This is a genomic window from Staphylococcus sp. HMSC34C02 (assembly GCF_001838705.1).
GTDB classification, from domain to species: Bacteria; Bacillota; Bacilli; order Staphylococcales; family Staphylococcaceae; genus Staphylococcus; species Staphylococcus borealis.
Genome location: NZ_KV838592.1, coordinates 490686 through 548356, shown reverse-complemented (window position 1 = coordinate 548356; position 57671 = coordinate 490686). Strand labels below are relative to the sequence as shown.

Here is a 57671-nt window from a genome sequence, read left to right as displayed (position 1 = left end):
ATTGCTTTGTTAGGGTCTTTAATTGGATCTTCCCCTAATGCCCCTGTTAAATCAGTACCTGTATAACGTGTACCAGACATATTTGCTTGATCACTTGTAATAGCATTATGCTGAATAACACTTGATCCTAAGTTATTAATTAAAGTAGGTTGTATTTTATTATTTGTATCATGTTCAATTAAAATTCTTAACATATGTGAAATGATTTGAGATTCACTTGTGCCTAAAGATGTAATTCTAACATCGTCATCTGAATTACTATTTTTTAAACCTGGTAAACTACATCCAGACAACACAGTTAGACATAGTACAAAAACTGCAATATATTTTTTATAATGTTTCATAATGTCCTCCTTTATTGTTTATCTGGAAACTTTAAGTCCTTTCGGAACTATCCACTTTTCAATTTTAGCTAAAATTAAATCTACAATTAGTGCAAGTACAGTTACTAAAATAGTACCTACGATAATCATCATTGGCTCATATAAAGCTAAACCATTGAAAATCAAGTCACCTAGTCCTCCAGCACCAACATAACTTGCTAAAGCTGCCCAGCTAATTACATATACTGAAGATAAACGGATACCACTTAAAATCATTGGTAAAGCTAATGGTAATTCGACATCTTTCATCAATTGAAAATTTGTCATACCCATACTACGTCCTGCTTCTTTTACATTGTTATCAATATTTTGGACACCTACAATTGTATTATTTAAAATTGGTAATAATACGTAAATAAATAATGCAATAATTGCTGTTGTTTTACCCACACCAAAAAGTGGAATCATTAAAGCTAAAATTGCTAAAGTTGGAATTGTTTGTAAGATTCCAGCTACAGTTAAAGAAATCTTCGATAACTTTTCTCTTTTTGATAGTAGAATCCCCAAAGGAATAGCAACAATCATAGCAAGTAATAACGCTACTACTGATATATACAGATGCTCAAAAGTTTTATTAACTAATATGCCACCATTGTCTATTAAATAACTCATACTTTATCCGCCCCTATTTCTTTAGGCTCGACAATGCCTTCATCTTCATTTATTGTTTCTTCTTCAATTTCACCCCAAAGTGTATCGTATACGATATCTACTAAGTTAGATCGAGTTACTAATCCGATTAGAGTTTTACCATCTGTATCAACAATAGGTACATTTCTTACATTACGTTTTAAAATTGTACGTACAGTATCTTGTAATTTACTATCAACTTTAACGCGATAAATATCTCGCTGCATTGTATCAATAAGTTCTTTCATTTGACGTAGTCCTTGATTAATATCTTCAATATCTAAATATCCAAGTAAATGATGTTTATTATCAATTACAAAAACTGTGTCTACTCGTCGGTTTCTCATAATATTAACTGCATCATTTAATGACTCATCAATATGTACAGTGACTGGTGTAATCATTGCATCTTTTACTGTTCGTACATTTGGTCTATCTTGAATCAAACGATTCTGACCAATAAAATCTTTAACAAAATCGTTAGCTGGATGACGTAAAATATTATCTGGTGTATCATATTGAATTACTTTACCTTCAGACATAATACAAATTTTATCTGCTAATTTAATTGCTTCATCCATATCATGTGTAACAAAAATGAATGTTTTTCCTAGTTGTTTTTGTAATTTTTTCACTAAATCTTGTAATGTGTCTCTGGTAATTGGATCTAATGCACCAAATGGCTCATCCATTAAAATAATATCTTGTTCAGCTGCCAAGGCACGTACTACACCAATACGTTGTTGTTGTCCACCAGATAATTGTGAAGGATATCTATCTAAATATTCTTCAGGCAAATCTGCAAGTTTAATCAACTCTTTTGCTTTTCTGTCTTTTTTCTCTTGCGACCATTTTAATAGTTTAGGTACAAGTACAATATTTTCTTTAACTGTCATATGAGGCATTAGACCAATTTGTTGAATCACATAACCAATATTTCTTCTTAATTCTACTGCATTGATATCTTTAATATTCTTACCATTAATTGTAATCTCACCATCTGATGATTCGATCATTCTATTAATCATTCTTAATGCGGTTGTTTTACCACTCCCACTTGTTCCTATGAAAGCAACAAAATCTCCTGATTCAATATCAATGTTCATATTATCTACTGCTTTTTTCCCACCTGCATAGACTTTTGATAAGTTTCTAATACTTAACATATATCCAGTCCTCTCTTTTTTTATATTTATTACAAACTGAGGACTTAAAGTGTATGTTATACAAAGTTTACTAAGTAAAAACAAGGCACATTAAGTCCTCCATATTTCAATCATTCAATTATTAACTACTAAATTAGCCTCTATTTTCTTCTATTAATTCCTATTCGATGTCCTAATTGTTTAGGTCTTTCATTAATAGGTGTTGTATTAAAATATAACTCTATAGATTCTAATATTTGTTCAGGAAAAGGTGCTGATCTATTTGTATTTATATCTATTCCCATCAACATAACTTCATATATGGCGCTACATATATCATCCTTATTAAACATCTCCATATAAACGTGTACACGTTTACTATCGTAATCATAAAGATGTACTTTTACCTGAATATTTTCGTCTTCTTTCATTTCTTTTAAAAATGTTATATGATTTTCTAATGTGAAAATTGTATACTGCAATCTTTGAATTGTTTCTTGATTAAGACCAATTAATGCTAACCATGCATCTGTTGCATCACTAAAAACACGGTTGTATTCAGCATCATTCATATGTCCGTTATAATCAACCCATTCTTTTTTTACATTTGTTTGGTAAATATAATGTTCTGACATATTAATTTACCACTTGATGTTTTTTAGATTTTTTCATTGAATCTGTATCTTCTGGCCAATATTCTTCTGCGAGTTGTTTTACTTTAATCAAGAATTCATTACGTTTTTGATCAAGTTCTGACATTGTATATCCTTGTGATGTCGCTTCACTACCGCTCACTACTTTTTCGTAAAGATCCTCCGTCAATTCTGGCGCAATTAACTTAGTCCATGGTTTTTTCAATGCAGGACCAAATTGTTTAAGCATGTGTCTCATACCACCTTCGCCACCTGCAAGATGAAATGTCATGAATGGTCCATATTGTGCATAACGTAAACCAGCTGCATGCGTAAATGCTTTATCTACTTCTTCTGTTGTCGCAATACCATCATTAACAATATGTAGAGATTCTCTCCATAATGCCTCCATTAGACGATCTGCAATATGTCCTTCAATTTCATTTCTTACATGGAGGACATCCATGCCAATATTCTCATAAATTTCCTCAGCTTTAATAATCGTTTCTTCTGAAGTACTTTGACCTGGTACAATCTCAACAAGAGGTAAGATATATACTGGATGGAAAGGATGTGCTACTACTAAACGTTCAGGATATTTTAAATTTTTTTGTAACTCTGTTGGCATAATGCCAGAAGTACTTGAACCAATAATAGCAGACGGTTTCGCATAAAAATCAATTTCTTTTAAAACAGAATCTTTAATAGATTCTACTTCCGGAACATTTTCTTGAATAAGGTCTGCATCTTTAACTGCTGCTTTCAAATCTGTAGTAAAGCTTAAATTATCTAGTGATGCATTCTTAGCTAACCCCATTTTTTTAGCATAAGGCCAGTTTTGTTTAACTTGTGTTAGCATTCTTTCATAGGCACCTTCGCTAGGATCTGTAGCAACGACTTCATGCCCATGAGCGAGTATTCTTGTTATCCAGCCACTACCAATTACGCCTGTTCCAACTACTGCGAACTTCATTATTTACCTCCTTGATTATTTTTAAGATTAAGTTTCTCTCTTGCTTCTGCAGGTGTTAATGGGACTAAATCATATTCTTTCATTATTTTCTTAGCTTCTTCAACTAATGCTTCGTTAGTTGCTTTAACACCTTTTGAAATATACAAATTATCTTCAAGACCAACACGAATATTTCCACCACGTTTAGCAACTTCTCTAACTGTCGGTAATTGCATTCTACCAATACCAAATGCAGACCATTGTGCATCTTCAGGGATTCTTGAAATAAGATAGTCTAACGTTTGAGCATCATTTTCAGCGCCCCAAGGTATACCTAAACAAAATTGGAACATAGGTTGTTCGACTAAGCCTTCTTTAACAAGTTGCTTTGCAAAACTGACATGACCTGTATCAAAACATTCAAGTTCTGGTTGTACACCTGCATCTTTAATCATTTGCGCTTGTTCTCTCAGCCATGAAGCGGGACTAATATATATCGAATCTCCCATATTAACGCTGCCACAATCAAGCGTACACATTTCTGGTAATGTGTCACCTACTGGTCTATGACGCTCTTTAGGCGTTTGAATCCAGGTTCCTTTACCACCTGTTTCTGGGTGTTCTTGACTTGGAATAAAGTCGCCACCGCCACCAGCTGTTACATTAATAATAATATCTTCGTCTGCCTCTCTAATGAGTCTTACAGTTTCACTATACAGTTCTGGATCATGACTCACCCCGCCTGTTTTAGGGTCTCTAACATGAATATGTGCTACTGTTGCTCCAGCTTTTGCACACTTAATTGCTGAATCAGCAAGTTCTTGTGGTGTTACTGGAACATTTTCATTTTTGTCAATTGTATCTCCAGCGCCTGTAATTGCTGCAGTTAATAACACTTTTTTCAAGATAAGCACTCCTTTATATTTTAAATACGTTACAAACTATACCAACTGGTCGGTAAAGTTTCAACCGTAGCATAAAAAATAAGCTGAAAAGTTTCAATCTCACCTAACAGCTTAAAACCTGAAAATTTATTTTTTTTCTTTATTAATACCTACTTCTACGTTTTCTTTTAACCGATTTATTACTCTTTCACGCATTGATTCATCAATTGCACTTATTCCAAAAACTTCTGATAACCATAAACCATCAACAGCTAACCTAATGATTGTTGCATCTATTTCATCTAGACCGTCATTAACAATTTGAGATTGCCAATCTTCATATAAAGATTTTAATGGTAAGAGTAGTGCTTTATTTGAACCTTGTGCAGCAAGCATTGCAGAAGTAATAGGCGCATTTTCAACACGATGCTCTTTCGTTGCTTCAATAAACGCATTTAACCATTGTCCTTGTTTACAATGTGTATTATCAATATGACTATTTACATTTTCTCGATATAATTCATTAGCATAATTGACAAGTTCTTTTATTAGACCTTCTCTATTTTTAACATGATAAAGCAAACCACCCTTGCTTATACTTGCTTCTTTTGCTACTGCATCTAATGTTAAATAGTCAGTACCTTGTCTATTTACTATATTAGCTGCAGATTCTAAAATATACTGTTTCTTAGATTTCCTCGTCATCAATTCACCCTCTTCCAATTAAAATCAATATTGTTTACATAATACTCTTAAATAGATAGAGATTATTATATTATATAAATTATTTTAAAAAAAGTTTTATGTTCTAATCTTTTTAACTATATTAAAAATGATTACACTTAAAAAATGTATAAAGTATGTGAGAATAAGACAAAGAATTCAAAATGCATTCTTCTTCCTATCCCAACTGTGTATGTAACCTAATTTATATTGAATATAAACTTCTTTTACGAAAGTCCTAGCTCTATGACTTAAATCAAATTGAACTTAAATTTTTTAACCTTTTGTATTGATTGTATAAGAGTAGAAGTGAAAAACTTAATATAAGTGTATTTTCTTTCATTTTAATTATTGATTATCTTTGTAAACAATCATTTAAAATGCTTTATGTCAAGTAGATAAGTAAATAATTAAAAGATACTATTAAATTTAACTAATTTCTCATCTTTAAATTTCATTTTCATATTCTTCTCTCAATAAACTATCTGAGAATTCCCCAGGTAATCCTAAAAATTGTCGATTTTGTTTAGTTAAATCGTTAGTCACAATAATTCACTTTCTCCCTTTGCTTATTTGTGATTTCTTTAAAGTTGTTCGTTAGCAAGACGTTCTATAGGAAGACCTTTTTTAAAACGTTCAATATAACGATTAAAGCTTTCTATTTCTTTTTAATTTGGTTCAATTTTGATAGAATCAGTATCTTTAAAAGCAATTTCATTAAGATAACTAGATAAATTTACATAGTTTTCTGCTACAAGATATCTAGCTAAAACAGCAATCCCCCATGCTCCACCCTCACTAGCAGTTTGCATAACACTAACGGGACTTTGCATTGCTGCTACCAAAAATGTTTGAGCAACTTTTTTGGTTTTGAATATACCTCCGTGTCCATATATTGAATTAATTTCAATATCTTCATTCTTTTTTAATAAGTCAATACCAATTTTTAATGTACTAAATGCACTATATATGTGAGTCTTCATTACATTAGCTAAATTGAATGAACTATCTATCGATCGTACTAACATAGGATAACCCTGTTGAACCTCTGTAATAAATTCTCCGGAAATTATCACTTTTAAACTTAAATATTGTAATATTATAATTTATACCCCATAACTGACTCCATCTTTACAATAATTTTTATTGTGTTATCCTACACTTGTAATATTCTTAATCTAACATAAAAATTTTAACCACTTTCAATTTATTCTGGAGCGTAAATTGAAAGTGGTTTTTTTAATTTAATATATATAGTTTTACTAAACAATAAGCTTAAAAATAGAAAGAGATAACTCTATTCTCTATTATATTCGGAATGAATCTATAAGTGGATATCATACGTTTATTGATTACTTAAAAAATTATTATAAAATCATCTTGTAAATAAATTTGAATGTATATTTACAATAGAATTAATCATCATATTCTTCCCGGAGTAAACTATACACATAACTATCTGAAAATTCTCCTTGTAAACGTTCATCACTTCTCAATATACCCTCTTGTGTGAATCCAAGTCTTGTTGGTATAGCTCGGCTTTTCTTATTTTTAGTAGACATTCGTATTTCGATTCGGTTAATATCATATTCTTCATATACATATTGAATAAGTGCTTTAGTGCATTTAGTCATAATACCTTTCTTTTGAAAGTCTTCTGCTAAATAATAACCAATCGAAGTTGTTTTATTAACTAAGTCTAAATAGTGCAATCCTATGACCCCAATCAGTTCTTTATTACTCCATATTCCACAATGAAATCCATTACCATCGATAAATTGTTGCAACGCTGAATGGATAAAGTGTTTACTATCTTCCACCTTCTTTGTATGTTCGACAAAAGGTAGAAATTCTGCTAAGTAGTTACGATTGCTATCTACTAATTTAAATAACTGTTCTGCTTCTCGTTCTTCTAATATCTTTAATTTAATATCTTTATCTACTTGGTAACCAAAAATCATAACTATCCCGCCTATGTATTTAATTATTAATAAATCTCAAAGAAAAACCGCTACTAAAGTGGATATGGAAAGCCGTCACCACGCGTAAATTGTTGTAACGCCGACTGAATAAATGTCTTACTGTGCGCAACTTCAGTTGTATATTCGACAAATGGCAAGAACTCGCCTAAATATTCACGATTGCTATCTACTAATTTGAAAAGTTGATCCGCTTCACGCTCTTCTAATATTTTTAACGTCACATGTTCATTCACTTGATAACCAAACATCATCGATATCGCCTCCAGTTAAAATTGTCAAATTATTCGGTAAATTACATATATAGTAACATAAATATATGTATTTTTATTAAAAGCTTAAATTTCATTCTATTTTGTATTAGCATAAAATGCTTGAAATTAAAAAATGACACATTAGATTCCGCACCGCGACAATAAAAAATTGGAGTCTGAAACATCCATAATATAATAATGCTATTGTGCAAATTCGCAGTAACCGACTGAACTGAGAAGACGCTTAAGTCAAGCTTGTCCCAGTTCTAGTCATCCTTGTGATTGAGGCGCCCAGCAGAGCGCATTTCATTAAGACATTACTCAAGCTAAGCACACTGGAGACAGCGCATTTAAGATAAATTTTGTCCCCCTCCACATCTTATATATATTATTTCATAATCGTTTCAATGACAGTTCTAATATTTTTATCGATATATTTATCAACATGTTTAACTAGATAATAATGACGTTTCACATTAAGTGTTTTTATCACTAAATTTTCATAATCTTCAGGATTAATTGCTGATTTGGAAATAATAGCAAATCCATTTCCAGCCTCTGCCATTTGTTTAATAATACTAATATTATTAATTTCTACTAAATATGGATTTAATTTTAGTTCGGAAAGTCCTGCCTCTTGATAAAATCTCGTTCCTGATCCTTTTTCTCTAACGAAGCAGATATCCATTCTAGGTTTAATTGATTTTTTATAAATATACACCATTTCATCTTCAATTATTGTTTTACATTCTATCGCATTATCTTGAATGTCTTTTTCTACAATACCAATATCTACTCTATTGTGTTTAATATCGTTTATAACTGAATCTGAATTATTAATACGTAAATGAATATGTAACTTCGGATGTTGTTGCATAAGAATGGTAAGTTTTTCTGATAATAAATATTCACCATATGTATAACTACTTCCGACCGTAAGCGTGCCTGCGATGGTTTCGGATTCAGATGCTAAATTTTGCCATAATTCTTGTTCAATACTTTCCCGTTGCAATGCATATTGTAAAAGCTTTTCTCCATCATTCGTTAGTTTTAAATATGGAGACTTAAATTCAAATATATTCACATTATATTTTAATTCTAGACGTTTAATATCTCGACTAACAGACGGTTGTGACGTATATAAATTTTCTGCTGCTCTAGTAAAACTTTCTGTTTTGATTACTTCAATTAATACCTTATACGGATCCATGTATCATTCTCCTTCAAGTCTAATATATCATTTTTGATATAGATACTATACTAATTATTTATTTAACGTTATAACAATAACGTGCTAAGATTTCATATCGAGGTGAGAAATACATATGAAATCATTAACGCAAGCGTCATTTATAAAAGGCATTATGTTTACATTTGTGATTGCAATTACCAGTTATATATTAGCTCAATTTCCTGTTTTACATACAATTGGGGCTTTAGCTATTGCAATCATTTGTGCGATGATATACCGCCAAATCAAAGGTTATCCAGAACATCTTCGTCCTGGCATTACTTTTGCATCGAAGCGTTTATTAAAATTTGCGATTATCTTATATGGATTAAAACTAAATATGGGAGATATTCTAGGTAAAGGCTGGAAATTATTACTAATTGATATATTCGTCATTATCTTCTCAATTAGTTTAACTTTAGTTTTAAATCGTATGCTTAAAGGAAATAAAGATATCTCTATACTACTTGGTATCGGTACAGGTGTATGTGGCGCTGCAGCGATTGCTGCTACAGCACCAATTTTAAAATCTAAAGAGAAAGACACCGCAATCAGTGTAGGTATTATTGCGCTAGTTGGAACTATATTTGCGCTAATGTATACAGCCATCGAGGCTATTTTTAAAATACCTGCGATAACTTATGGCGCTTGGGCAGGTATAAGTTTACATGAAATCGCTCAAGTCGTTTTAGCAGCAGGTATTGGTGGACCAGAGACAATGACGTTTGCTTTACTTGGAAAATTGGGTCGTGTTTTTTTACTTATTCCATTAAGTATTGTCTTAATTCTGTATATGCGTTATCAATCAAATTCAGATCAACAACAACAAAAAGTTCATATTCCTTATTTTCTAATTGGCTTTATTTTAATGGCTTGTATAAATACGTTTATCCCTATACCTTCAATGTTTATGAATATTATTAATGTCATCACAACTTTATGTATGTTAATGGCAATGGTCGCTTTGGGGTTAAATATCGTTTTAAAAGACGTCATCTCAAGCGCACTTAAACCTTCTATCGTTATCTTTATTACTTCAATTTGTCTATCTAGTGTGACACTCCTAATCGCGTATATAATGTTTACATAGATGATGATGTTATACGTTTATATGCCAACAAAACGTGCATTCTAAAATACTGAAATGCACGTTTTCCAATCATTGTACTTCAATACTTGATTAGACTTCTGTTTTGTTCATTATCTCTCTCCAGTTGAAAATGGTGAACTATTATTATTAGATGTGCGTCCCACAGAAGAATATGAAAGTGGCTATTTCCCTGGAGCAATCTCCATACCGATTGAGGAATTAGAAGACAATGTTTTAGATTGGAAATATGAAAAATAAGGGAGTCGGTAATCCGACTCCCTTATTGCTATTGAATTATTAATAACCTGAACCGACTTCTTCCCCGTCTTCATCGTATTCTGTTACATAACCATCATCCGTATCAATGGTATAAGAACCGGCTAAATCTCCATTTTTATCAGTAAATGAGAAGCCCCATTTGCCGTCATCTGTTTTCTCTGGTTCTTTGTATGTGTATGTGTCCGTATCTAACGTATGACCTTCATATGATTCTACTTTATCAATGACATTGTCACGCGTTACTTCTTCTGAACTTGAATCAGAATCATCGCTGTCACTATCTGCATCCATTTTATCATCGATATAGTTATCAATTTCATCATCATCAAACGTTACTGTGACGTCTGTGACATCATCATCGTCGTCTCCAGCACTTGTCACATTCACTGAATCCGATTTAAACGTTTTACCTTCATATGTGCCTTGTGCATATACCGTTACTTCTTCATCAGGATCGTATGGTCCATATGTCTCAGAAGATGTTTCACTTCCAATTTCTTTATCATTCGCATATATTTTTACGTTATTTAACATATAGCCACCATCAACGCTAACGGTGAAACGTTTTTGTTTAAATGATTCATAAGCAATATTACTATCACTCATGTTAATCATTAACGCCCCTTTGAATTTCTTGCCATCAATATCTTTCGTAGCTTTTAAATTATAATCACCGATTGGGAACGTACCAAGCGTTTTTTCTTCATCTTCAGAAACTGTTGTCGTGCATTTTTTACCATTATACTCATAAGTAATATCTCCACTACTACTTGGATAAATGCTTACGGATTTTTGTGGAACATTAAATGTGTAATTATCAAAGAATAAGAATTTCTTGCCATCCTTAGAAATATTTAACACATTGTTCCCATTAGCATCGACAGACAAATTGTTGAAGCGATTATCTTTAATTTCTTTCGCACTTTGTTCTACATTGCTCCCAACATTATTTAAATCATCTTCTGTTTTGATATAGTTTAAATACGCGCGTGCTTCTTCCTGACTTAACTTCTGATCGTTTTGTGTCGTAACTTCTTTGGCTAACGCTTTTTCATCGTCTTTCTTGATTGCTTGTGCAATATTTGATGCTTGCTTTTCCGGAGAAAATTGATTTTTTAATAATGAAAATGCAACGATTAAAGCGATGAGCAATACAGCTATAACAGCAATAATAATCCACGTCTTTTTATTATCGCCTTTACGTGGTTGTTGATCATGTCTAGGGGCATAACCTTGCTGGTTATAACTGTTGTATCCCTGATTTGAATGTTGTTCATGCATATCTTGTCGAGGTTGGTTATGATGATTTTGGTTATGTTCATGTTGTGTATTAGCGCTATTCGACTTAGATTGGTGAACAGGCTTACCACAATTTGTACATACCTTCACACCTTCACGAAGCGGTTGCCCACAATTACTACAATATTTCATTAGTAGATCGAACTCCCATCAAATAGATTATTGAACTCACTGATTAAGTTAGCAAAGATTTGGTTAAATAAAGATTCCCCAAAAATCGTTACAAATAAGAAGAAAACAATAATGTAAATAATCACACCATAAAAACTTGAGAAGCGCGTATGATGATTGGCACTATATTTAGCAATCATGTACACACCTGAAATAACAATTAACAAGATGGATAGCATAAACAAGGCGCCACCAAATCCATATGAATTAGCAAACATTAAAATCAATGCAAGTACTAATACTGCGACTGAAACACTATTAATCAATACAAAATCCGACAATACTTTTCTGAATGGAATTGGCTGTCTCACTACTAAACGTGTGATACCATACGTCACACCTACGATAACCGCTAAGAATAAAATGATGGCTACAATAATCGAAAAGATAATTTGACTCTTAGGTGTCTCAAATAAACCAATTGTTGAAGGTATTGCAATCGCAAGTAACAGTGCGATGACTAATAAACCAATAACGAGTAAAGAAAATAACAATTTAAAACTAAATGCTTGTTGGCTTTTTAGAACTTGGTCAGGTGCTGCGAAAGCACTTCTGAAGAAACCTTTACTTTCTTCTGTCACTTCTTTTGCATGTTCACTAAATTGGCTTGATTGTTGTGGTTGTTGATAGTTTGAATACGGCTCATTGTATTGTTGTTGACTGTGATATGTATGTGATGCGTTGTTGTGAGGTTGTTGATTTGATTGTGGCTGATGCATTTGATGTTGTTGAGTTGTTGAATGATGTTCAGGTACATGCTGGTTATCTATCACTTTGCCTTCGTCATTATTACGTTTATCTTGTGTTGTGTTGTTTGTTCTAGATAATGGTTCATTATGATTTGATGTCGTTACGTGTTCTTCTCCCAATGATGCACTTGTATCGTATCGTCGCCCATTCGCCTCTGCATTTGAGATATCTTTCTCAGCAGAATTAACCGTTTGGGACTGTTTATCTATTTTATGGCCACACTCGCCACAAAATAAATCGTTAGGCTCGATTGCACTTCCGCAATTTGGACATTGCATAGGTGTTCCCTCCAATTTTTAATTTTTTTAATCTTCAAAAAGTATATCATTTATTTTGTATTGTTTTCTACATTATTTTAAACTTTCTATCAAAAAAATTATATATTCTAAAAAGCAATATTTCGACATATGCATTTTATACATTTGCCTAAATATTGCTTCGCTTAATATTAAAATAAAACATACAAAGATATTAGAAAACGGATCCCACTGTTGCCCATAAACTAGCATAATTAGCAATTAATATCGCAAAAATCTATTCACATTCAGATTTTGTTTAATAAGATTTAAATAATCTAATTTCAAATATTTTTTAACTCTATGAAGATAAGTTATTCAAGTGTTAAACCTTCTTCTTTTCTAGTAAAAACTTCACTTATAAATTAGACAATTAAAAGATTCTATAAAATACTTGTCTCATTTAGATAAAGAAATGGTTAATTTAGCGCAAAAATTAAAATGTTGCGAAAATATACAATCAATTCCTGGTATTGGTGAATTTACAGAAGCTATGTTAATCATTAAAATTGCTGTTATTACGCGCTTTAAATCGAACAAACAAGTCCATACTTATGTTGGTATTGATTTCAAACGATATCAATACGGTATCACTCACTTTAGAGGCACAATGAATAAGCGAGGAAATAAAAAATTTATACAATTTTTATTTTGGATAGTGATTAATTTTATTCGGGGCCTGCGTAACTATGATAATCATGTCGTCTATTATTAATAAATTAAGAAAGCAGCCTAATGAGAAAACTCATAAGACTGCCGTCATCGCTTGTATAAATCGATTATAAAATGTCATTACATATTTAAAATTGTCTGATCACTAATCATAGTTAAATCGATATTTATATCATTAGAATTAATCACTTCACTCTTATGCACTACTAATAATTCTTGTACAAAGTTACGAGCCCATCTACCATTTGATTTTTTCTCGTCGTCTAACTCACTATATTTATTTTCAACTACTTCTCTTAATAATTTTTCATCAAAAATCCATTGGTCCTTAGTTAAGGCTAAAATCACAATGTCAGCTACTTCTTTAGGCGCATAATCATCAAAATGAATTTTATAAGGAATTCTAGATTGTAGTCCTTCATTAGATTCTAAAAAACGTTCCATATCATTTTCATAACCTGCAAAAATTGCAATAAATTTCCCACGTTTATTTTCTAATTCTGTAATAAGTGTCTCTATAGCTTGAATACCGAAGTCATTACTTGATTTTTCCTTAGGCATCAATTGGTAAGCTTCATCAATAAATAACACACCACCTAATGATTGTTCTACTATTCTTTTAGTATTTTTTTCAGTATGCCCAATGTAGCTACCAACCATTTCACTGCGTTCAGTTTCGATTAAATGACCTTTAGAAAGTATCCCAAGTTGACCAAATATTTCAGCTAACAATCTCGCCACTGTTGTTTTACCTGTTCCAGGTGATCCTGTAAAAATCATATGGTAATTGCTCGTACTAATTGATTTACCTTGTTTTTCTAGCATTTGATTAAATTTCACTTCATTTACTATAGCATTGACATGTGTTTTAACATTCTGTAAACCTACTAAATTATTTAATTCATTTAATAATGATTGTAAAGTCTCCTTATCTTCATTTGTTTGTCTATTGAAAATTTCAAAATCTTCATTATTGATAGTAATTAGCACTTGATTATCAAGATATTCTCCACTTTCAGAAATACGTTGCATTTGTTGCATTGTTAATTTCTCATTAAAGTTACGAACCCATCTACCATTACTATTATCAAAATTAAATTTATATTCACTATCCATGACTTTCTCATATTTACTAGAGTCAAATTCATATCCTTTATCAATTAAATCCTTACTTCCTATTGCATATAATTCATCGAAGTTATAATCATCGAAATTAAAAGTGTTCGGAATTCTGGATGACAATCCTGGGTTAGAGTTTATAAAATCAACCATTTCATTGGTATATCCTGCAAATATTATCATAATTTCTTCTCTATAATCTTCCATATACTTAAGAATTACATCAATAGCTTCTTGTCCTGTACCTTTATCGCCTTCATTATTTACTAATGTGTAAGCTTCATCGATAAATAACACACCATTTTTAGCTTTTTCCAATATTTCAAAAGTTTGAGTAGCAGTTCTTCCAACGAATTCAGAAACTAAATCTTGTCTTGATACTTCAATAAAGTTATCACTTTCAATTACGCCTTCTTCATACAGAGCTCTTGCAATTAATCTGGCTACTGTCGTTTTACCTGTTCCTGGATTACCAACAAACATAGAATGCATTGATGGTAAACTTTGTTGAAGACCTCTTTCTTTTTTTATTTTATTTATTCTAGCAACATTTATAAACTGTTTGGTAGCTTCTTTTACTTTTTCTAAACCAATAAGTTCATTTAATTTATCTATTGCTTTACTTTCATTTTGATTATTTTTCTCAAAACGATTTGTCTCTTCTTCATTTTCTGCATAGTCCGCTTCTAGGAGATTCTCTGCTTCTTCATATTCTTTTATAGAAAGTTCAGCAACATCTTCATTAAAATCATATTCTAAGTCACTATAACCATGAGTTTGCATTATTTGATTAGTTGTTTCTGCTTCTATCAAATCATTTATTTGCGTTTGCTCATCACGGTTAATTATGTGTAGTTCTTCACCGATTGCGTCAGAAAAATCGTCTATTTCCACGGTAAATCCACCTATACTATTTGTATTAACTTTATTGATTGAAAGATAACTCTCGCTTAATTGCGCGAATGATTTACCTGAAATAATGTTTAAATTTTCTATAGTAAGTTGACCTTTATCTCTAGCACATATATCATATTCAAAATTTTCATTTTCTATATATAAATCATTAGCAAAAACTTGTGCTTCTTTTATAGCTGATATAAATCCAACAATTAGCGTGTTTTTTATTTTAGTACATGAGTAGTCAGACGTTCTCATACCCATTATCAATGAATTCGCAACAAAAGCTTTGGAGTTACCTAGATAAATTCCGCCTTGTTCTTTTTCAATTTTAGTCTCTATCGTTACACTATTTAATGTTATATAATTATTTTCTTTAGCAAAAAACGCTACTTTATTGTCATTTCCTTTTACAATTACATTATTTAACTGTACATTACTATTGTTGATTGATAATGCATTTTTATCTAATTTAGATGCATCGATAGTTAAGTTCTCAAAAATAACATCACTATTTTCAATGTCAAAAGTTGTTTCTAAACTTGTTTCTTCAGGTGAGGACTCTCCTCGAAATTTTATGTTAATATCTTCCAATGAAATTCCATCATGGCAACGATGTACGTCATTTTTAAGGCTATCAAATACTACCACATCGTTATTTCTAGCTAAACCATCTTGAAGCATTTTTTCTAAGCTCACTTTTCTAAAACCTTTACCCACAAGTATTGGTTTCTTCATTATCAATAACTCCTATCCTAATTTTTTTGCTAATACATATAAATAAATAAGCGCAACAATCCCTAAAATAAACGAATAATTCCAAACGAATAGTAAAAAGACATATTTTATCACAATTTTTATAGTTGCAAATATACAACCTATGCGATCTATGTCATCGATATAACTCGATTTATCAATAATTTTTCTGACAAAATGATCAACTACACACATAATGAATGGAAATAAAAGAAAATTTAAAATTAATATTACCCTACTCATTTGTACTTCTAACCAAGCTACATATAAGCAAAAAACTAAGATAGAAATAAAATATCTTCTTACCCATTCCTCCTTATTATCAAGTTTAAAAATATTCATAACTTTATTTTTAAGGTTAGTATTTACTTTGTTTGAACCCGCTCCAAACTGGCTATTATTTCCTTTATTATGTATATCACCAGTATTTACTGCATTGGAAGCTGCTCCAAATTGTACTGTAAACTCTTTTTCATCTTCTTTATTCTCAGTATCTTTATATTGCTGATTTCCTGCTCCAAATTGTTTTCTTAAATCACTAACATCTTTTTCATCATCTTTATTAATACTATCTTCTTTTAGGGTTTTTCCACAATTAGGGCAAAAACTTTGTAATCCATTTACTTTTTCTCCACAATCATTACATTTCAATATTAAATCATCACTTATATTTTAGATACTTTTTAATTTATAACTATATTTATTTATTTGTATATAATTTTAATAAAATAATTAGTTTTTGTCATCAAAGTATTAAAAAGCTCTCTTCAAAGTTATCATTTTTTAAATGGCTACTTTGAAGAGAGCTATATATTAACAATTTCTATTTTTATTTACTCGAATGTACCTGGGTTAAAGCCAGCTTCCCATTTATTAAATGGCCAATATCTTAATACAACTTTACCCACAAGTTGATCTTTATCTACTAAACCAACTTCAGCGAAACGGCTATCTATACTATTTTGTCTGTTATCACCTAAAACTAAATATTTATCTTTAGGGATTTTGTTCTTACCGTCAGCACCATTCACTTGGCTTGTCTTAAATGTACCAGTTAAATACTTACCTTGTTTGTGTTTCTTATTATAATCTAAATACGGCTCTGATACCTTTTTGTCATTCACATACAATTGATCACCTTTGTACTCTACTTTATCACCAGGCGTACCAATCACACGTTTAATAAAATCACGTTGTGCATCTTCATGGAAGACAACAACATCACCATTATCAATGTGATTCAATGTTTTAGAAATTTTACTTACAATCACTTTATTTCTATCTTGAAAAGTTGGATACATCGACGACCCTGATACTGTGTATGATGTGCCGATAAATTTTAATACAATACCTACAATTAAAAGTGCGCCACCAATGGCTACAATCCATTCAATTATCTCTTTTTTCAATTAAACCCCGCCTATCATCTTTTATAAACATAACTTACTTTATCACAAAATCATTGCAAAGTCGTTTCACTCATCTTTAAATCCGATAACGATATTACCCTCAAGTTCTTACTAAAGACACCGCATGCTATCATGAGGTCTTCTCTAACATATTGTTAGCCTCATCGTAACAAACCTCTTAGAACATTACTATTCAAGTTATCACATTTAAGTGTGCCTTCTCACTTTTATTTTCAAAAATAAAGTCAATCTTTCATATTCGTAAGAAATAACAGCGACTTTGTAAGGTTAGATAAAGGCAGTACTGACGCAATCTTCCTACAATTATAAGTGTAATAGAAATAAGGAGTGATGATATTGAAAACCTTAAGAAATACAGTCATTGCAGTCATTACTATTGCAATTGTCTTAATTGGAGGATTATTTGGATTAGATGCCTATTCCAATCAACACCCTAACAATCATGCAGTCAATGATTGGAATAAATTGAACCCCGTAGCACCAACATATAACTATTATGTTAAGACACAAAAACCATCAAACGTAGAAGTCGTTGATAAGGAAAAAGACTTCTATATCTACCATTACAACCAAACAGGTTACACCAAAGACGGTAAAGCTAAAAAGATTGATTATACAGCATCTAAAAAATTAAAAACGAATCATTACCTAGTTGTAAGTGAGAAATCTCACACTATTACATCTTATGAAGAAATCAAACAATCAGAAATTCCAACTCAAGCAAAAGAAAAATTATAAAACGAACAAGGAGTGCGATGGACATGCCAATTTTAAACGTCAATCATTTATCAAAAGTATATGGAAATAAACAAAAATATAAAGCGCTAAACGACATTAACTTTTCAGTGGACAAAGGAGAATTCGTCGCCATAATGGGCCCTTCTGGTTCAGGAAAGACGACGTTACTCAACGTCATTAGTTCGATCGATAGTATTTCTGGAGGAACTGTCGAAGTAAGTGGCAATGAAATTAATAAGCTAAAGGACAAACAATTAGCACAATTTCGCAAAAAAGAACTCGGATTTATCTTCCAAGATTACAGTGTGTTACCGACATTAACCGTAAAAGAAAATATCATGTTGCCGTTATCTGTTCAAAAAGTGAATAAAGATGAAATGGAACACAATTATAAAGAAGTAACGGAAGCCCTCGGTATTTATGATTTAAGTAATAAATATCCAAGTGAAATATCAGGTGGTCAACAACAACGTACAGCAGCAGCACGTGCTTTCGTTCATAAACCATCGATTATCTTTGCGGATGAACCAACTGGCGCACTTGATTCGAAAAGTGCGCAAGACTTACTCAATCGTCTTGAAGAAATGAATGCACAATTCGATAGTACTATTATTATGGTAACCCATGATCCATCCGCTGCAAGCTTTGCACAGCGTGTCATTATGTTGAAAGATGGACATATTCATTCAGAAATCCACCAAGAACATAAGTCAAAACGTGAATTTTATGATGAAATTATCAAATTACAGTCTGCCTTAGGTGGTGTCGCAAATGACATTTAATCAGATTACACTCAAAAATTTAAAAAGTAATTTTAAAAATTATGCACTATATCTCTTTTCATTAATCTTTAGTATTATTTTATACTTTAGCTTTGTCACTTTGCAGTATACGCATAGTATCAATAACGGTGGTTCTCCAAAAGTGATACAAGAGGGTGCTAAAGTAGGCGCAGTGTTCCTATTTATTACAATTATCATTTTCTTAATGTATGCGAACCAATTGTTTATTAAACGTCGAACACGTGAATTTGCATTATTTCAACTCATCGGTTTAACACGACAAAATATTTTACGAATGCTAGCAATTGAACAGCTTACTTTCTTTATTTTCACAGGTATCATAGGTATTTTAGTAGGCATTGTTGGTTCCGAACTTTTACTTAATATTCTAGTGAAAATGATGCACCTGAAAGTAGACGTGTCGATAGGATTTGAATTACCTGCATTAATTCAAACAATAGTAATGCTTGTACTCGCATTTATCTTGATTATGTTTCAGAACTACCTTTTTCTAAAAAGAAGAACGATACTGTCTATGATGAAAGATAGTACAAAATCAGAAGCGACTAAATCAAAAATTACTGTTCCTGAACTTATTGCCGGTATTCTAGGCATTGTCATGATTATCTTAGGCTATTACATCTCCACTGAAATGTTTGGCAAATTCCAAGGATTAACGATGGCCTTAGTAACACCTTTTCTCATTTTATTTCTAACTGTTGTAGGGGCGTATCTATTCTTTAGAAGTTCAGTATCTATCATATTTAAATCTCTGAAAAAATCAAAACATGGTCGTGTTTCAATTACAGATGTTGTATTTACATCATCTATTATGCACCGCATGAAGAAAAATGCGATGTCACTAACAATTATCGCGATTATTTCAGCAATAACGGTAACGATTCTATGTTTTGGTGCAATTAGTAAAGCCAATACGGATTATATGATTCAAACATCATCTCCTCAAGACATTAACTTTACTAAATCGCAATCAGCTCAAAAATATGAGCAATTATTAAAACAACATCATATTCAATATGACACTATAACATTAGAGGGAAGTAATACGAAACTGCTCAAAAATGATGTGTTAAAAAGTAAAACATCTAACGGTATACAAAATGCTGGTGTCATTGTTATGTCAGATGCGCAAATCAAAGGTAACCATGCTACAATTACGAACACACAAGGTCCACTGTCAGGTATGGTAAGTGTTCATACAGATAATGATATGACACTTCAAGGCCAACAGAAAGTGACATTACTTGTAAATCAAAATAATGACAATGAAGTCATCCCATCAAATGTGTCTATAGGTGGTCCCGTATTAAAAGTGAGTCCAGACGTTTACAATAAATTGAAACTGAAAGATCAATTATTACATCATTATGGTTTCGATATTAAACAGCACCAAGACATATCAAAAGCGGAAAAATTAGCTAAAAAAGTGAGTCCAACTGTAGCGCTGAAAAGCGATACAAAACAAATGCTTGATGAAAGTAACGGTATTTTAATGTTTGTGACTTCATTCTTAGGACTAGCATTCCTAATCGCAGCTGGATGCATTATTTATATTAAACAAATGGACGAAACTGAAGATGAAATTAACAATTACCGTATCTTAAGACGTATCGGTTTCACACATACTGATATGACGAAAGGTTTGGCCTTAAAGATATTATTCAACTTTGGTTTACCTTTAATTATTGCGTTACTACACGCCTTATTTGCAGCACTAGTATTTATGAAACTGATGGGAGAATTTTCTCCAACACCAATTATCATTGTGATGATTGTGTATTCACTTGTGTATCTTATCTTTGCTGTGATATCGTTTGTTCACGCAAATCGAATTGTAAAACACGCTATATAATAATTAAGAAGAAAGGATGTTTTTAAATGAATATTAAAGAATTAATTCGTAAATCTTATGAGGATTTATTAAGTTTAAAAGTCAACTGGTTTAATGGCCTAATGTTAGTACTTATCGTCTTTGTCTTGAGTAGTATTGCAACACCATTTATTGGAGTGCCGGTAGGCTTACTTGGTGGCGGTTATCTCTTGAAACGTTATGAAGAAAAACAAGACAACTGATAGTCAATTGCAAAGTAGATTGGAATGGGAGTGGGACATAAATAATATGATGGTGCTATTTTGCAAATTCGCAGTAGCTGACTGAACTGAAAATGCGCTTAAACCGAGCTTTTCTCAGTTCTAGTCATCCTTGCGGGCGGGGCCCCAGCAAAGAGAACTTCATCAAGAAATCTACAAGCAAAGCAAGCTGGGAGTCGGGGCCCCAACACAAAGAAATCACGAAAGTGATTTTACAAGCAAAGCAAGTTGGGGTGACGACGAATTTAAAAAGAATTCTGTCCCACTCCCTACTCCTTTTTGCTATGTATTTTAATAATTATAACCTTTTTGTTTTAATATTGTTTTTTATTTTATATATTTTATAATTAAATTAACAGATATATTTAATTCATCTAAGAAAGGACATCAAGAAATGCAATTTAAAACTAAGTATCGTTTCTCTATTCGAAAGTTTTCAATAGGAACAGGCTCCGTTTTATTAGGTGCCTTTTTATTTGTAGGCTTTCAGGATGTAGCTCATGCGAGTGAATTACATAATAGTACGTTACAAACGGATACGACTTCCAATCCTCAATCTTTTGAAAGCAAAGTCAATCATTCAACAGATGAAGTCGTACGTAATACAGCTTCACCATCTCATTCTGATCCCCTAAACAATACAGAAAAGATAACAAAAACAGAAACTCAGTCTCAAACAACTAGTAAAACGACTAATCCTGATAAAGAAAAAGCAAACGCGCAAGCAATTACCGCTTCACCTCAATTAAAAGAAAAAACTTCACATACTCGTTCACGTCGTTCTGCAACGTCACCAATTGCTTCAGAAGGCGTTTTAGAGGATACAACGACAACTGCAACACCTAATATGGATGATGCTAATGGCGCATCGGTTAAAAGTAGGGATGTTGTCATTCCACAACCTAAAGATTCAAATACAATTCCAACACCAAATGTCGTATTTGAAAAAAATTCTGATCCAAATCAATATACATTTGCGATAACAGACCTTAAAGCTTTTAATGCTGCCTATCATACAAAGTATTATTATCGTTTATCTAAACCTTTCGACGACTCTAATGACGTAACGATTGAGTTAGTTAACGGTGAGACAAATTCTGTAGTAGAAACAAAACAAATTAATTCACCTGGCATTGTATCTATTGGTGAAAATTCTTTAGAAAGAGCAGTAGCTGCTCAAAATCCTCAAAAAGCGAAATATGTTCATATCAATTTCACTTTCTTAAATACATTAGACTCATTCAAAAATACGGTTTCAACAATTAGAGCACGTTTTGAAATAGATGAAAATGGTAGCTTAGAAGATCAACGTAGCGGCATACAAATTTACGATTTATTTAACCGAGCGAACGAAGGAACAACCATTACTGATCCACAATATTATGTGCCTCATATTGTTCCTGAAACGACCTATTATCGTGTTGTTAATAAAAACAACCCTACATATCAAGCAAATAAGACTAATATCAATGCGCAAACATATCAACCAGATTTCACTGAAAAGGAGTTAGCACATTATACAATTAAAGGAATGGATGGACAAATCTATACCGCTTCAAATTCACGTGAATTTGAAGGTTACAAATTATATCAAATTGCTGAGCCTGATCATATGTCTGGCCCAATGGTGCGCCCATATCAAGTTGGGTTAAGATATGTGGATGCTGAAACGAATAATGGCGGCGTCAAACGTATAAAAGAAATTATTGGAGAAGATGGTACTACACGTATCGAAATTTGGACTTTATCAGCCGACCATATGTCTGAATCTGCTAAAAACACAGGTATTGATACGACAAATTATGTCAAAGTGTATGAAGCAACGTTAAGACCTGGCGAAAGAAATAAAAATGATTTAGGTAAACAAATTTTTATACCTGGATATGATATTCCATTCCTTGTACAGCCAGCAAGTGCAGGTGAAGGTGCTGTAGGTAACCTTTTTGCACCTAATCAATCAATAAATGGTGTACAAGTTGGACGCGGCAGTAACTTCCGTTTACAAAACTTATTAGCTAAAGCACATCCAATTATCTATTATTACACAGCAATCGACCCTGTTGAGGTTACATTAAAAGCAAACAAAGTAGTTAAAGGGGAACATACGCTAGCGCAAGGTGAATTCACTTTCAATATTGTAGCTGGTCCTAATTCACCAGCTATTCCAGAGGCTTCGCAATCAAAAACAAATGCAGCAGATGGTTCAGTTACATTTGATAAGATTTCATTTACCAAACCAGGTACTTATACCTATACAATTACAGAAAATAAAACTAATCTCAATCCGAATTTTGATGCTGAACCATTAACGATTACAGCAACTGTTACAGTAACCGAAGAAAATGGTGTCTTAAATGCAAATGTGAGTTATGCATATGAGTCAGACACTGATAATAACCAAGCATTTACTAACTATTATGTAGCACCTAAGCAATTAGACTTTGATGTTCATTTTACAAAATCATTAGTTGGTCGTCCGTTAAATAATGAAGAGTTTCAATTCACTATGAAAAATGCTGACGGCGAAGTTATCGCTACAGGTACAAATAATGCGACAGGTCAAATTAACTTCAACTTTATTGAAGGTAAACGTCCAACTTATACGAATGTCGATGCTGGTAAAACCTTCACATATACTGTTGAAGAAGTTCCTAGTAACTTACCGAATATCAATAGTGATTCTATGAAAGCAATTGTAACTGTAAATGTAACTAAAGATTTACACGTACTTACAGCAACATCACTCGCACCAGCGGATACTGAATTTAACAATACATTTGTTCCACCAACACCACCAACACCTGTATTCCAACCTGAAAAATTTGATTTATCAGTGGAAAAATATGACATTACAGGCAACAAATTATTAGATGATGATAATGAATTAGCGAATAAATATGCAGATACTAATGTGAATCCTTATGCAGATCAAACAACTAATAATGAACCAGAAAACATAAATACTAAAACACTTAATCGTGGGAATAAAATTGTATATCAAGTTTGGTTAGATACAACGCACTTAACACCAGAGAATAAAATTAATAAATTAGGCATTACTGATGACTATGATGAAACAAGCGTAGCTGTTCAAAGTATTAAGGTATATGACGGTATCACTGGACAAGACGTTACAAACTTATTTGACATTACAGATGAGAATGGTGTCATCACAGCCACGTCTAAAGAAAGTTTAGTAAAAGATCATGTCTTAGATAATACACAAATCCCGTTTGGACGTTATTACAAATTAGATATTGTCGGCGTTATTAAAGACAGTGCTAAAGCTAACAAAGACATCACTAACGTAGCGAATCAGTCTGTTCAATTCTTTAACCCAGCCAAAGGTGGTAATGAAGTCCCACCTCCTAAACCATCAGAAAAACGTGTAAACAAGGTAAAACCTGTACCAGTAAACTTTGAATTCAAAGTGACTAAAAAATTGGAAGGTGGTCAACTTAAAGGTGGAGATTATACCTTCATCTTAACTGATTTAAACAACCCTAATCACCAAGTACAATTAGCAACAAATGATGCGAATGGTAAAGTGAATTTCTTGCCAATTAAATTTAATAAAGTAGGCACTTACGTTTACCAAATCACTGAAAAAGTGGGAACAGACACAAATATTGCTTACGATACAATGTCTATCACAGCAACAGTGGTCGTTACTGAAAATCCGGAAACTGGTAATTTACAAGCAACTGTAACTTACTTCAGTTCAGGCGGTAAATCAGTCGGAGTAAATGATACTGAGTTTAACAATACTGTTAAACCACCAGTACCACCAACACCAAGCAAACCACCACATAACCCACCTAAAACACCGGGTAAACCTCCTGTTAACCCGCCAGGTAACCCACCTGAAAAACCAGGAGTACCACCGACACATCACGTGCCACCAACTCCTGAACAACCAAATCAACCGAAACACTTACCAAAAACTGGTAGCGGAGATGTTAATATTAACACACCATTATTAGCCACATTATTTGCAAGTTTAGGTAGCGTATTATTGTTCGGTAGAAAAAGAAAATGTAATAAATAATCAATTTTAATTACTAAAGACCTAAGAAGCAATTGCGCTTCTTAGGTCTTTTTCATTGATTATGGTAAAAATTTAAATGATAAATAAATACTCAACCAACATATGATTACAAATGCGCCTACTACAAAGACAAATGATAAGATGCTCGTAATGAGATTACGTGTTTTACTTGTCTGAACTTCATTAGGATCTTGACCATTCATAAATGCAACGATTCGATCGTAATTATCCATACCGTGCTTGTATTTAATTTTGTCGATTTGCGTACTACTATAAAAACCTACAGAAAAAATGACATAGGTAATCGCAACGCCCCACCAACTCAAATAAAATAAAAGTGGTCCTATTAAAACACATGCTAATAACATCCAAACCAACATCATCCACGTCCAAAAATCCATGTCTTTTTTAATAGTTTCATGTTCCATACGTTTCACGTCTCCTTTGACAAGATCATCTAATGAAACATTAAATAAATTACACATCATTAATAAATTATGGATATCTGGATAACTTCTTTCATTTTCCCAATTAGAAATCGTTTGTCTTGAAACATATAATTTTTCAGCTAGGTACTCTTGAGAATAATTTTCTTTTTCTCTATATTTTCGAATTTGTTGACCGATTTCCATCATCCATAACTCCTTAACCATTTAGATTAATCTTGCCTAGAATAGAAGCAAGATCGAAATGAATAATCGTATCTCACTTCAACTCCATAGAAACGTCTCTGTATATAAAAAACTACCAAATTTCTTTGACAATCACATCTTTTTCATTGTCAAAATCCTTTTACATGCTGTAATATCAACATTTACAAGACTTCCTGACGTCTAAAAAAAGGAGCTGCGCTATTTATTAAAACGCAGTTCCTCTTTGCTATAAGCCATTATTAATTAAACGATTTTAAAATAACATCAAGCATCTTTTTAATATAGGCTTCATCTAAAGTTTCAGGTTTAATTAAAATATTGAAATAAATAGGTGAGAAAATTAAATCAATAAATAAATCTTGGTCCGCTTCTTTGATATGTTGTGCGATAATCGATTTTAATACTTTTCGGTTACTTTTAAAATAACCTTTCATAAATAACTCACGTGCATCATTTTGTTGATTACTAATCAATATCTCAATTACCGCTCGTCCAAGATTCGTTTTATAAATTTCCATTATTTTTATTAAATATTGATATAATCCCGTATATAAATCTTTATTATCATTTTCGAAAATCTGTGTTCTACTTACAAACATATCTACAATAATAGATGACTTATCTTTCCAACGACGGTAAATCGTCGCTTTGGAAACGCCTGTATTTTCAGATAGTTGATCAATTGTAATTTCTCTAAAATGCGTCTTAGTTAACAATTTATCTATTTCATTAAAGATTTTATAATTAATTGTCGGATCTTTCGGTCTTCCAGCCATGTTTTCCCCTTCTTAAATGCGAAATAATTTCAACGATTTCAAATATAATTACTGCACTTACAAACCACGCAATAAAGCCAACAACAATGCTTAATAGCCATTGATTTGTATAATAAAGCATCCCCCATGTTGCTAATATACTAATTAACACGCCAGTCATACCAAACACTGCACCTCTACTTACGTGTTTAGCAATGACATCACCATGTTGCATACCTGTGATAAATAATGAAACTAAGAATACTGCCGGTAATGTCGCAAAGACACCACCTAGCTCTTTCCAAGGTAATATTACAGAAATAATATAACTGAGTGTAACCGCTAATCCCCCAACAAGGAATTTGATTAATGCTAATTTCATTACAAAAGCCTCCAATGATTAATTCATATGTCTAACGACAAACATGCCAATTGAAATGACAAGCCAACATATCAATGCAAAGCCTGTACCTCTTTTATAATCTCTTTTACTAATATAAAGAGAAGTTAGAAAGACAGTAACAATGCACGATATAATACCAATAATCGCACCAGAACTAAGATGAATTGACATTTGCACGAGTTGATTACCACGATGATCTATCGCAAGCGCTATGATTGCAGCTAAGTAGACTGCCGGCATAGTAGCGATAATACCACCCATTTTACCGCCGACTTTCTCGGCCATAATAGATGCAAATGCTACTGCAAGACCTCCAATAACAAAATGAAGAATAGCACTAGAAACGGAGATTCCAAACACATTAAACCCTTCTTCTTTAATTATTAAACGATACGTTTCGTTTAATAATATTGTAAAACTATTTCAGTATAATGTAAATGGCGTACGAAATAAAACTAATTTTCAAATTTTTATAAAAAAATCTCCTTTCAGACACTGCCTAAAAGGAGATTTTTCACTATCTTTTATAAATTTTTATCTTAATTTCATAATAATCATCATGATCTTTATCACGTTGTTCTACACGTATACCAGATTGTTCAATTGCTTGAACGCTCTTTCCAACTTCATCACGTGCCTGTGTTAAATCTTTGGAGAATTGGAAAGATTGGGCTTTAACCTTTTCAGGTCCAATTTTTTGTTTAACACGTGCTTCTGTTTGTTTAACGTTTAACTTTTGATTGATGACTTGTTCAATGAGTTGTTCTTGATCTTCTTCTTTAAGAGATAAGACTGCTCGAGCATGACGCTCTGTAATCTTACCTTCTCTTAAACGACTGATGACTTTAGGTGCTAACTTCAGTAAACGCAACTTGTTCGCAATAAAACTCTGACTTTTGCCTAAACTTTTAGCTAATTCACTTTGCGTAGTTCCACCAATTTCAAGCAGTTTTTTATATGCTTCCGCTTCTTCGACTGCAGATAAATTTTCACGCTGAATATTCTCAATTAAAGCAACAACAGCAGTTTCTTCATCATTCATATGACGAATAATGACATCGGCTTGTGCTTTATGCAAGGATTGTAACGCTCTGAAACGGCGTTCACCTGCGATGATTTCATACATATTTTCTTCAATTGGTCGCACGACAATCGGTTGCAATAGCCCATGTTCATCAATGGATTCCGCAAGTTCTGTAATTTTACTTGAGTCAAACACCTGTCTTGGTTGATAACGGTTAGGTACAATACGCTCAATTTGAATGGATTCGACGCTAGAATTGCGATCTTCTTCAATGTATCCAACGATGTCATCTTTATTTTTCAATCCAAATAATTTTGAAAAAGGTTTTTTCATTATCCATTCACTCCTCTTAAAATTAATTTTAACATGTAAGTGCTATTAATTTTCTAGTAAAGGAGATTTATTAGGCGTACCAGGTTTTCTAGGATATTTTTTAGATGTTTGACGACGTTTATCAATTATAATCATTTGTCGTTCTCCAGCATCTTCAGGTAAATCGAAAGTGTAAGAATCACTAAAGACGCCACCTAATATACTAATCCCAAATTGCGCTTCTTCTAATTCTTCTTCTCCTTTAGAAGACTTCAATGCGATGAAATGGCCACCCTTTTTAACTAAAGGCAAGCATAATTCACTTAGCACTGTAAGTCTGGCTACTGCACGTGCGGTTACAACATCATATGTTTCTCTATTAACGCCTTTGCCGAATGTTTCAGCTCGATCATGCACAAAGCTAACTTGTGTTAAGCCGAGTTCGGCAGCTAAATGATTTAAAAATTGGATACGCTTATTTAGTGAATCTACAATCGTCACTTTCAACTCAGGGTATACAATTTTCAACGGAATACTTGGGAAACCAGCACCCGCGCCAACATCACAAATGGCTAAGGGCTGATTAAAATCATAATAAAAGCTTGGTGTAATAGAATCATAGAAATGTTTCAAATAAACTTCATGTTCATCTGTAATACTAGTGAGATTCATTTTCTCATTCCACTCAACAAGTAGACGATAATATGTCTGAAATTGTTCTTTTTGTTTATCTGACAACTCAATTCCATGTTCACTTAATTCTTTAGCTAGCCATTCTACGCCACTCATTAATTTTTCACCCTTTGCAATTTACCTTGTTCTAAATAAACAAGTAAGATTGAAATGTCTGCTGGGTTAACACCAGAGATTCGTGATGCCTGTGCAATATTCAATGGTTTAACTTCAGCTAATTTTTCACGTGCTTCAGTCGCTAAACTATCAACTTTACTATAATCTAAGTCTTCAGGAATTTTTTTCGCTTCCATACGTTTAACTTTCTCAACTTGTTGTAATGATTTATTGATATAACCTTCATATTTCGTTTGAATTTCAACTTGCTCTTCAACCGCTTCAGGTAATTGATGCGTTTCTTCTAAGATTTCTAAAATCGTATCATAAGTCATCTCTGGACGTCGTAATAAATCAATCGCCAATATACCATCTTTAAGACGTGAACCACCATGTGCTTCAATAACAGATTGCGTATGTTCATTTGGTTTAATGCGAATATTAGTTAGACGTTCAACTTCATCTTGAATTTGTTGGCGCTTTTCATTAAAGCGTGCATAGCGTTCTTCAGAAATCATACCTAATTCATAACCCATATCTGTTAAACGTAGATCGGCATTATCATGACGTAATAGCAATCTATATTCAGCACGAGAAGTTAATAAACGATACGGTTCATTTGTACCTTTCGTAACTAAATCGTCAATTAACACACCGATGTATGCATCTGAACGGCTTAAGATTTTTTCTCCTGTCCCTAACACTTTACCCGCTGCGTTGATTCCCGCCATAATACCTTGTCCAGCCGCTTCTTCATATCCTGATGTACCATTAATTTGACCGGCTGTATATAAGTTTTTAATCATTTTAGTTTCTAATGTTGGCCATAATTGCGTTGGTACAATGGCATCATATTCAATCGCATAACCGGCACGCATCATGTCGGCCTTTTCAAGACCAGGAATTGTTTCTAACATTTGACGTTGCACATGTTCTGGCAAGCTTGTTGAAAGTCCTTGAACGTATACTTCATTCGTATGACGACCTTCAGGCTCTAAGAAAAGTTGATGTCTAGGTTTATCGTTGAAACGGACAAATTTATCTTCAATTGATGGACAATAACGTGGACCTGTCCCTTTAATCATACCTGAATACATGGCTGATAAGTGTAAGTTATCATCGATGACTTTATGTGTACGATCATTTGTATACGTCAACCAACATGGTAATTGATCAAGTATATATTCTGTAGTTTCAAAGCTAAATGCACGACCTACCTCATCACCTGGTTGAATTTCAGTTTGAGAGTAGTCGATTGTTTTTGCATTCACACGTGGTGGTGTACCCGTTTTAAAACGTACAACTTCAAAGCCTAATTCTCTTAAATTATCAGCTAACGTAATAGATGGAAGTTGGTGGTTTGGACCACTTGAATATTTCATATTACCTAAAATAATTTCACCACGTAAAAACGTACCTGTAGCAATTACAACCGCTTGTGCACGATATTCAGTGCCGATATTTGTACGCACACCTTTAACTTCATCATCTTCAATGATTAATTCGTCTACCATACCTTGCATGATATCTAAATTATCTTCATCTTCAATTACACGTTTCATTTCTTGTTGGTACAATACTTTATCGGCTTGCGCACGTAATGCACGTACAGCTGGGCCTTTACCAGTATTTAACATACGCATTTGGATATGCGTTTTATCAATTGCTTTTGCCATTTGGCCACCTAATGCGTCAATTTCACGAACGACAATACCTTTAGCTGGACCACCTACTGATGGATTACATGGCATAAAGGCAATGTTGTCTAAATTAATTGTTAACATTAGCGTTTTGGCACCACGTCTTGCAGATGCTAAACCTGCTTCAATTCCTGCATGCCCAGCACCAATGACAATTACATCATATTCTTGAACCACCTGATTGACCTCCTTTAAATTTCCTTTTTCTATATTTTATTACTAAGACTTCCTACCGTCTTAATTTGTTTAATGTTTATTATTTCGTTCTCGAATGGCTATGATCTGCAATTTCATTATTTTCCTAAACAGAACTGACTAAATAATTGGTCAATTAATTCATCACTTGCGGATTCACCAATAATCTCACCTAATAGTTCCCATGTACGCGTTAAATCAATTTGAACCATGTCCATAGGAATACCAGATTCCGCTGCCTCAATCGCATCTTGAATTGCATTTCTAGCTTGTTTCAATAGAGAAATATGTCTTGAATTAGATACATATGTCATATCTTGGTTTTGAACATCGCCACCAAAGAATAAATCACGTATTTGTAATTCTAGTTGATCGATGCCTTCTTGTTTAAGCATAGAGGTTTGAATAAGTGGCGTATCACCAATCATTTCTTTAACTTCATCTATATCTAAATGTTGTTCTAAATCTGTTTTATTTACAATGACAATAGCATCTTCATTTTTGATAACTTCATATAAAGTACGATCCTCTTGTGTTAAAGGTTCGTTATTATTTAAGACAAATAAGATTAAATCTGCTTCGCTTAAGGCTTTTCGTGAACGTTCAACACCAATCTTTTCAACGATATCTTCAGTGTCACGAATGCCCGCAGTGTCTACCAATCTTAAAGGTACACCTCTGACATTAACGTATTCTTCTAAGACGTCACGCGTCGTACCTGCAACTTCAGTTACAATCGCTTTATTATCTTGAATAAGATTATTTAACATTGATGATTTCCCTACATTTGGTTTACCAACAATTACTGTTGAAAGACCTTCTCTCATAATCTTACCTTGTGTCCCAGTTTCTAATAGAAGGTTAATTTCGTTTTTAATTTTTTTAGATTGTTCTAATAAGAACTCTGTTGTAGCATCTTCAACATCGTCATATTCAGGATAATCAATGTTCACTTCTACTTGCGCGAGAATTTCTAAAATGGATTGTCGTTGTCGTTTAATTAAGTCGCTGAGACGCCCTTCAATTTGATTCATAGCAACTTTAGAAGCACGATCTGTTTTAGAACGAATAAAGTCCATAACAGCTTCAGCTTGAGATAAATCAATTCGTCCGTTTAAGAATGCACGCTTAGTATATTCACCCGGCTCTGCCATTCTAGCACCATACGTCATTGTTAGTTCTAATATACGATTAATGGTTAAAATACCACCGTGACAATTAATTTCAATAATATCCTCACGGGTAAATGTTCTTGGTGCTCTCAACACAGATATCATAACTTCTTCAACAATTTCATTTGTTTCTGGATCGACGATATGACCATAGTTAATCGTATGGGAATCTACATCTTCTAATTTTTTCTTTCCTTTATATAGTTTATCTCCAATTTCAACGGCTTGCGGTCCAGATAAACGGACAATACCAATTGCACCTTCACCCATTGGCGTTGAAATACTAGTAATTGTATCGAAATCCATGATTATCCTCGCCTCCTTATTCAAGTAAAATTTCATTATAACATTGTAATTTGTTTCTATTAAAATTGCTAACAAGTTGATTGATTGTTGTAAAGGTAAGGCTCCTGTTTGTCTGACGTCAGACTGACGGTAGTCTTAACATCTCCCCTACCCTGCTTATTTAATCCTTTTATTAAACACTTTCGCAATTTTAAGTACATGTTCTAAGCTACCTTGAATTTCAAGTGTAGACATGTCTTTAGCTGGTTGCCTAGCGATAACGATAATGTCACGTGCGATGATATCTTCTTTATGAACTTTGAAATTTTCTCTAATCGCACGTTTAATTCTGTTTCGAGTCACTGCATTACCTAACTTTTTAGATACGCTAATTCCTAATCGGAAATGATCTTTATTACTATTATAGGTATAAACAACAAACTGTCTATTTGCTACCGATTTGCCTCTTTTATAAATGGTTTGGAAATCAGTATTCTTTTTTATACGGTAAGCTTTCTCCACGTTCACATCACTCGCTTATATTATTCTTTGCCATTCTATTTTATGTTCGTTCTGATATAGCGTGTCCCAATTTATACCTATTGAAACGAAAAAAAAGACCACTGAGAAGTCAGTGATCTTATGCTGATAAAACTTTACGGCCTTTACGACGACGACGTGCTAAAACTTTACGGCCATTTTTAGTGCTCATACGTTTTCTGAAACCATGAACTTTACTATGTTTACGTTTATTTGGTTGATAAGTACGTTTTACCATGCAAAACACCTCCATCTACATATTTATCCAGCTCACTCGCTCTTGTAGTGATCCTGATTATTTTAATAGATAAATTATACTTTCTGATATCAGAATTCTTGTTTTAATTCAATTTTATCTAGTCATAATTCAAGCAACTACTACAATATAACAAATTACTATTTATAAAGCAAGCAGCATTTGCAGTAAGATACTAATTTTTTAGTAAACTTTGTCACAAAATCATTTTTTAATATTTATACATTTTGCGCCGAGTCTATAGTACTTTCGTTATTCATTTTAAATACATCTTTATAAATTATTTCCCAAGTCTGTTATAATACATGGTGCTTTTATTTCAAAAATTATCCACTTATACACAGATGACCATTCAATAATTGTGGATAATATAACCATTATTAACAGATTTATACCTAATTTAACAACATATTCACACCTATTTGACATCTCTCTTGGTTAAAAAGTATAATTGTGTGGATAAGTCGTCTAATTCATTATTTTAACAGGATTTATTTATTGATTTTATATACGTTTTTAGTGTGAATAAATCATAGCATATATAAAGTTATCCACCGAATGTTATTAACTTGTGGATAATTATTAACATGCTGTGATTATTTTTATCCACTTGTCTAAATGTCTGTGTATAAGTCTTAAATTTAAAGAAGATGGAGTTTATTATATGTCAGAACAAGAAATTTGGAAAAAAGTATTAGACGTTGCTGAATCAGAAATATCTAAATCGACATTTAATACTTTTTTGAAAGATACGGAGCTTAAAGAAATTCGTGATAACGTTGCGATTATTTTCGTAATACATGAATTTTATGCAGAATGGTTAAATTCTAACTATAAAGAAGTTATTCAAACAATTATGAAAGATGTTATTGGTTTTGAAGTTGAACCCAAATTTTTCACTGCTGAACAATTAGCAGAACTTGATGAAGAGAGTCGTAAAGCCAAATCACCAAGCAGCGAACCTCAGCGTCACATCATTGAGGATGTTCATGAAGGTACAGATCAATTTAATACACACAATACATTTGATACGTTCGTTATTGGACCTGGTAACAGATTTCCACATGCAGCAAGTCTTGCAGTTGCTGAAGCACCAGCCCAAGCATACAATCCTCTATTTATTTATGGTGGTGTTGGTCTTGGTAAAACGCACCTTATGCATGCGATTGGTCATCATGTTCTCAGTAATCAACCAAATGCTAAAGTGCTATACACTTCAAGTGAAAAATTCACAAATGACTTCATTAAATCAATTCGTAACAATGAACCTGAAGCTTTTAGAGAGAAATATAGAAACATTGACGTGTTACTGATTGACGATATTCAATTCATTCAAAATAAAGAACAAACGCAAGAGGAGTTCTTCCACACATTTAATGAATTACATCAAAATAAGAAGCAAATTGTCATTTCAAGTGACCGCCCACCTAAAGAAATCGCTAAATTAGAGGACCGTTTACGTTCTCGATTTGAATGGGGCTTAATCGTTGATATTACGCCTCCTGATTATGAAACACGTATGGCAATTCTTCAGAAAAAAATCGAAGAAGAAAATTTAGAAATTCCAGCTGAAGCATTAAATTATATTGCTAATCAAATTCAATCAAACATTCGTGAATTAGAAGGTGCACTCACGCGTTTACTTGCCTATTCGAAGCTTCAAGGCAGACCGATTACAACTGAATTAGCAGCAGAAGCACTTAAAGATATTATTCAAGTTCCTAAATCTAAAAAAATTACAATTCAAGATATTCAGAAAGTCGTTGGGCATTATTATAACGTTCGTATTGAAGATTTTAGTGCGAAAAAACGTACCAAATCAATTGCGTATCCTCGTCAAATCGCTATGTATCTATCAAGGGAACTTACTGATTTCTCATTACCTAAGATTGGTGAAGAATTCGGTGGTCGCGATCATACAACGGTTATTCATGCACACGAGAAAATCGCAAAGGATATCAAAGCAGATCCAATTTTTAAACAAGAAGTAGAAGATTTAGAAAAAGAAATTCGCAATCAATAATGTAAACATTCGAAACTGTTATACAACAGATTACGACGTTTAAGCGTGGGAAATAATGTAAATGGTCTGTTACCTTGAATGAAGCGCCAATAAGTCTGACAAGTGAGCAAGATGATTTTGTTAGCAATTGTGGATAATGTTAAAAAGTAATACACAGCATCAACAGTTTATCCACATGTGTATAACTTTGGCACATAAGGATTTTCTTAACATATCCACTAATCCACAAGCCCTACTACTATTACTATGAATTTAAAACCTATATAATTATATATAAACGACTGGAAGGAGTTTAAATTAATGATGGAATTCACAATTAGAAGAGATTATTTTATTAATCAATTAAATGACACATTAAAAGCCATCTCACCAAGAACAACATTACCGATTTTAACAGGTATCAAAATCGATGCTAAAGACAACGAGGTCATTCTTACTGGTTCAGATTCTGAGATATCTATTGAAATTACAATCCCTAAACAAGTTGATGGTGAGGATATTGTCACTATTTCTGAAACAGGTTCAGTCGTGCTTCCTGGTCGTTTCTTCGTAGATATTATTAAAAAATTACCAGGTAAAGACGTAAAATTATCAACAAACGAACAATTCCAAACACTGATTACATCTGGACATTCAGAATTTAACTTAAGTGGTTTAGATCCTGATCAATATCCATTATTACCTCAAGTATCACGTGATGACGCCATTCAATTATCAGTAAAAGTCTTAAAAAATATCATTGCACAAACAAATTTCGCAGTGTCCACCTCAGAAACACGCCCAGTACTTACTGGTGTGAACTGGCTTATACAAGATAATGAATTAATATGCACTGCGACTGATTCACACCGCTTAGCTGTAAGAAAATTGAAGTTGGAAGATGAGTCAGAAAACAAAAATGTCATCATTCCAGGTAAAGCTTTATCAGAATTGAATAAAATTATGAGTGATAGTGATGAAGAAATCGATATTTTCTTCGCTTCAAACCAAGTATTATTTAAAGTTGGTAATGTAAACTTTATTTCTCGTTTATTAGAAGGTCATTATCCAGATACGACACGTCTATTCCCAGAGAATTATGAAATTAAATTAGGTTTAGACAACGGTGAATTCTATCACGCAATTGATCGTGCTTCTTTATTAGCACGAGAAGGTGGTAACAATGTTATTAAGTTGAGCACAGGTAATGACGTTGTAGAATTATCATCAACATCACCTGAAATCGGTACTGTAAAAGAAGAAGTGACAGCAACTGATGTGGAAGGTGGCAACTTGAAGATTTCATTCAACTCTCGTTATATGATGGATGCGCTGAAAGCAATTGATAATGATGAAGTTGAAGTAGAATTCTTTGGTACGATGAAACCATTCATTCTTAAACCAAAAGCAGATGACTCTGTTACGCAATTAATTTTACCAATTAGAACATATTAGTTTTAGAGGGCCATACCCTCAACATCAAAAAATTAGGAGTTAGACAATGCATTCTTAAAGAATGTTGTCTAACTCCTTTTTAAAATACATAATAAGCACATTCAGCCTTCAATATAGATGTTAATCTTAAAAACTAGTGGATAACTCTAAACAACTTCTTTTTACGCAAAAATGGCCCTTAAAATTAAAAATAGGGCTATATGAGTAATGAAATCATTTTTAACGCCTTTGGTTATTCAAAAAAAGCCGCTTCAATTTGAAAAATATAGGCAATTTTCCTTCAAAATCTAAATATGTATAAAGATATTGTGAAGTAAACGGTTTCACATTCCATTTTAAATGAAATTTAAACCTAAAAAAGGTATAATATATTAATGACACATAAAGAAACGGAGTGATTATTTTGGTTCAAGAAGTAGTGGTTGAAGGCGATATTACGTTAGGCCAGTTTCTTAAAACTGAAGGCATTATAGAATCAGGTGGCCAAGCTAAATGGTTCTTACAAGATTATGAAGTTTTAATTAATGGTGAACGCGAAACACGTCGTGGTAAAAAGCTAGCCAACCAAGATCGAATTGATTTCCCTGATATCCCTGAAATTGATTCTGTAATCATTATTCATCAAGGTGAACAATGAAACTTAAAACACTCCAATTAGAGAATTATCGTAACTATGAAGAAGTTACGCTTGAATGTCATCCTGATGTGAATATTCTGATCGGAGAAAATGCACAAGGGAAGACGAATTTACTTGAATCAATTTACACATTAGCTTTAGCTAAAAGTCATCGCACATCGAATGACAAGGAGCTTATACGGTTTAACTCAGAGTATGCTAAAATAGAGGGTGTACTAAATTATAGACATGGAACGATGCCATTAACGATGTTTATAACTAAAAAAGGTAAACAAGTAAAAGTGAACCACTTAGAACAAAGTCGACTAACGCAGTATGTTGGACATCTTAACGTGGTTCTTTTTGCGCCAGAAGACTTAAATATTGTCAAAGGTGCACCACAGATACGAAGACGGTTCATTGATATGGAATTAGGTCAAATCTCTGCAGTTTATCTAAATGACTTGGCTCAATATCAACGTATTCTTAAACAGAAGAATAACTACTTAAAGCAGTTGCAACTTGGTCATAAACAAGACACTACGATGTTAGAAGTCTTAAACCAACAATTTGCGCAATATGCATTGAATGTAACGTTGAGACGAGCACATTTCATCAAAGAATTAGAATCATTGGCTAAACCGATTCATGCTGGTATCACTAATGACAGAGAAACGTTATCGTTGACTTATTTACCAAGTATAAAACTCAGTGATATGGATAAAGATGCGCAAGCGTTATTAGACGAAGTGATTACACTGTTAAATGACAACATTAAGCGTGAAATGGAACGTGGCGTTTGTTTATTTGGCCCGCATAGAGATGATTTAGGCTTTAATGTAAATGATATGGATGCGCAAACATATGGGTCTCAAGGACAACAACGTACGACCGCATTATCCATTAAACTAGCAGAAATAGAGTTAATGAACATTGAAGTTGGAGAATATCCAATCTTACTACTAGATGATGTGTTAAGCGAATTAGATGATTCTCGACAAACACATTTACTAAGCACGATTCAACATAAAGTACAAACCTTTGTAACGACAACATCCGTAGACGGCATAGACCATGAGATTATGAACAATGCTAAGCTTTATCGAATCAATCAAGGTGAAATTATAAAGTAATAGAAAGTGATGGTGAATACATTGTCAGATGTAAACAACACAGATAACTATGGTGCTGGACAGATACAGGTATTAGAAGGGTTAGAAGCCGTTCGTAAAAGACCTGGTATGTATATAGGTTCAACTTCAGAGAGAGGTTTGCACCACTTAGTATGGGAAATCGTGGATAACAGTATCGACGAGGCACTTGCTGGTTATGCAGATCAAATTGAAGTAATTATTGAAAAAGACAATTGGATTAAAGTAACTGACAATGGTCGAGGTATTCCTGTTGATATTCAAGAAAAAATGGGTCGTCCAGCAGTTGAAGTTATCTTAACTGTACTACATGCTGGTGGTAAATTCGGCGGTGGCGGTTATAAAGTATCTGGCGGTCTACATGGTGTAGGCTCTTCAGTTGTTAACGCATTGTCTGAAGATTTAGAGGTATACGTTCATCGTAACGATACAATCTATCATCAAGCATATAAAAAAGGTGTACCACAATTTGATCTTAAAGAAGTAGGTAGCACTGATAAAACAGGTACAGTGATTCGCTTTAAAGCAGATGGCGAAATATTCACTGAAACAACCGTTTATGACTATGAAACACTTCAAAAACGTATTAGAGAGCTGGCATTCTTAAACAAAGGTATTTCAATCACTTTAAGAGATGAACGTGAAGATGAAGAACAACGTGAAGATACATATCATTATGAAGGCGGTATTAAATCTTACGTTGAATTACTAAATGAAAATAAAGAGCCAATTCATGAAGAGCCGATTTATATTCACCAAACTAAAGATGATGTAGAAATTGAAATCGCTATGCAGTATAACAGTGGTTATGCAACGAACTTATTATCTTATGCGAACAATATTCATACGTATGAAGGTGGTACGCATGAAGATGGCTTTAAACGTGCATTAACACGTATATTAAATAGTTACGGCACACAAAGTAAAATCATTAAAGATGACAAAGAAAGATTGTCTGGTGAAGATACACGTGAAGGTTTAACAGCTGTCGTATCAATTAAACATGGTGATCCTCAATTCGAAGGACAAACAAAGACGAAATTAGGTAACTCTGAAGTACGTCAAATTGTTGATAGATTGTTTGCTGAACATTTTGAACGTTTCTTATACGAACATCCAAATGTTGCGCGTATTGTTGTGGAAAAAGGAATCATGGCATCACGTGCACGTGTTGCAGCTAAAAAAGCGCGTGAAGTAACACGCCGTAAATCAGCTTTAGAAATTTCAAGCTTACCAGGTAAACTTGCCGATTGTTCAAGTAAGAAACCTGAAGAAAGTGAAATCTTCCTAGTAGAGGGTGACTCTGCCGGGGGGTCTACAAAAGAAGGTCGTGACTCTAAAACACAAGCAATCTTGCCATTAAGAGGTAAAATCTTAAACGTTGAAAAAGCACGTCTAGACCGTATTCTAAATAACAATGAAATACGTCAAATGATTACAGCCTTTGGTACTGGTATTGGCGGCGAGTTCGATATCACTAAAGCACGTTATCATAAAATTGTAATTATGACAGATGCTGATGTCGATGGTGCACATATTAGAACGCTACTACTAACGTTCTTCTATCGTTTCATGAGACCATTAATTGAAGCGGGATATGTATATATCGCACAACCACCATTGTACAAATTGGCACAAGGTAAACAAAAATATTATGTATTTAACGATCGTGAACTTGATAAATTAAAATCAGAATTAAGTCCTACGCCTAAATGGCAAATTTCACGTTATAAAGGTTTAGGAGAAATGAATGCGGATCAATTATGGGAAACGACAATGAATCCTGAAAACCGTATGATGTTACAAGTTAAATTAGATGATGCGATTGAAGCGGACCAAACGTTTGAAATGTTAATGGGTGATGTCGTTGAAAATCGCAGACAATTTATCGAAGACAATGCAGTATATGCAAACCTAGATTTCTAAATTAGCGTGAACGAATGAACATGTTGAAGACTGTATAGCGAATGGCTTGCAGTCTTGCTATTTTAAGTGAATTGATTATAGAAGGAGGATATCTTGATGGCTGACTTACCTCAATCAAGAATAAATGAACGAAATATAACCAGCGAGATGCGCGAATCATTTTTAGACTATGCAATGAGCGTTATCGTTTCACGTGCGTTACCTGATGTACGTGATGGTTTAAAACCTGTACACCGTCGTATCTTATATGGCTTAAATGAACAAGGTATGACCCCTGATAAACCATATAAAAAATCAGCACGTATCGTTGGGGATGTAATGGGTAAATATCACCCTCACGGAGACTTATCAATTTATGATGCCATGGTTAGAATGGCACAAACATTCAGCTATCGCTATCCACTTGTTGATGGTCAAGGTAACTTCGGTTCAATGGACGGTGATGGTGCCGCTGCCATGCGTTATACTGAAGCGAAGATGACTAAAATTACATTAGAACTATTACGTGATATTAATAAAGATACGATTGATTTCTTAGATAACTATGATGGTACTGAAAGAGAGCCGGAAGTCTTACCTTCTCGTTTCCCTAACTTATTAGTGAACGGTGCATCAGGTATTGCTGTAGGTATGGCAACAAATATTCCTCCTCACAATTTAACTGAAGTCATCAACGGTGTTTTACATTTAAGTAAGAATCCAGATGTTACGATTGCAGAACTTATGGAAGATATTCAAGGCCCTGATTTTCCAACAGCTGGTTTAATCCTAGGCAAGAGTGGTATCCGACGCGCATATGAAACAGGACGTGGCTCCATTCAAATGCGTGCACGTGCAGAAATTGAAGAACGTGGTGGCGGTCGCCAACGTATCGTAGTGACTCAAATCCCATATCAAGTTAATAAAGCACGTATGATTGAAAAGATAGCAGAACTTGTTCGTGACAAGAAAATCGAAGGTATTACAGATTTACGTGATGAAACAAGTTTACGTACAGGTGTTAGAGTAGTTATTGATGTACGTAAAGATGCAAACGCCAATGTTATCTTGAACAATCTCTACAAACAAACACCATTACAAACGTCATTCGGTGTGAATATGATTGCACTGGTTAATGGACGTCCAAAATTAATCAATTTAAAACAAGCTTTAGTTGAATACTTAGAGCATCAAAAGACTGTCGTGCGCCGTCGTACAGAATATAACTTGAAAAAAGCGAAAGACCGTGCACATATCTTAGAAGGTTTACGCATTGCGTTAGATCATATTGACGAGATTATTACGACAATTCGTGAATCAGAAACAGATAAAGTCGCAATGGAAACATTACAATCGCGTTTTAAATTGTCTGAACGCCAAGCACAAGCAATTCTTGATATGCGTTTAAGACGTTTAACAGGTTTAGAACGAGATAAAATTGAAAATGAATATAACGAATTGCTCGGCTATATTTCTGAATTAGAAGCAATCTTAGCCGATGACGAAGTGTTACTTCAATTAGTTCGAGATGAATTAACAGACATCAAAGAACGTTTCGGTGACGAACGTCGTACAGAAATTCAATTAGGTGGTTTAGATGATCTCGAAGATGAAGATCTTATTCCAGAAGAACAAATTGTTATTACATTAAGTCATAATAACTATATTAAACGATTACCTGTTTCTACGTATCGTTCACAACACCGTGGAGGACGTGGTGTTCAAGGTATGAATACATTGGAAGAAGACTTCGTCAGCCAACTTGTTACGTTAAGTACGCATGACCATGTTTTATTCTTCACGAATAAAGGTCGTGTATACAAACTTAAAGGTTATGAAGTGCCAGAATTATCTCGACAATCTAAAGGTATTCCAGTCATCAATGCGATTGAATTGGATAATGATGAGACAATCAGTACTATGATTGCGGTTAGAGATCTCGAAGATGAAGATAGTTACTTAGTATTTGCAACTAAAAACGGTATTGTGAAACGTTCTGCGTTAAGCAATTTCTCACATATCAATAAGAATGGTAAAATTGCGATTGGTTTCAAAGAAGATGATGAATTAATTGCAGTCCGTCTTACAGATGGTCACCAAGACATCTTAATTGGTACATCTCACGCTTCATTAATCAGATTTGCAGAAACAAGTTTACGTCCATTAGGTCGAACTGCTGCAGGTGTAAGAGGTATCTCATTGCGTGAAGATGATGTTGTAGTAGGTCTAGATGTTGCCCATGCCGATAGTGAAGATGAAATTCTTGTTGTCACTGAAAATGGTTATGGTAAACGTACGCCAGTAAGTGAATATCGCTTATCAAACCGTGGCGGTAAAGGTATTAAGACTGCAAAGATTACAGAACGTAATGGTAACATCGTTTGTATCACAACAGTTACTGGTGAAGAAGATTTAATGATTGTTACCAATAGTGGTGTGATTATTCGTTTAGAAGTAGAAGATATTTCTCAAAATGGTCGTGCAACACAAGGTGTACGCTTAATGAAACTAGGTGAAGATCAATTTGTTTCAACGGTTGCTAAAGTCATTGATAAAACAGAAGATGAAGATGCAACTGAAGCAGCACAAGTTGAAGATGGTGAAACAAATGCAGAAAGTACAGAAAGCCCTAGCGAAGAAGTTGTAGATGATGATACACCAGGTAATGCACTCCATACGGAAGCGGATGAAGATACGGAAACAGTAGCTGAGGATAATGCAACAGATGAACGTATTGAAGTTAGACAAGATTTTATGGATCGTGTGAATGAAGACATTGATAATGCATCTAACGATGATGAAGACGACGAGAATTAAAGGCTAATCTATAGTGATCAGCGATAATAGAATATATTCATTAAATAAAAATAAGACTTCCCTTTCACTAGGGAAGTCTTATTTTTATTTAATTCAATTAGTTTTCTAACTCTTTCATTACATATGGGATTTCACTAATTAAACGTGAAGGTGGCACAACGTACATGGATTCAGATAATTTCTCTCCAATATAACTGTGTGTATATGTTGCGCTTGTAATTGCATCTCTAAAATCATCAAACTGGCCAACAAAGCTAGTAATCATTCCAGCTAATGTGTCGCCCATACCACCAGTTGCCATTGCTGGCGTACCAATTGTCAGTCTATATTCCTTATCTTTGAAGAATATTTCAGTACCGTGTTTCTTCAGTACAACAGCAGCACCTAACTTATCAACAGCTTCTCTATTACGTTCGTAAGTTTGTTCTTCAATAGGGATACCACTTAAACGTTCCCATTCTTTTTGATGTGGTGTAAAGATAACACGGCAAGTTGGAATATCAGGTTTTAATTTACTAAATATTGTAATCGCATCACCATCAACAATTAAATTTTGGTGTGGTTGAATATTTTGTAGTAAAAACGTAATTGCGTTATTACCTTTGAAATCAACACCTAACCCTGGTCCAATTAAAATGCTATCAGTGTTTTCAATCATTTTCGTTAACATTTTAGTGTCGTTAATATCGATTACCATTGCCTCTGGACAACGTGAATGGAGTGCCGCATGGTTTGTAGGATGTGTAGCTACTGTAATTAACCCACTTCCACTATAAACACATGCACGCGCAGCTAACATGATTGCGCCTCCTAAATTGGCACTTCCACCTATCAGTAGAATCTTTCCATAGTCACCTTTATGTGTCTCTTCTTTTCTCTTCGGAATATTAACAGTTGTTAATGTTTCCATAAATTAAACCCTCCCTTGAAGACGTTGTGAACGTATAATGCTAGAAAAATGTGTGTACCGCCAATACTGTATATAACTCAAATTTCAAGTGACAATGAAATGCGTAGCGATAGCATCCATAATGACCTAGGTGATTGAGTTCTAAATTGGATTGTTTGTCTATACCTTTTTTAAATACAATAGAAAATATTATACCTGTGAAAGACTTTCGTCAACACTATTATGAAGAATATTTAATTATACGTATCATAAGGTCCCTACATGGCTTTATAGAGGGCGTATACAATAAGATAAATATAATATTATTTAGCATTTACTTGCTAATTATAGAGGAGTTTGCTATATTAAAAATAACTTAATAAGTTATTGTTCGTGGGACAAGTAACATAATCAATTAATTTCAGAGAGCTTGTGTTGAGTGTGAACAAGTAATTGATGATTATGCGAATCTACCTACAATTGTGAACAACCGGTAATAACCGTTATTTTAAGGAAAGTGCAATTTGATACATCTATTGTGTCAAATTGTTAAATAGGGTGGCAACGCGTAGACCACGTCCCTTGTAAAGGGGATGTGGTCTTTTTTTATTGAGCAAGACGCATGTTATCCAAAATAAAAATTTTCAAAAAATTGGGAAGGATGAATGTTACATGTTAGACATTAGACTATTCAGAGAAGAAGCTGACAAAGTTAAGAGCAAAATTGAATTACGTGGAGATGATCCTAAAGTTGTTGACGAGGTATTAGAATTAGATAATGAACGCCGTCAATTAATTGGTAAGACTGAAGAAATGAAAGCACGTCGTAACAAAGTAAGTGAAGAAATCGCTGAAAAGAAACGTAATAAAGAAAATGCAGACGACGTTATTAAAGAAATGCGTGAACTTGGTGACGAAATCAAAGAAAACGACGCTAAACTTAATGAAGTGGATAATAAAGTTAGAGATATCTTAATTCGTATTCCTAACCTAATTGCTGAAGATGTACCACAAGGGGATTCTGATGAAGAAAATGTTGAAGTTAAAAAATGGGGTACACCTCGTGAGTTTGACTTCGAACCTAAAGCACACTGGGACTTAGTTGAAGAATTAAAAATGGCAGACTTTGAACGTGCTGCAAAAATTTCAGGTGCGCGTTTCGTATACTTAACTAAAGATGGTGCATTATTAGAACGTGCATTAATGAACTACATGCTTACAAAACATACAACACAACATGGTTACACTGAAATGATGACACCTCAATTAGTTAACGCAGATACAATGTTTGGTACTGGTCAGTTACCTAAATTTGAAGAAGACTTATTCAAAGTTGAAAAAGAAGGTCTATACACAATCCCAACTGCAGAAGTACCATTAACAAACTTCTACAGAGACGAAATTATTCCACCAGGCGTACTACCTGAAAAATTCACTGCTCAAACTGCTTGTTTCCGTAGTGAAGCTGGATCAGCAGGTAGAGATACAAGAGGTTTAATCCGTTTACACCAATTCGACAAAGTTGAAATGGTACGTATCGAAAAACCAGAAGATTCTTGGGATGCATTAGAAGATATGACACAAAATGCGGAAGCAATTCTTGAAGAATTAGGTTTACCTTACCGTCGTGTTATCTTATGTACTGGCGATATTGGTTTCAGTGCAAGTAAAACATATGACTTAGAAGTTTGGTTACCAAGTTATGACAACTATAAAGAAATCAGTTCTTGCTCAAACTGTACTGATTTCCAAGCGCGTCGTGCTAACATCCGCTTCAAACGTGATGCGGCTTCTAAACCAGAATTAGCACATACATTAAATGGTAGTGGTCTTGCAGTAGGTCGTACATTTGCAGCAATCGTTGAAAACTACCAAAATGCAGATGGCTCAATTACAATTCCTGAAGCATTAGTACCATTCATGGGTGGTAAAACTGAAATCCGTCCAGTTAACGACTAATTCAATTATTAGTTAGCTTATAACGTTAATTTATAGAGTTCAGAATAAGCGTAGTGCAAACTCGCAGTAGCTAACTGAGCTGAGAAGGTGTTTATATAACACTTTTTCAGCTCTCTTTTTATGGTGTTAAACCAATATGAATGTCATAAACAAAGTGAATTGGTGGTAGGAATGCTTCAATGAAACTACATTGAATTGTGGTCTATGATGTCTTAAATATACAATCAATCATGCTAAAAAATTCACTTTTTCTTAATAAAGTGATGAAGTAAAAAGAGTGGATTTAGACTGCTTTCAGATCTGTAATATACGCTTTGTTGTCAAAAATAGACATATTAAATACCCCTTTAAATCAGTAGTTCTAAGTAGTCTGTTAGTCTAACATCACACAACCCTATGTCTAACGTTGTTGCCACTCTAGCATCCGTATATTAGACTGAAATTATTAATAAAATACTGTTCTAAAATATTAAGTATAAAGGGAGGTTACAAAGATGACATCACATGTGACGTTTAAGCAAGGCGTTAAAGAATGTATACCTACTTTGTTAGGATACGTTGGGATTGGTTTATCGTTTGGCATTGTAGCTGCGTCACAACATTTTAGTATCATTGAAATACTATTATTATGTTTACTTGTCTATGCTGGCGCAGCACAATTTATTATTTGTGCACTCGTTGCTACAGGCACACCGATTTCTGCTATTGTTCTTACAACATTGATTGTCAATTCACGTTTCTTCCTATTATCAATGACGTTAGCACCCAATTATAAAGACTATGGTATTTGGAATCGTCTAGGTCTGTCTTCAATTTTGACAGATGAAACATTTGGCGTCGCTATCACACCGCATTTAAAAGGGGAGAAGATAAACGATCGGTGGTTACATGGCTTAAATTTAACCGCATATACATTTTGGGCACTAGCTAGTATTGTTGGTGCGTTACTTGGTAAATATATCTCTAATCCAGACATGCTAGGTCTCGATTTTGCGATTACAGCAATGTTTATCTTTTTAACCATGGCACAATTTGAGTCAATTACATCATCTAAACTACGCATATACATTGTACTTATCGTATTTGTTATCGTGATGATGCTTAGCTTAAGTTGGTTTATGCCTTCATACGTTGCAATTCTGATTGCATCGATGCTAGCAGCAACATTAGGGGTGGTGATGGATAAATGACAACATCTTGGCATATGTTTATCTTAATCGTGTTATGTGGACTTGTAACGTTAATCATTCGAGTAGTTCCATTCTTAATGATTTCACGTATTCAACTCTCGGAAACGGTGATTAAATGGCTATCGTTTATTCCAATTACATTATTTACAGCACTGATATTAGATGGCATTATCGTACAACAGGAAGGTGTAGCAGGATACACCCTTAATATTCCGTTTATTCTTGTGACGATTCCAACGGTGTTTATCGCACTTTTCACGCGTAGTCTGACTACAACTATTTTAGTAGGTATTGTGCTGATTGCAGGTCTACGTTTTTTCTTTTAGAAAAGGCAGAACCCAATAGCTAACGATTGAAGTTAGCTATACAATTAGATACAATAAATTCAAATTACAATTTGAATAAGTAAATGAATAGAGATAATAGAACTTATTAAGAGAAGTGGAGGGACACGGCCCTAAGAAACTTCAGCAACCGGCGATGCATACGCACGGTGCTACGACCAACGAGATACTCGAATGATAAGTAATAGAGACGAATCGCCTCATACTTTGAAGAGTATAGGCGATTTTTTTAGTATTCAAAGGAGGTAACCGCATGACCAATTACACGGTAGAAACATTAAATTTAGGACCTTTTACAACTGAATCAGGCGAAATGATTAAAAACTTACAATTGCGTTATGAACATGTGGGCTATGCGGGGCAACCACTTGTTGTGGTCTGCCATGCGCTAACTGGTAATCATTTAACATATGGCACAGATGATGCGCCTGGTTGGTGGCGTGAAATCATAGATGGCGGTTATATGCCGATTTATGATTATCAATTTCTTACGTTCAATGTCATCGGTAGCCCCTTTGGTTCAAGTTCTCCTTTAACTGATCCTAATTTTCCGGAGCATTTAACGTTGAGGGATATTGTGAAAGCAATTGAAATGGGGATTCAAGCGCTTGGTTTCAACAAGATTAATATTTTAATTGGTGGTAGTTTAGGTGGAATGCAAGTTATGGAACTGCTCTACAACCATCAATTTCAAGTGGATAAGGCGGTTATTCTAGCGGCTACGGATAAGACGTCATCGTATAGTCGTGCGTTCAACGAAATTGCACGTGAGGCGATTCATCTTGGTGGCAAAGAAGGCCTTAGTATTGCCCGACAATTAGGATTTCTAACGTATCGGTCATCTAAAAGTTATGATCAACGCTTTTCACCCGACGAAGTTGTAAGCTATCAACGACATCAAGGTAATAAATTTAAAGAAACTTATGATTTATCCTGCTATTTAACAATGTTAAATGTATTAGATAGTCATAATGTTGACCGTGGACGTACAAATGTGGATGACGTTTATCAATCATTAGATACAAAGGTTTTAACTATGGGCTTCACGGATGATTTATTATATCCAGATGATCAAGTGAGAGCAGTAGGGGAGCGTTTTAAATATCATCGCCATTTCTTCGTTCCAGATAATGTAGGTCATGATGGCTTTTTATTAAATTTCAATGACTGGGCACCGAACTTATATCATTTTCTTAAAGTAACGAACTTCAAACGAAAATAGATGAAGCGGGTAAGTTAGAATATAGAAGAAAACACGCAATGATGGAATCGTATATTACTCAATCTTCACAATTTGTTTTAATTTTGCTTAGAGGTTAAAATAGAGGTTATAGTCAAAAAAAGTATAGGAGTGGCGAATGTGTTTTCAAAAGTACATCCTAAAGCAACAATTATAGGAACAATTGCACTTGTTATGGTTGCTTTAGTTACGTATGTATTACCAATACTAGGGCTGATTCTATGTTTATTCGCTACGATTCCAGGCATTATTTTATGGAATAAATCTATTCCATCATTTGGAATTGGAGCGCTAATCACAGTTATTCTTGCCACATTATTGGGTAATACATTTGTATTAAGTGCCATGATTTTAGTTTTAATACTTAGCTTTATTATTGGCCAATTATTGAAAGAACGTGCCTCTAAAGAACGCATCTTATTTATAGCTACAACATATTTAAGTATATTTACTTTAGTCGCATTTATGCTATTACAAACGTTTAAAAAGATACCTAGCGCTACGACATTAATTAAGCCTTTCAAAGATGCAATGCACAATGCGGTTGTAACGACAGGCGTAGAATCAGATTATAAAACGATTCTAGAAGAATGGTTCCGTCAAATGGCAGTCCAGCTTCCAAGTTTTATAATCGTTATAGTCTTTATTTTAGTCTTAATTAACTTAATTATTACATTTCCAATTCTTCGTAAATTTAAAGTAGCTACACCAATTTTTAAACCATTATTTGCTTGGCAACTTAATCGTTCATTACTTTGGGTTTATATGGTTGTTTTATTATGCGTAATGTTCGCAACAGGGCCAAGTACTTTCCAAAGCATCGTATTAAATTTCGAAGTTGTGTTATCATTACTGATGTATATCCAAGGATTGAGTTTAATTCATTTCTTTGGTAAAGCAAAACGTATTCCAAATGTTGTAACGATATTGCTGATGGTTGTGGGGACAATTATTACACCAGCAACACATATCATTGCATTACTTGGTGTACTTGATTTAGGAATTAATTTAAAACGAATGATTAAAAAATGACTTTAAAAAGTGAATAGAGGTGGAATAATGAACCGTCAATCCACTAAGAAGGCATTACTCATACCATTTATTTTAATGGTACTTACTTCAATTGCACTTGTCGTAGTATGGTTTATCTTTAAACCATTAGTCGCGACTATTGCAGCAGCTATTTTAGTCGTGATGATTATTATTGGCATTGTATTAGTAAGACAGGCCTTGTTGAAAATGGATAATTATGTGGATAATTTAAGTGGTCATATCTCGGCTGGAAGCAATAGGGCAATTAAACGATTGCCAATTGGCATGGTCGTTCTTGATGCTGATGATCATATTGAATGGATTAACCAGTACATGTCTGAACACTTAGAAACGAATGTCATCTCAGAACCAGTCAATGAAGTTTTTCCGAATATTTTAAAGCAGTTGGAAAAGGTACAGGAAGTCGAAATCGAACATGGCCAATATCATTACCATGTACGTCATTCTGAAGAGGAAAATTGTCTATATTTCTTTGATATCACAGATGAAGTGCATACCAATGAACTATATGAAGAATCAAAACCGATTATTGCAACATTATTCTTAGATAACTATGATGAAATCACGCAAAATATGAACGACACACAACGTTCTGAAATCAACTCAATGGTAACACGAGTGATTAGTCGTTGGGCATCAGAATATAATATTTTCTTCAAACGTTATAATTCTGACCAGTTCGTTGCGTATTTAAATCAAAAAATATTAGCCGAAGTTGAAGAATCGAACTTTGAAATTCTTAGCCAACTACGCGAAAAAAGTGTTGGTTACCGTGCCCAATTAACATTGAGTATCGGTGTCGGTGAAGGTACTGAGAACTTAATTGATCTTGGTGAGTTATCACAATCTGGTTTAGATTTAGCATTAGGTCGCGGTGGTGACCAAGTAGCAATTAAAAATATGAACGGAAATGTACGATTCTATGGCGGTAAGACTGACCCGATGGAAAAACGTACGCGTGTAAGAGCGCGTGTTATTTCTCATGCATTAAAGGATATCTTAACCGAAGGCGACAAAGTAATTATTATGGGACACAAACGTCCCGATTTAGATGCGATTGGTGCAGCGATAGGTGTATCAAGATTCGCATTAATGAATAACTTAGAAGCCTACGTAGTCTTGAATGAGGAAGATATTGATCCAACATTACGTCGTGTAATGGATGAAATCGATAAGAAACCAGAATTGAAAGAGCGATTCGTCACATCAGATGAAGCTTGGGATATGATGACATCTAAATCTACGATCGTCGTTGTGGATACACATAAACCAGAGATGGTATTAGATGAGAACATTTTAAATAAAGCTAACCGTAAAGTGGTCATTGACCATCATAGACGAGGAGAAAGCTTTATTTCTAACCCGTTATTAGTTTATATGGAACCTTACGCAAGTTCGACAGCAGAACTTGTGACAGAGTTATTAGAATATCAACCAACTGAACAACGTTTAACACGTTTAGAATCTACAGTCATGTATGCAGGTATTATCGTTGATACACGTAACTTCACATTACGTACAGGTTCTAGAACGTTTGACGCTGCAAGCTATTTACGTGCTCACGGCGCAGATACGATATTAACACAACATTTCTTAAAAGATGATGTCGATACGTATATTAATCGTTCAGAGCTTATTCGAACAGTTGAAGTTCAAGATAATGGTATAGCGATAGCACATGGTTCTAACGAAAAAATTTATCATCCTGTTACAGTTGCACAAGCTGCGGATGAGTTGTTAAGTTTAGAAGGTATAGAAGCTTCTTATGTTGTGGCTAAACGTGAAGATAACTTAATAGGTATCTCAGCACGTTCATTAGGCTCTATTAATGTTCAATTAACGATGGAAGCATTAGGTGGCGGCGGTCACTTAACGAACGCTGCAACGCAATTGAAAGGATTATCAATTGAAGAAGCGATTGAACAATTACAACAAGCAATTACAGAACAAATGAGTAGGAGTGAAGACGCATGAAAGTAATTTTCACACAAGACGTTAAAGGTAAAGGTAAAAAAGGCGAAATTAAAGATGTACCAGTAGGTTATGCTAATAACTTTTTAATTAAAAATAACTATGCTGTTGAAGCAACTCCAGGTAATTTAAAACAATTAGAACAACAAAATAAACGTGCTGAAGCGGACAGACAAAAAGAAATCGATGACGCTAAAGCATTAAAAGCTAAATTAGAAGAAATCGAAGTTGAAGTAAGTGCTAAAACTGGTGAAGGTGGCAAATTGTTTGGTTCTGTAAGTACAAAACAAATTGCTGAAGCACTTAAAACACAACATGATATTAAAATTGATAAACGTAAAATGGATTTACCTCAAGGTATCCATGCATTAGGTTATACAAATGTACCTGTTAAATTAGATAAAGAAGTTGAAGGTACTATTCGTGTTCATACAGTAGAAAAGTAAGTTTTCCTTTCCTAGCGGAAAGAAATTTTGTTGGTTGGCTTTTAACTACGCTTATGTTGATACGCTTTCCTAGGGTACAGTCTTAGCCAGAATTACCTCACAGATAAATCTGTGGGTAATTCTAAGGTCTTCAACTTGTACTGTTCCCTCGGGAGTCTTTCAACTACGCTTCGTTATCCAACCACAAAATTTCTCTTTTTCTAAAAAGAATTTACTATTTTATCTTAAGTGGAATTCTTCAAAATCGTAATTTTAAAAATAAAGTTATTATTTAACTTGAAAAAGTAAAACAAGAATTAAAATTTAATTGAACAATGTTGCACTGCGTTTGAGAAACTATAGATGGATTAGATTTAGAGGTGTATGAATCAATGGATAATATGTATGAGCAAAAACAAATGCCACATAACAATGAAGCTGAACAATCTGTCTTAGGTGCAATTATTTTAGATCCACAATTGATTAATTCGACTCAGGAAGTGCTTCTTCCTGAGTCCTTTTATAGAGGTGCCCACCAACACATCTTCAGAGCGATGATGAATCTGAATGAAGATGGTGATGAAATTGATGTCGTAACGTTAATGGATCAATTAACTAAAGAAGGTACATTAAGTGAGGCTGGTGGTCCTCAATATTTAGCGGAACTCTCAAATAATGTACCAACGACACGTAATATTCAGTACTACACAAATATCGTTTCAAATCATGCATTGAAGCGCAGATTAATTCAAACTGCGGATAGCATTGCGAATGATGGTTATGATAATGAACTCGAATTAGATGCGATTTTAAGTGATGCAGAGCGACGCATTCTTGAACTATCATCTAATCGACAAAGTGATGGATTTAAGGATATTAGAGATGTATTAGGGCAAGTTTATGAAACAGCTGAAGAACTCGATCAAAATAGTGGTCAAACACCGGGTATCCCTACCGGATATCGCGATTTAGATCAAATGACAGCTGGGTTCAACCGAAATGATTTAATTATTTTAGCAGCCCGTCCTTCAGTAGGTAAGACTGCCTTCGCTCTTAATATTGCGCAAAAGGTAGCGACACATGAAGGTAATTATACTGTTGGTATTTTCTCACTCGAGATGGGGGCAGACCAATTAGCAACACGTATGATTTGTAGTTCTGGTAATGTGGACTCTAACCGATTACGTACAGGTACGATGACAGAAGAAGACTGGAATCGATTTACAATTGCAGTAGGTAAATTATCACGTACCAAAATTTTTATCGATGATACACCTGGTATTCGAATTACAGACTTACGTTCTAAATGCCGTCGTTTAAAACAAGAGCACGGTTTAGATATGATTGTGATTGACTACTTACAGTTAATTCAAGGTAGTGGTTCTCGTGCTTCTGATAACAGACAACAAGAAGTATCTGAGATTTCACGTACATTAAAAGCGATTGCGCGTGAATTAGAATGTCCTGTTATCGCACTAAGCCAGTTATCTCGTGGTGTGGAACAACGTCAAGATAAACGACCAATGATGAGTGATATTCGTGAATCTGGTTCTATCGAGCAAGATGCTGATATCGTTGCCTTCTTATATCGAGATGATTATTATAATCGTGGCGAGGGTGAGGATGATGACGCAGGTTTCGAACCACAATCAAATGATGAAAATGGCGAAATTGAAATCATTATCGCTAAACAACGTAATGGTCCGACAGGGACTGTGAAGCTACACTTTATGAAACAATATAATAAATTTACAGACATTGATTATGCACATGCAGACATGTCATAAAAATATTTTTGCCGTACATTTAAAGATATGGAAACTTAAATGTACGGTTTTTATTTTGTTTTGGCAATGATTTTTAAGCCTAAGTATGTATAATGATTTTTGATAAAAAGAACTTTAATACGCTAAATATCAACGTTTTAAAAGATTTATTGAATAGAATAATATTTAAGTAATGATGTGATATGTCTTAAATTTAATGTTCGATTTTTATTTGCATTATAAGGTTCGTATTGATAGAATACTTAATGGTTAATTGAGAAAACTTTGGAGGTGCTCACATGTCATCAATCGTAGTTGTTGGGACACAATGGGGAGACGAAGGTAAAGGTAAAATTACAGATTTCTTAGCGGAACAAGCAGATGTTATTGCGCGCTTTTCAGGAGGTAATAACGCAGGTCATACGATTCAATTTGGTGGAGAAACTTATAAGTTACATTTAGTACCATCAGGCATTTTTTACAAAGATAAATTAGCAGTGATTGGTAACGGCGTTGTTGTAGATCCAGTTGCATTATTAAAAGAGTTAGACGCTTTAAATGAACGTGGTGTATCTACTTCAAACTTACGTATTTCTAACCGTGCGCAAGTCATTCTTCCATATCACTTAGCACAAGATGAATATGAAGAACGTCGTCGTGGCGATAATAAAATCGGTACGACTAAAAAAGGTATCGGACCAGCTTATGTTGATAAAGCACAACGTATTGGTATCCGCATGGCTGATTTATTAGAAAAAGAAACATTCGAAAGACGTTTAAAAGAAAACATTGAAGTTAAAAATGCATATTTCAAAGGTATGTTTAATGAAACTTGCCCACGTTTCGATGAAATCTTTGATGAATACTATGCTGCAGGTCAACGTCTAAAAGAATTTGTTACGGATACTTCTAAAATTTTAGACGATGCATTTGTAGCTGAAGAAAAAGTTTTATTTGAAGGTGCACAAGGTGTCATGTTAGATATTGACCACGGTACATATCCTTTCGTAACTTCAAGTAACCCTGTTGCAGGTAACGTAACAGTTGGTACAGGTGTAGGCCCAACTTTCGTATCTAAAGTGATTGGTGTATGTAAAGCATATACTTCTCGTGTAGGTGACGGTCCATTCCCTACAGAATTATTTGATGAAGATGGACATCATATTAGAGAGGTTGGTCGTGAATACGGTACAACAACAGGACGTCCACGTCGTGTAGGTTGGTTTGACTCAGTTGTCTTACGTCACTCTCGTCGTGTTAGCGGTATTACAGACTTATCAATTAACTCTATCGACGTGCTTACAGGTCTTGATACAGTGAAGATTTGTACTGCATATGAATTAGATGGAGAAGAAATTACAGAATATCCAGCTAACCTTGATCAATTACGCCGTTGTAAACCAATCTTTGAAGAATTACCAGGATGGAAAGAAGATATCACTGGTTGCCGTGCATTGGAAGAATTACCAGACAATGCACGTAAATACTTAGAACGCATTTCTGAATTATGTAATGTACGTATTTCAATCTTCTCAGTAGGTCCAGACCGTGATCAAACAAATTTATTAGAACAATTATGGTAGAAAAAGGTGTGAAGAAAAGCGGTTAGGTCGCGAGCAATAACGAGCTATGAGCGAAAATCGTTCTGTGATTTAAGCGATTAGCGTATTATTGTCGAACGACCTGCTTTTCGTAGCCCGTCTATCAAAAGGTGTGGAAGTGAGCGTTTAGGTTTTGAGCAGAATCGAAAAGTGAGCAAAACTGTTTCTCAAGTTTTGTCGAGCTTTTGAGAATTTCTGCCGAAAAACCTGCTCACTGAAACCCGTGAAAAAGGTGTGGAAGTGAGCAATACACTCGTTTTCGCATCTTTAATTAAGAAACAAAGTAATGTTTAGGTTTTGTATTAATTATAAAAGAAAAATGATAAAAGGAATCAAAAATATTTTTGATTCCTTTTATCATTTAAATAGACAATAAATAGACACTATGTTATAATGGTATAGTTAATATACTATTAACCAGTTTATAGCACACTGTCTATTTATTATATGTAGTATTTTTTCGACAAAATCAATATTACATCATATAAATCGAAAAGTAAAGACATATTTTGCAGCTAAATAAATATTAAAGGAAGATTTTATGAAAATCGAACAAGCTGTGTATATCAAAGAAAGTACTAAAGAAACAATTGATGTAGAAAAAATTAAGAATCACCCAAATTTCAGTATCATAATAGAAAATTTATATTGTCCCACGCCAGGATGCAATTGTAACTTAACTTATGTAAATGGGGCTAAACCATATCTTAGAACATATAAAAAGCATAATCATATAGAAGAATGTCCATACTCTTTTAGTAGAAGTCGTAAAGTAAGTAATGAAAGAGGTAAAGAATATATTGAAAATGGTTTAACTTCTAGAGATAAAAGAAGTAAGATTCAGTATGCTATGAATAAATATTTAGCTCCTAAGAATAAAGGTAATAAAGAAAAGACTAAAAACTCATCTATTAGCAAGAAAAGAGAAAAAACAAATGAAGATAAAAATACTACTGTTGCCATTATATCAAACCCCAATAAAACTCCAAACACTGGATTGAAAGGTAGTAGAATTCCAACAAAAGCTTTAAGTATTAATGAAATAAATGATAATAATATCAATGAAACAATAAATGTTTTTGGAAAAGTTAGAGATATTAGTTATGATATTAAAACTCATTTTATATTAACATTTGAAAATGGTGAAAATTTTGATGTGATTTTTCCAGAATCATATTCTATTTCCTCAAGAAATAGAAAAAATTTAGAACAATCATTTAATGGTATATCTAATTTAATGAACAATGGTAATGATATATATTGTTGTATTATTACTTATCTTGAAAAAATAGAAGGAAGATATAAACTTTCAGTAATCGACGTGGATAATTTGTTATTCACTACAAGATTTGATACTGATAAATTTATATCGCCTTTAAACCCTATGGAATTAATGGTAAGAGTTTCTAGGAAACAAATTAGAAAAACTCACTAATTAAATACTATTATCAACTTTCAAATAGGCATTGATTCGTTCAGTGCCTATTTTTTATACAAATATGAGTGTAAAAAGATTATAAAATGGTACATATTTTATCTTAAAATCCTTGTTACAATAATGCTTTTCTAAAAATTAAGGGATTTATAAAAAAATATTAAAATTATGTAAAAAATGTCTTGTCTTCAAAATAAAGCCTGTGTTATAATCTATCTTGTGCTTAAGAACGGCTCCTTGGTCAAGCGGTTAAGACACCGCCCTTTCACGGCGGTAACACGGGTTCGAGTCCCGTAGGAGTCACCATTTTTTTAGGTCTCGTAGTGTAGCGGTTAACACGCCTGCCTGTCACGCAGGAGATCGCGGGTTCGATTCCCGTCGAGACCGCCATTACAAATTATGGTTCAGTAGCTCAGTTGGTAGAGCAATGGATTGAAGCTCCATGTGTCGGCAGTTCGACTCTGTCCTGAACCATTTCACTATGCCGGCCTAGCTCAATTGGTAGAGCAACTGACT

General features: G+C 33.7%; 47 protein-coding genes, 3 tRNA genes, 4 pseudogenes, 1 riboswitch and 1 other annotated feature (1 of these 56 only partly in view). Of the genes and pseudogenes, 27 read left to right on the top strand and 27 right to left on the bottom strand.

Annotation, left to right across the window (positions count from 1 at the left end; genetic code table 11):
- The 11 genes and pseudogenes from HMPREF3239_RS11280 to HMPREF3239_RS11230 all read right to left on the bottom strand — a co-directional run.
- On the bottom strand, nucleotides 1–344 hold the 5' portion of the coding sequence (locus HMPREF3239_RS11280; protein ID WP_053030298.1) for an osmoprotectant ABC transporter substrate-binding protein. It extends 613 nt beyond the left edge of the window; 344 of the gene's 957 nt are visible here — the first part of the coding sequence; its start codon is at nucleotides 342–344; the stop codon falls past the left edge of the window.
- Nucleotides 345–362: 18 nt separating this feature from the next.
- Entirely contained in the window at nucleotides 363–995 is a 633-nt protein-coding gene (locus HMPREF3239_RS11275; RefSeq protein WP_070855662.1) for an ABC transporter permease, read from the bottom strand.
- Nucleotides 992–2179 carry a betaine/proline/choline family ABC transporter ATP-binding protein gene (locus HMPREF3239_RS11270; protein WP_016930946.1) on the bottom strand — a complete coding sequence of 396 codons (1188 nt, stop codon included), beginning with the start codon at nucleotides 2177–2179 and terminating at the stop codon, nucleotides 992–994. The genes HMPREF3239_RS11275 and HMPREF3239_RS11270 overlap by 4 nt, the downstream gene beginning before the upstream one ends.
- Nucleotides 2180–2319: 140 nt before the next feature.
- Entirely contained in the window at nucleotides 2320–2793 is a 474-nt protein-coding gene (locus tag HMPREF3239_RS11265; protein WP_053020143.1) for a thioesterase family protein, read from the bottom strand.
- Between the two features lies 1 nt (nucleotide 2794).
- Nucleotides 2795–3763 carry a 3-hydroxyacyl-CoA dehydrogenase NAD-binding domain-containing protein gene (locus HMPREF3239_RS11260; protein ID WP_053030299.1) on the bottom strand — a complete coding sequence of 323 codons (969 nt, stop codon included), beginning with the start codon at nucleotides 3761–3763 and terminating at the stop codon, nucleotides 2795–2797.
- A complete protein-coding gene (locus HMPREF3239_RS11255) occupies nucleotides 3763–4647 on the bottom strand; it encodes a beta-keto acid cleavage family enzyme (RefSeq protein WP_053030300.1) in 885 nt (294 codons plus the stop codon). Before HMPREF3239_RS11255 ends, HMPREF3239_RS11260 begins: the two co-directional genes overlap by 1 nt.
- A gap of 126 nt (nucleotides 4648–4773) precedes the next feature.
- On the bottom strand, nucleotides 4774–5331 hold the full coding sequence (locus HMPREF3239_RS11250; RefSeq protein WP_016930942.1) for a TetR/AcrR family transcriptional regulator: 558 nt from the start codon (nucleotides 5329–5331) through the stop codon (nucleotides 4774–4776).
- Nucleotides 5332–5933: 602 nt separating this feature from the next.
- Nucleotides 5934–6419 (bottom strand): annotated as a pseudogene (locus HMPREF3239_RS11245) (FGGY-family carbohydrate kinase); the annotation flags it as partial.
- 345 nt (nucleotides 6420–6764) lie between these two features.
- Nucleotides 6765–7307 carry a GNAT family N-acetyltransferase gene (locus HMPREF3239_RS11240; RefSeq protein ID WP_141763617.1) on the bottom strand — a complete coding sequence of 181 codons (543 nt, stop codon included), beginning with the start codon at nucleotides 7305–7307 and terminating at the stop codon, nucleotides 6765–6767.
- Between the two features lie 80 nt (nucleotides 7308–7387).
- Nucleotides 7388–7579 (bottom strand): annotated as a pseudogene (locus HMPREF3239_RS11235) (RimJ/RimL family protein N-acetyltransferase); the annotation flags it as partial.
- Nucleotides 7580–7970: 391 nt separating this feature from the next.
- Nucleotides 7971–8792 carry a LysR family transcriptional regulator gene (locus HMPREF3239_RS11230; protein WP_053030303.1) on the bottom strand — a complete coding sequence of 274 codons (822 nt, stop codon included), beginning with the start codon at nucleotides 8790–8792 and terminating at the stop codon, nucleotides 7971–7973.
- Between the two features lie 115 nt (nucleotides 8793–8907).
- Here HMPREF3239_RS11230 and HMPREF3239_RS11225 point away from each other — a divergent pair, with 115 nt between their 5' ends.
- Both HMPREF3239_RS11225 and HMPREF3239_RS12355 read left to right on the top strand, forming a co-directional pair.
- Entirely contained in the window at nucleotides 8908–9903 is a 996-nt protein-coding gene (locus tag HMPREF3239_RS11225) for a YeiH family protein (protein WP_053030304.1), read from the top strand.
- Between the two features lie 132 nt (nucleotides 9904–10035).
- Nucleotides 10036–10161, top strand: a pseudogene (locus HMPREF3239_RS12355) (rhodanese-like domain-containing protein); the annotation flags it as partial.
- 39 nt (nucleotides 10162–10200) lie between these two features.
- Here HMPREF3239_RS12355 and HMPREF3239_RS11220 read toward each other — a convergent pair.
- A complete protein-coding gene (locus tag HMPREF3239_RS11220; protein WP_070855661.1) occupies nucleotides 10201–11613 on the bottom strand; it encodes a zinc ribbon domain-containing protein in 1413 nt (470 codons plus the stop codon).
- On the bottom strand, nucleotides 11613–12680 hold the full coding sequence (locus tag HMPREF3239_RS11215; protein ID WP_070855660.1) for a zinc-ribbon domain-containing protein: 1068 nt from the start codon (nucleotides 12678–12680) through the stop codon (nucleotides 11613–11615). The genes HMPREF3239_RS11220 and HMPREF3239_RS11215 overlap by 1 nt, the downstream gene beginning before the upstream one ends.
- 330 nt (nucleotides 12681–13010) lie before the next feature.
- On the opposite strand from HMPREF3239_RS11215, the pseudogene HMPREF3239_RS11210 reads away from it, so the two are divergent.
- Nucleotides 13011–13480, top strand: a pseudogene (locus HMPREF3239_RS11210) (transposase); the annotation flags it as partial.
- Between the two features lie 10 nt (nucleotides 13481–13490).
- On the opposite strand, the gene HMPREF3239_RS11205 reads toward HMPREF3239_RS11210, so the two are convergent.
- From HMPREF3239_RS11205 to lepB, 3 genes are all read right to left on the bottom strand, one after another.
- Complete coding sequence (locus HMPREF3239_RS11205; RefSeq protein ID WP_070855658.1) at nucleotides 13491–16124, bottom strand: AAA family ATPase; 2634 nt, start codon at nucleotides 16122–16124, stop codon at nucleotides 13491–13493.
- A 12-nt stretch (nucleotides 16125–16136) separates the two neighbouring features.
- Nucleotides 16137–16793, bottom strand: coding sequence for a hypothetical protein (locus HMPREF3239_RS11200; protein ID WP_053030308.1), 657 nt, complete (start codon nucleotides 16791–16793; stop codon nucleotides 16137–16139).
- Nucleotides 16794–16975: 182 nt separating this feature from the next.
- Nucleotides 16976–17551 (bottom strand): signal peptidase I, encoded by a 576-nt coding sequence (lepB, locus tag HMPREF3239_RS11195; protein WP_053030309.1) that lies wholly within the window; start codon nucleotides 17549–17551, stop codon nucleotides 16976–16978.
- Nucleotides 17552–17902: 351 nt separating this feature from the next.
- Here lepB and HMPREF3239_RS11190 point away from each other — a divergent pair, with 351 nt between their 5' ends.
- The 5 genes from HMPREF3239_RS11190 to HMPREF3239_RS11170 all read left to right on the top strand — a co-directional run bounded on the left by HMPREF3239_RS11190 (nucleotide 17903) and on the right by HMPREF3239_RS11170 (nucleotide 25252).
- Nucleotides 17903–18310, top strand: a complete 408-nt coding sequence (locus tag HMPREF3239_RS11190; protein ID WP_053030310.1) for a YxeA family protein — start codon at nucleotides 17903–17905, stop codon at nucleotides 18308–18310.
- Between the two features lie 23 nt (nucleotides 18311–18333).
- The gene (locus HMPREF3239_RS11185; RefSeq protein ID WP_053030311.1) at nucleotides 18334–19092 is read left to right on the top strand and encodes an ABC transporter ATP-binding protein; all 759 of its coding nucleotides are present in this window, start codon (nucleotides 18334–18336) and stop codon (nucleotides 19090–19092) included.
- Complete coding sequence (locus tag HMPREF3239_RS11180) at nucleotides 19082–20965, top strand: ABC transporter permease (protein WP_053030312.1); 1884 nt, start codon at nucleotides 19082–19084, stop codon at nucleotides 20963–20965. The genes HMPREF3239_RS11185 and HMPREF3239_RS11180 overlap by 11 nt, the downstream gene beginning before the upstream one ends.
- A gap of 26 nt (nucleotides 20966–20991) precedes the next feature.
- Nucleotides 20992–21186: a VraH family peptide resistance protein gene (locus tag HMPREF3239_RS11175; protein WP_053030313.1), complete on the top strand. Its 195-nt coding sequence runs from the start codon at nucleotides 20992–20994 to the stop codon at nucleotides 21184–21186.
- A 412-nt stretch (nucleotides 21187–21598) separates the two neighbouring features.
- Nucleotides 21599–25252 carry a Spy0128 family protein gene (locus HMPREF3239_RS11170; protein ID WP_070855657.1) on the top strand — a complete coding sequence of 1218 codons (3654 nt, stop codon included), beginning with the start codon at nucleotides 21599–21601 and terminating at the stop codon, nucleotides 25250–25252.
- A gap of 59 nt (nucleotides 25253–25311) precedes the next feature.
- On the opposite strand, the gene HMPREF3239_RS11165 is transcribed toward HMPREF3239_RS11170, so the two are convergent.
- The 10 genes from HMPREF3239_RS11165 to rpmH all read right to left on the bottom strand — a co-directional run bounded on the left by HMPREF3239_RS11165 (nucleotide 25312) and on the right by rpmH (nucleotide 33318).
- The gene (locus tag HMPREF3239_RS11165) at nucleotides 25312–25884 is read right to left on the bottom strand and encodes a helix-turn-helix transcriptional regulator (RefSeq protein WP_053030315.1); all 573 of its coding nucleotides are present in this window, start codon (nucleotides 25882–25884) and stop codon (nucleotides 25312–25314) included.
- 260 nt (nucleotides 25885–26144) lie between these two features.
- Nucleotides 26145–26681 carry a TetR/AcrR family transcriptional regulator gene (locus tag HMPREF3239_RS11160; protein WP_053030316.1) on the bottom strand — a complete coding sequence of 179 codons (537 nt, stop codon included), beginning with the start codon at nucleotides 26679–26681 and terminating at the stop codon, nucleotides 26145–26147.
- Complete coding sequence (locus HMPREF3239_RS11155) at nucleotides 26650–27042, bottom strand: DUF3147 family protein (protein WP_053030317.1); 393 nt, start codon at nucleotides 27040–27042, stop codon at nucleotides 26650–26652. The genes HMPREF3239_RS11160 and HMPREF3239_RS11155 overlap by 32 nt, the downstream gene beginning before the upstream one ends.
- 18 nt (nucleotides 27043–27060) lie before the next feature.
- Nucleotides 27061–27423, bottom strand: a complete 363-nt coding sequence (locus HMPREF3239_RS11150; protein WP_053030318.1) for a DUF3147 family protein — start codon at nucleotides 27421–27423, stop codon at nucleotides 27061–27063.
- A 157-nt stretch (nucleotides 27424–27580) separates the two neighbouring features.
- Nucleotides 27581–28420, bottom strand: a complete 840-nt coding sequence (noc, locus tag HMPREF3239_RS11145) for a nucleoid occlusion protein (protein ID WP_053030319.1) — start codon at nucleotides 28418–28420, stop codon at nucleotides 27581–27583.
- Nucleotides 28421–28465: 45 nt separating this feature from the next.
- On the bottom strand, nucleotides 28466–29188 hold the full coding sequence (gene rsmG, locus HMPREF3239_RS11140; protein ID WP_053030320.1) for a 16S rRNA (guanine(527)-N(7))-methyltransferase RsmG: 723 nt from the start codon (nucleotides 29186–29188) through the stop codon (nucleotides 28466–28468).
- Entirely contained in the window at nucleotides 29188–31065 is a 1878-nt protein-coding gene (gene mnmG / locus HMPREF3239_RS11135) for a tRNA uridine-5-carboxymethylaminomethyl(34) synthesis enzyme MnmG (RefSeq protein WP_070855656.1), read from the bottom strand. Before mnmG ends, rsmG begins: the two co-directional genes overlap by 1 nt.
- A 116-nt stretch (nucleotides 31066–31181) precedes the next feature.
- Nucleotides 31182–32561: a tRNA uridine-5-carboxymethylaminomethyl(34) synthesis GTPase MnmE gene (gene mnmE / locus HMPREF3239_RS11130; RefSeq protein ID WP_070855655.1), complete on the bottom strand. Its 1380-nt coding sequence runs from the start codon at nucleotides 32559–32561 to the stop codon at nucleotides 31182–31184.
- 156 nt (nucleotides 32562–32717) lie between these two features.
- Nucleotides 32718–33068 carry a ribonuclease P protein component gene (rnpA, locus tag HMPREF3239_RS11125; protein ID WP_174841452.1) on the bottom strand — a complete coding sequence of 117 codons (351 nt, stop codon included), beginning with the start codon at nucleotides 33066–33068 and terminating at the stop codon, nucleotides 32718–32720.
- A gap of 112 nt (nucleotides 33069–33180) precedes the next feature.
- Nucleotides 33181–33318, bottom strand: a complete 138-nt coding sequence (gene rpmH / locus HMPREF3239_RS11120) for a 50S ribosomal protein L34 (protein ID WP_000240855.1) — start codon at nucleotides 33316–33318, stop codon at nucleotides 33181–33183.
- A 682-nt stretch (nucleotides 33319–34000) separates the two neighbouring features.
- Here rpmH and dnaA point away from each other — a divergent pair.
- The 6 genes from dnaA (at nucleotide 34001) to gyrA (ending at nucleotide 43282) form a co-directional block, all read left to right on the top strand.
- Complete coding sequence (gene dnaA / locus HMPREF3239_RS11115) at nucleotides 34001–35359, top strand: chromosomal replication initiator protein DnaA (RefSeq protein WP_053030324.1); 1359 nt, start codon at nucleotides 34001–34003, stop codon at nucleotides 35357–35359.
- A 300-nt stretch (nucleotides 35360–35659) separates the two neighbouring features.
- Nucleotides 35660–36793 carry a DNA polymerase III subunit beta gene (gene dnaN / locus HMPREF3239_RS11110; protein WP_053030325.1) on the top strand — a complete coding sequence of 378 codons (1134 nt, stop codon included), beginning with the start codon at nucleotides 35660–35662 and terminating at the stop codon, nucleotides 36791–36793.
- 394 nt (nucleotides 36794–37187) lie between these two features.
- Nucleotides 37188–37430 (top strand): S4 domain-containing protein YaaA, encoded by a 243-nt coding sequence (yaaA, locus tag HMPREF3239_RS11105; RefSeq protein WP_174841934.1) that lies wholly within the window; start codon nucleotides 37188–37190, stop codon nucleotides 37428–37430.
- Nucleotides 37427–38542 (top strand): DNA replication/repair protein RecF, encoded by a 1116-nt coding sequence (gene recF / locus HMPREF3239_RS11100; RefSeq protein ID WP_053030327.1) that lies wholly within the window; start codon nucleotides 37427–37429, stop codon nucleotides 38540–38542. Before yaaA ends, recF begins: the two co-directional genes overlap by 4 nt.
- Nucleotides 38543–38551: 9 nt before the next feature.
- On the top strand, nucleotides 38552–40486 hold the full coding sequence (gene gyrB, locus HMPREF3239_RS11095; RefSeq protein ID WP_053030328.1) for a DNA topoisomerase (ATP-hydrolyzing) subunit B: 1935 nt from the start codon (nucleotides 38552–38554) through the stop codon (nucleotides 40484–40486).
- 96 nt (nucleotides 40487–40582) lie between these two features.
- Nucleotides 40583–43282, top strand: coding sequence for a DNA gyrase subunit A (gyrA, locus tag HMPREF3239_RS11090; RefSeq protein ID WP_070855654.1), 2700 nt, complete (start codon nucleotides 40583–40585; stop codon nucleotides 43280–43282).
- Nucleotides 43283–43379: 97 nt separating this feature from the next.
- On the opposite strand, the gene HMPREF3239_RS11085 is transcribed toward gyrA, so the two are convergent.
- Nucleotides 43380–44192 (bottom strand): NAD(P)H-hydrate dehydratase, encoded by an 813-nt coding sequence (locus HMPREF3239_RS11085; RefSeq protein ID WP_053030330.1) that lies wholly within the window; start codon nucleotides 44190–44192, stop codon nucleotides 43380–43382.
- 359 nt (nucleotides 44193–44551) lie between these two features.
- Nucleotides 44552–44757, top strand: a binding site (T-box leader).
- A gap of 86 nt (nucleotides 44758–44843) precedes the next feature.
- Between HMPREF3239_RS11085 and serS the strand changes: the two genes are divergently transcribed.
- The 13 genes from serS to HMPREF3239_RS11020 all read left to right on the top strand — a co-directional run bounded on the left by serS (nucleotide 44844) and on the right by HMPREF3239_RS11020 (nucleotide 57629).
- A complete protein-coding gene (gene serS, locus HMPREF3239_RS11080; RefSeq protein WP_053030331.1) occupies nucleotides 44844–46130 on the top strand; it encodes a serine--tRNA ligase in 1287 nt (428 codons plus the stop codon).
- A 494-nt stretch (nucleotides 46131–46624) separates the two neighbouring features.
- The gene (locus tag HMPREF3239_RS11075; RefSeq protein ID WP_053030332.1) at nucleotides 46625–47320 is read left to right on the top strand and encodes an AzlC family ABC transporter permease; all 696 of its coding nucleotides are present in this window, start codon (nucleotides 46625–46627) and stop codon (nucleotides 47318–47320) included.
- On the top strand, nucleotides 47317–47646 hold the full coding sequence (locus HMPREF3239_RS11070) for an AzlD domain-containing protein (RefSeq protein ID WP_053030333.1): 330 nt from the start codon (nucleotides 47317–47319) through the stop codon (nucleotides 47644–47646). The genes HMPREF3239_RS11075 and HMPREF3239_RS11070 overlap by 4 nt, the downstream gene beginning before the upstream one ends.
- 100 nt (nucleotides 47647–47746) lie before the next feature.
- Nucleotides 47747–47848: riboswitch (SAM riboswitch) on the top strand.
- 69 nt (nucleotides 47849–47917) lie between these two features.
- Nucleotides 47918–48886, top strand: coding sequence for a homoserine O-acetyltransferase MetX (locus tag HMPREF3239_RS11065; protein WP_053030334.1), 969 nt, complete (start codon nucleotides 47918–47920; stop codon nucleotides 48884–48886).
- A gap of 123 nt (nucleotides 48887–49009) precedes the next feature.
- Nucleotides 49010–49936: a YybS family protein gene (locus HMPREF3239_RS11060; RefSeq protein ID WP_244881434.1), complete on the top strand. Its 927-nt coding sequence runs from the start codon at nucleotides 49010–49012 to the stop codon at nucleotides 49934–49936.
- A gap of 27 nt (nucleotides 49937–49963) precedes the next feature.
- The gene (locus HMPREF3239_RS11055; protein WP_053030336.1) at nucleotides 49964–51931 is read left to right on the top strand and encodes a DHH family phosphoesterase; all 1968 of its coding nucleotides are present in this window, start codon (nucleotides 49964–49966) and stop codon (nucleotides 51929–51931) included.
- Nucleotides 51928–52374, top strand: coding sequence for a 50S ribosomal protein L9 (gene rplI, locus HMPREF3239_RS11050; protein ID WP_016930923.1), 447 nt, complete (start codon nucleotides 51928–51930; stop codon nucleotides 52372–52374). The genes HMPREF3239_RS11055 and rplI overlap by 4 nt, the downstream gene beginning before the upstream one ends.
- 371 nt (nucleotides 52375–52745) lie before the next feature.
- Nucleotides 52746–54140: a replicative DNA helicase gene (gene dnaB, locus HMPREF3239_RS11045; protein WP_053030337.1), complete on the top strand. Its 1395-nt coding sequence runs from the start codon at nucleotides 52746–52748 to the stop codon at nucleotides 54138–54140.
- A gap of 278 nt (nucleotides 54141–54418) precedes the next feature.
- Nucleotides 54419–55702, top strand: a complete 1284-nt coding sequence (locus HMPREF3239_RS11040; protein ID WP_070855653.1) for an adenylosuccinate synthase — start codon at nucleotides 54419–54421, stop codon at nucleotides 55700–55702.
- A 559-nt stretch (nucleotides 55703–56261) separates the two neighbouring features.
- Complete coding sequence (locus tag HMPREF3239_RS11035; RefSeq protein WP_053030339.1) at nucleotides 56262–57155, top strand: hypothetical protein; 894 nt, start codon at nucleotides 56262–56264, stop codon at nucleotides 57153–57155.
- Between the two features lie 231 nt (nucleotides 57156–57386).
- A tRNA-Glu gene (locus HMPREF3239_RS11030) sits at nucleotides 57387–57461 on the top strand.
- Between the two features lie 8 nt (nucleotides 57462–57469).
- Nucleotides 57470–57545: transfer RNA gene (locus HMPREF3239_RS11025), tRNA-Asp, on the top strand.
- A gap of 11 nt (nucleotides 57546–57556) precedes the next feature.
- Nucleotides 57557–57629 (top strand) — tRNA-Phe (locus HMPREF3239_RS11020).
- Nucleotides 57630–57671 lie beyond the last annotated feature (42 nt).

Bases quoted from the DNA above. Each gene is read 5' to 3' on its own strand.
- HMPREF3239_RS11275 (WP_070855662.1), bottom strand. From the start codon at position 995: ATGAGTTATTTAATAGACAATGGTGGCATATTAGTTAATAAAACTTTT.
- HMPREF3239_RS11270 (WP_016930946.1), bottom strand. From the start codon at position 2,179: ATGTTAAGTATTAGAAACTTATCAAAAGTCTATGCAGGTGGGAAAAAA.
- HMPREF3239_RS11265 (WP_053020143.1), bottom strand. From the start codon at position 2,793: ATGTCAGAACATTATATTTACCAAACAAATGTAAAAAAAGAATGGGTT.
- HMPREF3239_RS11260 (WP_053030299.1), bottom strand. From the start codon at position 3,763: ATGAAGTTCGCAGTAGTTGGAACAGGCGTAATTGGTAGTGGCTGGATA.
- HMPREF3239_RS11250 (WP_016930942.1), bottom strand. From the start codon at position 5,331: ATGACGAGGAAATCTAAGAAACAGTATATTTTAGAATCTGCAGCTAAT.
- HMPREF3239_RS11230 (WP_053030303.1), bottom strand. From the start codon at position 8,792: ATGGATCCGTATAAGGTATTAATTGAAGTAATCAAAACAGAAAGTTTT.
- HMPREF3239_RS11225 (WP_053030304.1), top strand. From the start codon at position 8,908: ATGAAATCATTAACGCAAGCGTCATTTATAAAAGGCATTATGTTTACA.
- HMPREF3239_RS11220 (WP_070855661.1), bottom strand. From the start codon at position 11,613: ATGAAATATTGTAGTAATTGTGGGCAACCGCTTCGTGAAGGTGTGAAG.
- HMPREF3239_RS11215 (WP_070855660.1), bottom strand. From the start codon at position 12,680: ATGCAATGTCCAAATTGCGGAAGTGCAATCGAGCCTAACGATTTATTT.
- HMPREF3239_RS11205 (WP_070855658.1), bottom strand. From the start codon at position 16,124: ATGAAGAAACCAATACTTGTGGGTAAAGGTTTTAGAAAAGTGAGCTTA.
- HMPREF3239_RS11190 (WP_053030310.1), top strand. From the start codon at position 17,903: ATGATATTGAAAACCTTAAGAAATACAGTCATTGCAGTCATTACTATT.
- HMPREF3239_RS11185 (WP_053030311.1), top strand. From the start codon at position 18,334: ATGCCAATTTTAAACGTCAATCATTTATCAAAAGTATATGGAAATAAA.
- HMPREF3239_RS11180 (WP_053030312.1), top strand. From the start codon at position 19,082: ATGACATTTAATCAGATTACACTCAAAAATTTAAAAAGTAATTTTAAA.
- HMPREF3239_RS11175 (WP_053030313.1), top strand. From the start codon at position 20,992: ATGAATATTAAAGAATTAATTCGTAAATCTTATGAGGATTTATTAAGT.
- HMPREF3239_RS11170 (WP_070855657.1), top strand. From the start codon at position 21,599: ATGCAATTTAAAACTAAGTATCGTTTCTCTATTCGAAAGTTTTCAATA.
- HMPREF3239_RS11165 (WP_053030315.1), bottom strand. From the start codon at position 25,884: ATGGAAATCGGTCAACAAATTCGAAAATATAGAGAAAAAGAAAATTAT.
- HMPREF3239_RS11160 (WP_053030316.1), bottom strand. From the start codon at position 26,681: ATGGCTGGAAGACCGAAAGATCCGACAATTAATTATAAAATCTTTAAT.
- HMPREF3239_RS11155 (WP_053030317.1), bottom strand. From the start codon at position 27,042: ATGAAATTAGCATTAATCAAATTCCTTGTTGGGGGATTAGCGGTTACA.
- noc (WP_053030319.1), bottom strand. From the start codon at position 28,420: ATGAAAAAACCTTTTTCAAAATTATTTGGATTGAAAAATAAAGATGAC.
- rsmG (WP_053030320.1), bottom strand. From the start codon at position 29,188: ATGAGTGGCGTAGAATGGCTAGCTAAAGAATTAAGTGAACATGGAATT.
- mnmE (WP_070855655.1), bottom strand. From the start codon at position 32,561: ATGGATTTCGATACAATTACTAGTATTTCAACGCCAATGGGTGAAGGT.
- rpmH (WP_000240855.1), bottom strand. From the start codon at position 33,318: ATGGTAAAACGTACTTATCAACCAAATAAACGTAAACATAGTAAAGTT.
- dnaA (WP_053030324.1), top strand. From the start codon at position 34,001: ATGTCAGAACAAGAAATTTGGAAAAAAGTATTAGACGTTGCTGAATCA.
- dnaN (WP_053030325.1), top strand. From the start codon at position 35,660: ATGATGGAATTCACAATTAGAAGAGATTATTTTATTAATCAATTAAAT.
- recF (WP_053030327.1), top strand. From the start codon at position 37,427: ATGAAACTTAAAACACTCCAATTAGAGAATTATCGTAACTATGAAGAA.
- gyrB (WP_053030328.1), top strand. From the start codon at position 38,552: ATGGTGAATACATTGTCAGATGTAAACAACACAGATAACTATGGTGCT.
- gyrA (WP_070855654.1), top strand. From the start codon at position 40,583: ATGGCTGACTTACCTCAATCAAGAATAAATGAACGAAATATAACCAGC.
- HMPREF3239_RS11085 (WP_053030330.1), bottom strand. From the start codon at position 44,192: ATGGAAACATTAACAACTGTTAATATTCCGAAGAGAAAAGAAGAGACA.
- serS (WP_053030331.1), top strand. From the start codon at position 44,844: ATGTTAGACATTAGACTATTCAGAGAAGAAGCTGACAAAGTTAAGAGC.
- HMPREF3239_RS11075 (WP_053030332.1), top strand. From the start codon at position 46,625: ATGACATCACATGTGACGTTTAAGCAAGGCGTTAAAGAATGTATACCT.
- HMPREF3239_RS11070 (WP_053030333.1), top strand. From the start codon at position 47,317: ATGACAACATCTTGGCATATGTTTATCTTAATCGTGTTATGTGGACTT.
- HMPREF3239_RS11065 (WP_053030334.1), top strand. From the start codon at position 47,918: ATGACCAATTACACGGTAGAAACATTAAATTTAGGACCTTTTACAACT.
- HMPREF3239_RS11055 (WP_053030336.1), top strand. From the start codon at position 49,964: ATGAACCGTCAATCCACTAAGAAGGCATTACTCATACCATTTATTTTA.
- rplI (WP_016930923.1), top strand. From the start codon at position 51,928: ATGAAAGTAATTTTCACACAAGACGTTAAAGGTAAAGGTAAAAAAGGC.
- dnaB (WP_053030337.1), top strand. From the start codon at position 52,746: ATGGATAATATGTATGAGCAAAAACAAATGCCACATAACAATGAAGCT.
- HMPREF3239_RS11040 (WP_070855653.1), top strand. From the start codon at position 54,419: ATGTCATCAATCGTAGTTGTTGGGACACAATGGGGAGACGAAGGTAAA.
- HMPREF3239_RS11035 (WP_053030339.1), top strand. From the start codon at position 56,262: ATGAAAATCGAACAAGCTGTGTATATCAAAGAAAGTACTAAAGAAACA.